Here is a 57,671-nt window from a genome sequence, read left to right on the forward strand (position 1 = left end):
CCTGCTCGGCCGCCAGCTGCGCCAGCGAGTGGTCGAAGATCGCGCGGACGAACGGCGGCGCGTCCGCGGGTGTGGCGGCGCGGACCTCGGTCACACGTACTGCCAACGTCTCCGCCCGGCGGGCCAGTGCGGCACGCAGCCGGTCGGGCGGGATCATCGGCTGGTTCGCCAGGCCGACGAGGATCGGCGGGAACACCGGCCGTGGTTCGGCGATCGCCTCCTCGGCGGCCTGCGCGCACACGCGCCTGCCCTCGGCGGTCGGCGCGAACACCTTGCGGCCCTTGCCGTGGGCGCGTTCGCCCGCCTCCTCGATCAGGCCGCGGTCGCGGAGCTTGGTGAGCAGGTAGTAGATCGAGCTGAACCCGATCTCGGTCCACTCGCGCATGCCGCGCTCGACGATGACCTCGTCCAGTTCGTAGCCGTGCCGGGGCCTCTCCACGAGCAGCCCGAGCAGCGTCAGCTCGGCCGGGGTGACATCCACAGCAGCTATTCTAGTACTAGAATAGCTTCCGGTGTCGACCGGTGCGGGTGGTGATCACCGCGGACTCAGGTACTCAGCACCGCGGCGTGGCGGGCGGCGACCGGGTCGCGCAGGCGCAGCGTCGAACCGTCCGTGAAGTCGACGCGCAGCCACGGTTTCGGCGGCAGGCTGCGGCCCGCCAGCTCCGCGGTCACCCCGCGGACCCGGGCCCGCGGCACGTCCCGCAGCGAGGTGACGGCCGCCGCCGGGTCCGGTGGCGCGGCCAGCGACGCGGTCGTCACGATCAGAGCCAGCCGCTCGCGGGTCAGCACCAGCCGGGCGGCGCCCGCGGTGTGGGCCAGCAGGTCCGCGAGCGCCACGGCGTCGCGGTCCGCGCGGTCGGCCTGCGCCCAGTACGCGATCGTCGGGTCGTCCAGCCAGCCGTCCGGGCCCTGCGAGGTCGCCGCGGGCAGTGGCCAGCGCGCCGGCGGCAGGGTCAGCGCGGGCATCCGGCCAAGCGGCGTGTGCGGGACCCGCAGCTCACGGCCGAGCTGCGCGCCCACATACCCGGCGTTCGTCGTGCCCGCCACCATGATCTCCTCGCCCGGCAGGAGTGCCGCGGCCTGCTCGAGCGCCTGCCGCGCGAGCGTCGCCACCCAGTCACCGCGGGCGCCAGGGCGCAGCGGTGGCGCGCCGTTGGTGAGGCCCAGCGCGTACTCGCACTCGTCGCGGTCGGTCATGCCGACCAGGAAGTCCAGCCCGGAACCGTCGACCAGGCGCAGCCGCAGCACCGGCGCGGTCGTGCGCTCCGCGACCTCGAACCCCGCGATCTGCGCGCGGCGGATCTCGGCCAGCGGCTCCATCGTCGGCGGGGTGATCGGCTCGCCCTCGTAGTTGCCCGCGTAGGTGTCACCGCCCCACAGCTTGCGCCGGTCGGCGACCTTCTCGGCCAGGTCCTTGCCCAGCTGCACGATGCCGTCACGGAGACCGTCACGCACCCGTGCCGCCCTGGCGAGGAACCCACTCGGATCAGCACGGGTGTAGAGCGCGAGTCGCTGGCGAGTCAGTACGTACAGGCGGTGCGGTGCGTCCGACCACGACGAGACCATACGGACGTACCGGTGTGCCAGGCAGTCCAGCGCCTTGCCCCACACGACCAAGTCGGCCGACCTGTCATCGCCGGCGTCGAGGCCGGGGATGTCGAAGCGGTGCGTGTTGGCATACGCCGCCCACATTGGACCGCCCTCTCCCGGCAGGTCCATGAGCGAGCGCGCGACGGTCGCCGGGCCGAGCGGTTCGGCAAGGAACTCCGTCAGATCCGCCCGTACACCAGTCGACGCTCGCACCCGATCATCCTAAGCAGGCGCTCGCACGCCGCCGTTCTCCGCACTGTAGAACCGGACCAGTCTCGTCAGCGCCGCCTGGCTCGCCTCCGGACCGTCCTCGACGAACGCCCGGCCGCGGGCGAAGTGCCGCACCGGCGCGTGGAAGTAGTACCGGTCCACCCCGCCCAGCTCCAGCAGGTGCACGTCCACGAGCGACTCCAGCAGCAGCGCGGTGTCGGTCGCGGGCAGGTCCAGCACCGCGGCGGCCGCGGCGAGCGTGATGTCCGGGCCGTCGGCCACCGCGAGCAGCCGGAACGCCCGCACCTGCTCGGGTGTCAGGTCATCGAGCGTCGACAGGTACGGGCTCTCGATCGCACCGCACTCGGGCCGCGACACCGGTGCGCCGGGCACCGGCCTGCCGATGCGGTCGCGCGCGGCGTCCAGCGTCCACTCGGGACGGGACGCGATGCGGCTGCCGAGCGCCGCGATCACCTGCGGCAGCCCGGCGGTGCCCGCGACGAGGGCGTGGGCGGCGTCCGGTTCGCGGCGCACGCGGTCACCGACGAGGCGTTCGAACAGCGCGCGGGACTCGTCCTCGCGCAGGCCCTGCAGGCGCACCCACTGGATGTACGGGACGCCGTAGATGCGGCGGCGTGCGGTGATCAGCACGGCCGCGCCGCCCGCACCGGGCACGAGGTGGCGGAGCTGGTCGGCGTCGCGGGCGTTGTCGAGGACGATGAGGAGCCTGCGGCCCGCGGTGTGGGTGCGCCACAGCGCGGCGCGTTCGGCCTGCGCGGCGGGTGGGTCGGTGACGCCGACGGCACGCAGGAGCCCGGGCAGCGGGTCGGCGGTGAGGTCCGCGAACAGCTGCCCGTCCGGGAAGCGGTCGGTGAGCGTGTGTCCCAGGTGGACGGCCAGTGTGGTCTTGCCGACGCCGGCGAGACCCTCGATGCCGACCACGGGGACCTGCGTGCCGGACGGGGTCAGCGCGCCGGTGATGACGGCGAGCTCGTCGGCGCGGCCGACGAAGTCCGGCAGGTCGGGCGGCAGCTGCGCCGGGATGTGGCGGGGTTCGTGGTCGCGCAGCCCGGGGTCGGCCGCGAGGATCCGGCGTTGCATCTCACGCAGCCCGGGCCCGGGTTCGAGGCCGAGCTCGTCGTCGAGGAGTCGGCGGATCTCGGTGAAGACGGCGAGCGCGTCGGCCTGGCGGCCCGCGCGGTAGAGGGCGAGCATGAGCAGTTCGCGGGGGCGTTCCCGCAGCGGCTGCCCGGCGATGACCTCCTCGAGCGCGGCGGTGGCCTCGACGTGCCTGCCGGTGTCGATGTCCGCGGCGGCGAGGTCCTCGATCGCGCTGAGGCGGACCTTGGCGAGACGGGTGCGTTCGATCTCCGCGAACTCGCCGTTGACACCGGCGAGCGGGGTGCCCCGCCACAGGCCCAGGGCGGCGCGCAGGTGGGTGCCCGTGGTGTGCGGGTCGGTGGCGGTGCGGGCGGCGGCGATGTGGTCGCCGAAGTCGGTGGCGTCGAGGGAGCCGGTCCGCAGCGCGTACCCGCCGCCGACGGACTCGATGACGTTCGCGGGGAGCACGCGGCGCAGGCGGGAGACGTAGGAGCGGATCATGCCGACCGCGGCGCGCGGCGCGGCCGGGCCCCAGACCGCGCTGATCAGCTGGTCAGGGGTGGCGGTGGCGCCGGTGCGCAGGAGCAGGATGCCGAGGATGGCGCGCTGTTGCGGGGTGCCGAGGTCGAGCTCGGTGTCCCCCAGCCACGCGCGGACCGGCCCGAGCACCTCGAACCGCAACGTACCGCCCACCGGCGACTCCTCTCCGCGACCGACCACTGATCATGGGAACGGCATGGGGCGGAGGGGTATTCCTGGTGGGGCGGCCGCCGGCCCCCGGAATCCAGCGTAGGCGAAGTAGTATTTGGTAACAGGACTGTGACCTGCGGCTTCCTCCGTAGTCACCGAGCCATCCAGCGCCACCGAGCACAGGTCCTCGGCAACAGGACGCAGGCTCAACGGAGCCCGACCGGCGGCGGGGACATGTTTGCTGCGCCTTACGGTGGATCAGTTTCCGGACACGTACACAACCCATGTTCGACCCGACCTCGGGCGCAGGTGATCCGGCTCAGGTCGTTGACCGCCGTCGGATAGTTGGCTCACGCTCGCTTTGGAGTCCACTGCGGGGGAAGAAGACATGCAGGTGAGCTGAAACGCGAGCTCGTCTCGACGCGATGTGTGTGGTCAGCGGAACCATGAAGCCGACTAGCGACAGGTGGGGGTCCAATGACGATGAGAAAAACAATAGTTTGTCTAGCAAACTCTCGCAAGAATGCGCACCGCTGTGTTGCCGGGATCGAATTTCCGTCGCCAAATAGCCATCGTTGGATTCGACCAATAGGCGACCGTGATGGCCATGGGGTATCGGGACAAGAAATCGCCTTGGACAATGGTGCGCAACCTCAGCCCCTCGATGTACTTGAGATTGGTTTGACTGAATGGCGACCAGAAGGTCACCAGCAAGAGAACTACCTTTTGGACGCCAATACGCCTTGGCGATGGCTCGGGCAGCTGGCCTGGCTGGACGCGATTCAGTTACCGATGTCACAAGAACCATTGTGGGTAAATGGTTCCAGCACTTTCCGCGGCCTCAACGATCGCATTATTGTATCAGCGGAAACCGCCGTAACGGATTCACTAAGACTAATTCGTTCACAAGTGACTATCTGCGTATCGAACCCATATGATCCGGAAAGGCTGCTAGAGGTGCGGGCCTCTTTTCAGCATGCGGGCGAGGGTTATCGACTGAAAGTAACCGATCCTACCGTAGAGAATATGTTTCGCCCTCGGGGGGTCGGACAATACCCAATTGGGGATGCGATCCTGACTATCAGCTTGGGCGAAGAATGGCAGGGTGAATTGTACAAGCTCGTGGCTGCTGTCGTCGCGGCGCCTCCTGTATAGTCGAGAGCGATGATGAGCAAGCAGAAGTTTCTGACGGTGGGTCACTCCGCTCACGACGGCGAGACTTTCGTGACGTTGCTGCGCAAACACGGGGTCACGGCAGTGGCGGATGTCCGGTCGACGCCTTTCAGTCGATTCACCCCGCACTTCAACCAGCGAAGTCTCGAACACGGCCTTTTCAAGCGGGGGATAAAATACGTGTTCCTGGGCAATGAACTGGGGGCGCGGACCGCCGACCTGAGTTGCTACATTGACGGCAAGGTCCAGTACGCGATGCTGGCAGCTACCAGCGCTTTCGCAAATGGAATAGAGCGCTTGTCGCGAGGGGCAAACAACGAACAAATCGCCATTATGTGCTCCGAGGGCGAACCTTTAGATTGTCACCGCACCATCCTCGTGTCGCGAACGCTTGTCGAAAGTGGCGCGATGGTCGACCATATTCACGGCGACGGGAATCTTGAGTCGCACTCGGACGCTATGACACGCCTGATGGGAAAGTTTGACTTAGCGGAAGACGATCTGTTTCGCACTCGCGACGAACGACTCGATGAAGCATTGAGACGCCAAGAGGACCGCATCGCATACGTTGACGAGAACCTGAGACTCATTGAGGAAAACGAATCGTGAAAATCTACACTATCGGTTTCACGAAAAAGTCGGCGTCTAAATTCTTTGGATTGCTCCGTGTAGCCCAAACGTCGACGCTCATTGATGTGCGACTCAACAACGTGTCACAACTGGCAGGGTTCGCCAAACGCGATGACCTGCGGTTTTTTCTCGCGGAATTGTGCAACATGACATATGCGCATCATCCCGAACTGGCGCCAACCCAGAATATGCTGGATGACTACAAAAAGCACGGCTCCGGATGGTCCGCATACGAAGAGCAGTTTCTCGCGCTCATGCAAGACCGTCGAATCCAAAACACGCTCGCTCGCGACCAAGTAGACAATGCCGTACTCTTGTGCAGCGAGGACAAGCCGCACCAATGCCACAGGCGGCTAGTTGCCGAATACCTCGCCCGACACTGGGGCGACACCACCATCGAACACTTGACGTAGTTTAGTTACGCTAAGTCGCTGCACAATTGCCGGGTGTTACTACAAGTGGTGCGCTGCTCGCCCGGGTCTGCATACGTATCGTTGCCGGGCTCAGACTGAGTCAGGGCTGCCATAGGCTGCGCAAGCACCATCCTCACGCTGGCGAGAGATAACACATGGACGCAGATCGCAACGAAGTTGAACGGCTTACCTTTGTTGACATGCGAGCCTACTTGGAGAACCAGCTCGGTACTGAACGTTGGGTGACGCTGTATCAGTTCGACGACTACGGTGCGTCCGATACTGACGTGACGATGTACTGCGCCCTTGCCGACTGCGACCGTCTTGACGATGTACTCGCCGAGGATGATTGGGATCTTCTCGTAGGTGATGGTGGTCCAGGGTTCGAGGGGCACGGAGAGGCCTACCACTATGTCCGCACGCACGACCGGCCCGTAGAGCCATTTGTGCATGTTCGCGATTTCGGCACGTTGGGCGGCAAATACAACGAACTGTCGGAAGAGTTCCGCCTGTTTCACGACCTGTGTGAAGACAAGAAACGTGGCCGACTGGTCTTATTCGACGAGGCAGCGGACGAAATCGAGGTCGCTGTTGTGCGACCTGAAGTTGTCAAGGTCAAACTGTCCTACTTGAAGGAGTACTTGTCAGCACGTGACATGTGTTTGGTTGTCTACTTCGAGTACAACCGACACTCGCCGACAGCGCCTGTCGATCTCGGATTCACCGGCGATGAGCGGTGGCATTCAATCAGCGAAGACCTTCGTTACGAATACTTCGTGCGGGCCTGGGATGGAATCTCGCTCTACAAGTCTGCCAAGTCGCTGGGCCGACTTCGAGGAAAGAAGATCGTTCGAGGTAATCCTATTGTCACGCGAGGTCCGTGGGCAAGAAACAGGAAGACCTACGAGAGCTTCATTATCGGCGTTGACGATACTGGCAATGATGTGACCTTTACCTGCGATAGTGCGCAACTCGCGAACGGCTATGGCAAGAATCCGGCCGCCCCGCCGGAACTCATGCCAGTTTTTTTCCAGAAGGAAGTTCTCGGCAAGTACTACAGTGACGCGCGACGTTACAAGGTTGCCGATAGTCACGTCTGGTGCTCAGGTGCGTGGAGTCTCAAAGTTGACAACAACCACCCTGACTTTGTCATTGTGTATCTAGGCGACTTGGGCGACCTACCGTCTCGTGAACAGCTCTACTGGAAGAGCTTTAATATCTCACCAGAAGGCGCAATCAGCCGAACATACTACGACCGAACCATCCTGGGGTTGTGGGTAGAACCCGAGGAGCCGGCTCTTCTCTTCAAATCGCGCTATCAGCGGTTTCGCGCAGACTGGTTCGAGAAGTTCGAGTGGGACCTATTCAAACCCCTTTCCTCCGCGGATGCATATACTTTCGATACTTTGCACGTTCCGAGCGATGGCAACGAAGGCGGATTTGATACGCAGACGTTGGCGCTCGCCAAAGTGCTGATCGAGCGCATAAATGAGGCTGAAATCGCGACTCGCATCGCTCTGGAGAAGAACGACAAAGGTATCTCCAAATTCGAAAAGTATCTTGCGGTCGCCGGGTTTCATGAAACTGGAACACGGCTTGATCTCCTGCGCAATCTTCAAAGTTTGCGCAGTGGCCCTGCTCATGTCAAGGGTGATCAATACCTGAGGGCCACTCGCTACTTCAATGTTGACGAGAAGGGGTTCGCCGTAGCCTTTGCTGACATACTGAGCGCAGCTATCGAATTCATTAACCGACTGGCGGCTTACTTCGACCTCGGATGGGAGGACCAAGAAGACGCGAACGATCTACTTGAGAAGCTGACGTGATCGTTAAGGAAACGGGACGGCCTGTGGGCTGACCGCTATACCGATCAGCCCAGGCGAATGATCAGCCCTGCCGCTAATAGACCGAGTCATGATGCGCTGATTAACTGTGTCCACGTCGCGATTACAGGACCATGATCGACGTGTGTCAGCGAGTAACCTCATCAATAGTCTCTACGACAAGTTGAGGAAGAACACGCATAGCGTCCTTTAGTAACCGCTCGATCGCGACCGCATTCTCGCTCGCATCGATGTTGATATGAGACGACCATTCCGCCGGTTGATAGCGGGCAAGCATTGATAATGTGTGCAGAACCGCCCACCACGCCATCAGGGGATGCAGGCTGCGCTTGTCGGAGGTTACGACAGGAAAGAAATACAACCTTCCCTTGTAGGGGCGTGTAATTGCCTCCAGAGACGCTAGTCGCTCCGCAGTGGTTCCCGACCGGCCTTCTGGGAGACGCCAGTGCATGTCAAGTTCACCCCAGCCGTCCTGGTGGCGCCTGAACGCTGGATCCGCGTCTGGCTCCGGATCAACACGCAGGAAGTCGTGGTAGTGCTGAGCCTCCGGGAATGCCTCCAGGTAGTCGCTCAGAGCTACTCGCCCGTTCTTCGCGTCGACAACCCAGGGAGGGAAGCGAACAACTGGAACGCTGGCCAACGGATGCCGCTCCGGGTGCAGGTTGCGATGCTCGATCCACAAGGGCGTTCGCCGGACATTGCCCGTTTCGAGGAGCGGCCACTGTTCATTCTCGGGAAGGAGGTCCCAAAGCTTGTTGAGCCGCATTGGCGTCTTGCCCCACAGGGGCGAGCCCAGCAGCTCTGACAGTCGAACGAAGCTCCCGTGATCCCCCTGTTTGCCTGTCCGCACCTCAACATCGGGGAGGCGCCTGTCCAAGCCCACCGAGCTGACGCCATGCCCATTCAGCTTCCACGCATCCCCATTGCCGGTATCGGACGCGGCAGCAGCGATCGCACGACCAGCCTGGCTAAGACCGTAGAAGACAAGCAACGGTCGAGTCGCCGGGCCGACTGTAGCCGCAGCACGGAACATCTGTTCGGCCTGCTCCAGCGCGAAGACATACGTTGCCCGCCGCTCATTTGTGGCGGCACCAGACGGTGGGTTCCATCTCGTTGCCCTCAGCTGCTCCCAAACACCCTCGGTCGCGTGATCTACATACATCAGCCAACTATAGTGCCAGACGCTTCCCTGATCGAACGAGTTACATCGCGGCGGTCCCGACCCAACAAAGGCAGCGAGGCCACCTCCGTCCCGCGTACGGCCAGAGGCGATAAAGAGAGCAAATGAATAAGGACCTCCGGCTACTGGGCTAGCTCGGGTTCTCCTCGTGCTCGATGTCACCGGGTGGCGGAGTGAACTGAGCCAGGTACTTAGCCAGCTCGTGGTGCGTGCAACCTGTGAACAGCGCGAGATTGCGCACGACCCGGGTATCGATCTCCGCGACCCCGTGCGGGTTCTCGATGAGGGAGTTGCGTGCCCACTGGATCATTGGCCGGAACTTGCCCCGCCCTGGGCCGTCATGGTTCAGCAGCGCGGGTAGGTCGACGTGCAACGTCAGGTGGTCCAGGCGCCGACGTGCTCGCTGGAGCCCGCGTGCGACGACTGTCGCCGGGTCGACCTCCAGAGCCTCGGCCAGCTCAGTCAAGCGGGACAGGGTCAGCTGACGGACACCGTGCTCATACGCCAGGAGCGTCCTGTCACCGATGCCCGACGGCAACCGCTTCACGAAGTGTGCGCGTGACCAGCCGCGAGCCTCACGCACGCGCCGCAACTCTTCGCCCACCGCCTTCGTAACAGCGGTTTCCAGCGACTCGGCCAACGCCTCCGTTGCCTCAGTCACTCGTCTTCACCGTCCAGGTTGAGCCGGTGTTCGATCTCCCGAGCCCGCCTGATCGCGAACACCGCGTACTGCGACGCCTCATGCCGATTCGGCTCGTCGGCCTTCGCCGCCGCCGCGTACACCTCCGCGCTGTGCCGGTGGAACGCCGCCCACTCTTCAGGGGCCGCGTCATGGGCTGGCCTGCGTCGCCACAGCGCTTCGTGTGCCTCAGCCACCGATGACGGAACGAGCTGACACCCACCCATCAGTAGCCCGCCCCCGAATCGCCATAGTCACCAGTCACCAGCCGATGCCGGGGGCCGCGCTCCGGCGGGGCAGGCTCACCGTCCGGGTCGATCTCGGCAGCCAGGTTCGCGGCTTCCCGCGCCAGCTCCCGGCAGAACTTCGCCAACACAAGCGTCCCGCCAGGGGACGACGGCAACTGGATCTCCAGGTTCACCGGGTCCAGGTAGAGGACCAGCGCCGGTAGCTGCGGCGTGACCCGCATGAACGCGGCCGCCGCGTCATTGCCGGGCGAACATGACACGTTGAAAGCCACTTTTCACAACTCCTTTGCTTGACGATGGACTGTGTAAATCTTGATAGAGATTCACTCAGCCCTCCATTCGATGCACTTCGGTCGCTCTCGTGTACGAAGCCATTCGACGAGAGCAGCGCGTGCATGTGATATCGAAATAACCGCAGACCGGGGGAACAGTCGGCCGGTTTCGCCACTGAAGATCAGATGGACTCTCTCGCTCGGCGGGTTCGGCGTGTACGAGAATGCATTGGATACCTCCGGGTCGTCATGGTCGGCGTAGTGCAGCGCAGCGACTCCCATTGAAGGGTGCACGCTGACTCGCATCTGATTGTTGGGGTATGGACCGTTTTTGGAGGTATAGAATTCAATGTCTCCGACATGAAGGGTGCTTTCCCAGGTCTCATGGTCGAGGTCCAATACCTCGTCGACCAGAGTCAGCGCTTCACGCATTCCACGCGCAACGCGCGCGACATCGCTGGTCAGCGACGCTGTCACTATCACCTCTTCTGGAGTAGACGAGGACATCGGGGAGGCACCTCGAATCCGATATTGCGAGCTGACGGGGTGGTGATGGCGGGCCTGCGCCTGCGTGCTGTAGACGGGCTACGGCCTCGCCTTGCTCCAACGGTGTCGACGTTTGCCACGGTGGTCCACACATGATCCGGAATACTCATATTCCGGTCCGGAATATGAGGAGGTCGGGCGCCGGATATGGGCCCACGCGTTCACTCGTTCGCAGTACCAGCCGCCTCGATGTACGCTGGTCACAGGCGTACGGCAGGACTTGGGAGGGTGTCCCATGGGTACGGGGGCTACGCAGGCCGGGGCTGGTGACGGTCGTCGATGCGACAGTTGCGGAACACTGCTCGCGGCTGACAACAACGCCCACCTGTGCGGCGCGTGCACTCGGGACCTGCGGGACCAGCTCCGAACACCACCTGCGCAGCTCCGGGACGACTTCTTTGACACCGACGAGTTCCACGCTGCTTTCGAAAGCGAAGACATCGGGAAGATATTTAAGGCGTATCGAAATCATCCATACCATCTCAAGAGGTACGGCAAGCCCATCAATCAAGAATTGCTCGCTCGCTGGCTGGGAATCAGCCAAGGGCTTGTGAGCAAGCTTGAAAGTGGCATGAAAAAAGAAGAGTACATTCCAACGTTACGGCAGTACGCCAAGAAGCTTCACTTTCCGCAACGTTTGCTGTGGTTCAAACTCGATCCACGGCAAGAATTGATCATCGTTTCACGTAGCGACGCGGAAGCTCGATCTGCACCCGCCAACTCGGCGATACCCGATTCCTTGAGTTCGACTCCCGACGATGAGTTGATCTCCGTGACCGGTATGGACACCGTTGAGCTGATTCAACGTATGCGGTCCTCATCGATCAACTCTGCGGCAGTCGACGCGCTGAACATTACGGTCGACCAACTGTGCTGCGACTACGCGCATGCTGACGCCCACAGGTTGATTGCAACCAGCAAAGAGTGGCTCAACAGGGCAACCAATCTGCTCAATAATAGACTGACACTACCTCAGCATCGAGACATTCTGCACAATGCGGGAATGCTAGCCCTGCTGGTTGGCTGCCTGGAATACGATCTTGGTCAGTCTGCCCCAGCGGAAGCAACCCGACGTATGGCGTCGAAACTCGGCGAGGAGTCCGGCGTGCCGGGCATCGTTGGCTGGTCGCACGAGATGCTGGCATGGTTTCACTTGACGGCAGGAAATCCTCGCGCCGTTGTTCCGGTCGCTGAGGCAGGGATAATTTCATCGCCGTCTCATTCTGTGGCGGTGCAGCTCTATGGTCAGCAAGCCAAGGCGTACGCGCGCATGGGAATGCGCGAACAGGTGCATGAGGCGCTGGAGCGCGGTAGCGCGCTGCTGGACAAGCTGCCGTATCCGGAGCGGCCCGACAATCACTTCGTGGTCGATCCCGATAAGTGGGACTTTTACGCTATGGACACCTACCGGATCGTCGGCGAGGACGCATTGGCTGAGCGCAACGCCAGAGAAGTGATCCGACGCAGTACGAACGCGGACGGCTTCGTCTCCTCGCCGATGCGTAAGACCGAGGCCGAGTTGACGTTGGCGGTCATAGCGGCCCGCCGTGGCGACATCGATGAGGCGTCGACACTGGGCATAGCTGCGCTGGGGGGCGGGCGCCGTAGCCGCCCCTCCCTCCTGATGGTCGCAAGCGAGCTGGACCACGAGATCCGGAAGGGTGCCGGGGGTGCACGCACGGACTTCAGTGACCTTCTCGCGGACCTCAAGCAGGCCCCCGACGCACAAGCGTAGATCAACATTCCAAGCCAGAATCTGGCGCGAAATGTATTCCTCTTCTGAATATTCCATCGGAGAATAACGCGCTCGACATGCGGATATTCTCTGACGGAATGCCATATTCCAAAATTGTCATAGTCGTATTCTGCTGTTCGCGGCTTACTTGAGGCAGCGGCCCTGCAAACCTGCAGGTCGCAAGCCAAGAGTAAGGACCCAAACAGTCATGAAGAACGCTATTCCTACTCAGGCTCCACGTCTGCTTTCGATCGCGGAAGTTGCGTGGTTGCTGGGTGTCGATAACTCGCGGGTGTGCCGTGCGATCCGGCTTGGTTTGGTGCCGGTGGTGCGTCGTCGGCGTCGGGTGCTGATTCCGGCGCATGTGCTGGCGCATCTGTCGGCCGGTGATCTTCCGGACGGTGAGCGGTGCGCAGAGCCGCCTGCTGGGACTTCCGGGCGGGGTGGTGCCTGATGAATGAGCGCATTCCGGTCGACTCGGAGGAGTACTTCACGCAGGTGGCGGCCGACCTGGACGGGTTGGCGGACGTGCCGGACGGTGCGTTGTTCGAGGTGGTGACCCAGGACGGGGCGTGCATGGTCCTGTTCCGGTTGGAGTTGGAGCCGGAGTGGACCGGGGATGACCTGACGGATCGGGAGCTGGCCGCGCGGGTGTGCGCGGACTGTCCGGTGCGGCGTGAGTGCCTGGAACTGGAGTTGCGGACCTCGGGTGATCGGACGCTTGGGGTGTGGGGTGCGCTGCCCGCTGAGGATGTGCGGGCGCTGTATCCCGTGTGGCGGTCGCGTCGTCGGCGGCTGTGCGGGCGGCTCGGCGACGAACCAGGTGCGGAGCCTGGCACGGGCGGTGGTCAGCGATGACCATGGGCTTGACGGTGGAACAGGTGGCGATTGGTGCCGCGTGCCTGTTCGTGCTGGCGTGGGTGTGGCGTGCGGGTGCGCGCCGCGCCAAGGCTGCGGCGGACGCAGCGCGGTCGGGTGCGCGGTTGCTGTCGTTGACCGGCCGGGTGTTGTTCACGGCCGGGGTGATCGTGGGTGTTCAGTGGCTGGTGCTCACCCACCCGTCGGTGTCCGGGTGGGCGGTGGTCGCGGCGTTGGGGCTGCCCGCACTGTTCGCGTCCTACACGCTCACCCGCGCTCTGACGGTGACCGCTGTGGACCTGCCGCGTAAGCGGGGTGGCCGACGATGAATCAAGATCGTTTCAGGTCGTCGCCGGCGACGATGGACAACCCTTCTGAACTGCGGAAACGTGCACCGCGGAACGGTCCGCGCGACGCTCGGCACGTGCCGCTCACGCGAGGTCAGCGGCTGGCGCAGGACGCGGCGGAAGCGGCGGACGAGCGGGCGTGGCAGACGCACCCGGACGTAGTGGCGTTGCGGATCGAACGGGTCCGGTCCCAGGTGGACCGGTTGTGCTGGGCAGGGATCGTGCTCGGGCTGGCGTTCACGATGACCAACGTTCAGGTGTTCGCCGCGTCCAGTGCTGCGGTGTGGTCGCTGCCGTGGCTGGCTGCATGGGTGCTCGATCCCACGGTGTCGCTGGTGCTGATCGCGGTCCTGCGGGCCGAACAGATCACGTCCCGCTACCAAGTGCGGACGGACCGGTGGGTGCGAGCCGCGAAGTGGTTCGCGCTCGCGGCCACGTACGTGATGAACACCTGGTCGTCCTGGGCAGCCGGGAGCGCGGCCGGGGTGGTGCTCCACTCCGTCCCGCCGCTGCTCGTGTTCGTCGCGGCGGAGGCCGTGACCGACCTCCGCGACAAGCTGACCGACGCCGTGAACGTCGCCGTAAACGCCCGTGTGAACGGGCGCAGCACCAGTCCAGTGCACGCGCCAACGGACACCGGCACGGTTACGGGGGCTGAGACGACCGCAGACGCGTCGTCGGCCGGTGAGGAGTCCGACAGCGGAGGGGCCGTCACCGACGCTGTCAGCGCGCGTCCGGCTGGTCGGCGGCGGGGGACGTTCGGCGAGTACCGGGAGACCGCGCGGCGCGCGTGGCATCCGGGCGTGGTGATCACCCCGGCGTGGGTGCGTGAGGTCACCGGTTGCTCGCGTGGCCTGTCCTCCCGGTTGGCCGCCTCGTTGCGGGCCGACCTGGTGGCTGAGTGGGACCGGGAGAGCCAGCCATGACCAACTCTCCCGAGAACTCCCGGGTGAACGGCGTGAACGGTGCCGTGAACGGGTCAGACGTGAACGGCCGTGTGAACGATGCGGGCACCAGCTTGGAACGGAAGGTGTTCGACGCGGAGGTCATCGGCGACGCTTCCACCTACGGCCGGGCAGGTGCCGGTCCTGGTGTGGACGGTCCGGTGTGGTCGGTGCTCTGGTCGGTGGCGCGTGTCGCTGGTCGGGCCTGCTGGGCGCGCGTGCGCGGGCTGGCAGGCCGGATGTGGCGGTCGGACCGGATGCGGCGGGCACGGTCGGTGACGGCCTACCGGGTGCGGAAGGCTCCGGCCGACCTGTTGCGGCTGGTGTGGTTCGTGGTTCGCGGGCATTGGCGATGGCTGGTCAAGGCGTGGTGCTGGGCCACCTACGCCGATCTGCGGACCGATGTCCGCGCGGCGCGACTGGCTGGTGACGGGGACGCGCGGCGCACCGCACAGGAACTGATCCGCGCGGACGCGAAAGCACGGTGGGCGCGTGTCGGGATCGTGCTACGGCGTGCCGTGATCGCTGTGCGGGTGGCTGGGCCGGTAGCCGTGGCGCTGTGGCTGGTCGACGCGTTCCTAGACCGGGCGGACATGTGGCCGTGGCTGGCCGGGACCTACTCGGCTATTGGCGGGGTGTGGACGGTGCTGACTACCGCCGTTCCCGTGCTGTTGGTGTGCCTGCCGGTGGTGTGGGCGGTCGCGGCGGCGTTCGAGGGCCGCGACCGCGATCCCGGCGCGGGCTGGCTGATTCAGCCAGACCGGGACGACGCGGATTCATGGGTGGACGAACGGATGATCTCCCGCGCGCTCGCACACCTCGGTATCTCGCCGCTGAACAAGTTCTTCAAAGACGGCGGCGAACTGGTCTACACGGTACCGGCCAGAAAGGACGGAGATGGCACGTTTGCTCAGGTCAGACTGCCGTTAGGGGTCACCGCGGACATGGTTGCCGGGCAGCGTCCGAAGCTGGCCGCGAACCTCAGGCGGTCCGCTCTGGAGACCTGGCCGACCCAAGGCGAGGAAGCCGGGATCTTGGATCTGTGGGTGGCCGACAAGGGCACCTTGTCCGGTGGCGCTGGACCGTGGCCGCTGCTCGACGAGACCGGGCCGGACGGCGGCCGGGTGGACGTGTTCGGTGGCGTCCCGTTCGGACTGTCCCAACGCGGCCTCGTGATCAACGCCCCGTTGATCGGCGCATCCTGGCTGATCGGCGGACGGCCGGGACAGGGCAAGACGTCCGCTCTGCGCACGCTGATGTTGGGTGCCGCGCTGGACCCGACAGCGGAGCTGTGGGTGTTCGTGCTCGGCGAGTCCCCCGACTTCGAGCCGTTCGCGCCACGGCTGACCCGCTACCGCATGGGCATGGACGACGCGGTAGCCGAGGCCGCCTGTCAGGCGTTGGCCGACCTCGCCGACGAGATGGAACGGCGCGGGAAGACTCTTGGCGCACAAACAGGGCAGCCACCCAAGGTGTCCCGCAGGCTGGCCGACCAACGCGGCCTTGGCCTACACCCGCTCGTGATCGGGATCGACGAGTGCCACGAACTGTTCCAACACCCCAAGTTCGGCAAGCGCGCCGCAGAGCTGGCCGTGCGTCTGGTTAAGCGAGGCCGTAAGTACGGCATCGTTCCGTTGTTCGCCACCCAGTCGCCCACGAAGGACAGCATTCCTCGGGAACTGACCCGCAACGTCGTGTGTGGCGTCGCGTTCTCCGTCGCCGACCACATCGCCAACGACGGACTGTTGGGATCGGGCCGCTACGCCGCTGGCATCCGCGCCACCGAACTACGCACCCACACCGACCGGGGAACCTGCGTAGCGGTCGGCGTCAACGCCGAGACGTTCGAACTGATCCGCACCTACTACGTGCCCTTCGAGGACGGGGCCGACGAGGTGACTCCCGTCATCGCGCGCGCCATGGCACTGATCGAGGAAGACGGCCGCGCGCTGCCCGCACCACCACGGGCCGAACTGGAACCAGCGCCGAACGCCGGACCGGATCACCTGACCGACATCGCGGCGGCCATGCAGGGAGAGCGCCGCGTCCGCACCCAAGTGGTTCTCGGCAGGCTCGCGGCGCAACACCCGACCTACGAAGAGTGGACCCTGACCGACCTGCGAGACGCACTCGCCGACATCGGGATCACGCCACAGAAGTCCGACGGCCGCATGGTCATCCGCGCCGAAGACATCACGGCCGCGCTCGACCACCGCACCACCGACCGCATCAGGGAGGAGCCAGGGAGTCAGGGAGTTCTCCCTACCTCCTCCCTCACCCCACCTCCCCGTCCTGACCAGCCCAAACGCACGTCAGGGAGGGCAGGGAGCACATCACGCGCAACACCTAAAACCTCCCGAAAACAGCGTCCCGGAACCGAGCATCGGGCCTCCCTTCCTGACGTGGACGGGGGTGACGACCACGGTCACTGACCCACAATCCAGCGCACTCAACGCGACACAGAAACCAGGAAGCGATGATGATCAGGAAGCACGGGACGCGGGTATCGATCCGGAGTCGTACCGATACTGGAAACGGGCGGTCTCCGCCCAACCGCCGATGACCCCGGAGGAGATCGCCGCCGTGGGAGCCGTGCTGCGCCGCATCGACGCACGGCGTGCCCGACGCGGCCAGCGGTGAACCTCCGGCCAACGCGAACGGCGCACCTCTCGGATGCCGAGAGGTGCGCCGTTCGCTGTGTTCTGGGGACGGTGAGCGACCGGTCTCAGGTGAGATCACCGAACGTCACGGTGGTCCCGTCGGGGTAGACCAGACGCAGGCGGTTCCGGTCGAACACGCGCGGGCCGGGGCGTTTGACGTACCTGTCCAGGTACAGCGTGGAGCCGCCCAGTGCTTTGGTGAGCATGGACCGGCGTTCGGAGTTGTCGGCAGCGTCCCACTGGGCAGCAATCGCGGCAGCCGGTTGCGCCTTGGTCGGGCCCTCCGGTGAGCCCTCGGACAGCGCTTCCCGTTCGGTGTAAAGCCGGTCCAGAGCCTCAACGATGGGTTTGTTGGCCTTGTCGAACGCGGCCATGGTCTTGAACTCCCGACGCCCCAACCGCTCGGACACCGCTTCCTGGAGCTGTTCGTACTCGGCGATATCGGCGTTGATCGCCGACAACCGGTCCGCGACCTGCGCGCGTGCCGCCTCCACCGCTGCCGCGTACCGGTCATCCGACAGCCGCAGGATCACGTAGGTCCGTAGTTCCTGGTCCACAGAGCGGAGGTCGGCGTTGACCTTGCCGCATCCCCGGCGTTCCTTCTCGCACGTGTAGTACTTCTTCCGCACCGGAGTGTTCGCCGACTGCGCGAACCGCTTCTTCACACTGATCGATGCCTGCTGTGCTGCCGTCTCCAGGCTCGCGCGGATCGCGGTGTCATCGATTGTGGTGTCGGGCTGGTCCCATGAGGTGACCGTGCGCACCGTGGTGCCCAGATGCTCCGCGAACGCGGCGTCGGTCATCTCCAATGCGGCTTGAAGTGGGCGGGCAAGCTGCGGCGTCCACGTGAGGTCGCGGTAGAAGCCGTCACCGTTGCGGGCCGTGAGCCTCGCGCCGCAACCGGGCTCACCGCACCGGATGATCCCGGTGCCGACATACCCGGGACCGACCTCGCCCGCTACCCGTCCTTTGCGGCGGGCGGCGTACTTGGAGCGCAACAGGTCGAACTTGCGCGGGTCCACGATCGGCTCTCCCGGCATCGTCGCGACCAGTTCCCCGTCTGACTCGACCAGCCCGGCGTTCGTCGGACGGGACAGCACGGACTTGACCGTCAGCCGCACCCACCTACGGCCCTCAGCCGTGAACAAGCCCTGGTCGTTCCACTCCCGAGCGATGACCGCTTCGGAGATGCCGGACAACGCCGCGTCTGTCGCCTCAGCCAGCGCACGACGTTCCCGCGCCACCAGCGCGTCCGGCACCATCGGACGGTCGTCATCGGTCTCGCCCTCGCCGGGCGTCCACGTCAGGTCCCGCCCAGGCCACCCGAACCGGCGCGGTCCGCCGATGTGCCCCATGCCGTTCTCCCGGAACGTGCGGAACCGACGCTTGATCCGCCGCGACGTGTCGTCCGAGGACCGCGCCGCGTGCGCGACCTCAATCCGCAGGATGAACCGGTCATCCGGGTCCGCCAGATCACGCGAACCGTGAGCACTGACGACAACAAAGCCCTTGTCCGCGAGATCGATCAACTTTTCCAGGTCGCGCGGCTGCCGGAACAGGCGGTCGGTGTGCCAGACCACGATCCCATCCGACGCACCCGACGCCACCCGCTCCAGCAGCTTCGCCCAGCCGGGACGACGCACGTTCTTCTTCCACGCCGACAGACCGTCGTCCAACTCCTGGCCCAGCGTGCCGCCCAACCGCTCGATCACCCTCCGGTTGTCCGCCCACTGCGTCTCGATCTTCTCGAACTCACCCGTGTTCGGGTTCTTCGACAACCGCGCATACGAGTCGAACACCGGCACACTAGTGGCCTGACCTGCGCTAACGTTCTTCCGTGTCCCCATGTACCGACTGTATGTCGACAAATGGGAGTTCGCCTAGCGGCGGGCACCGACAGTTCCGGGCGGCCGAGGCCGGGTTGTCCACAAGGGGTTGGTGGTGGGGCGGCCTGCCCGCGTTGTTCGGTGACGTTGTTCGGTGACGTTGTTCGGTGACGGCGGGCAGCCGCAGCCGGGAACGCACCTCACTCGATCGGATGTCGAGTGACATCACATCGAAGGTCGAGGTCGACCTTCGATGTGATGTTGAGAGTCCCGGTCGCGGCTGAGATCGACACCGGAGGACGACCCCACCTGCCGAACCGTCGACCGTCAGGCGCCCGGTAGGAGTGTGTCGAACGGGACCGGGGCGTACGGGTCCCTCGGCGGTGGGTCACCCCGCCGGGTCATGCGTGTCGCCAGTTCTTCTGCTGCCCTCGTGACGCGGTCGGCCAGCCGGGACGGAGCCACCGCACCTCCCCAGTCCTCGGGGGACGCGAACACCGTGGTCGGGACGACCTCCGCGTGCAGGTACGCGAACAGGGGACGCACCGCGTGGTCCAGCACCAGGGAGTGGCGGGCCGTGCCGCCCGTCGCCGCGGCCAGGACCGGTGTGCCGCGCAGCGCGTCCTGCTCCAGTACGTCGAAGAACGCCTTGAACAACGCGCTGTACGATGCGCTCACCGTCGGGGTCACCGCGATCAGGCCCGCGGCTCCCGCCACCGCGTCGATGGCTGGGGCCAGTGTGTCCGACGGGTAGCCGCTGACCATGTGGTTCACCAGGTCGTGTGCGTGGTCGCGGACCTCGATCACCTCCACGGTCGCCGTGCCGAGAGCGGCGACCGTCGCCTCGGTCAGGCGGTCGGCCAGCAGCCGGGTGGACGACGGGCGCCGCAGGCCCGCCGTCACCACCGCCAGCCTCATGGCCGCACCGCCGGATGGACCGGCGCGTCCGGGACGCCGGGGGCTCGCCGTGACTCGAACTCCTTGCGCAGCACCGGCACCACCTCCTCGCCGAGGAAGTCGATCTGGTCGAGCACCGCCTCGGGTGGCAGGCCCATACCGTCCACGTTGAACAGCTGGCGCTGGTAGTCGCCGAAGTCCTCGTGGAAGCGCATCGTCCGGTCGAGCACCTCCTGCGGGCTGCCCACCGACAGCGGCGTCGTCCGCATCGTCTCCGCCAGGGACGGGCCACCACCGTAGATCGGCGACCGGCGGAAGTACGGTTCGAACTCCCGCTTCGCGTCCTGCGAGTTGCGGCGCATGTACACCTGCCCGCCGAGGCCCACGATCGCGTGCGCCGCCGGGCCGTGACCGTGGTGCTCGAAGCGAGCGCGGTACAGGTCGATCAGGCGCCTGGTGTGGTCCACCGGCCAGAAGATGTTGTTCGCGAAGAACCCGTCGCCGTAGTAGGCGGCCTGCTCCGCGATCTCCGGGCTGCGGATCGCACCGTGCCACACGAACGGCGGCACCCCGTCCAGCGGCCGCGGCGTGGACGTGAAGCCCTGCAGCGGCGTGCGGAACCGGCCCTCCCAGTCGACGACGTCCTCGCGCCACAACCGGCGCAGCAGCGCGTAGTTCTCCACCGCCAGCGGGATCCCGTCCCGGATGTCCTTGCCGAACCACGGGTACACCGGGCCGGTGTTGCCCCTGCCCATCATCAGGTCCACCCGGCCCTCGGCCAGGTGCTGGAGCATCGCGTAGTCCTCGGCGATCTTCACCGGGTCGTTCGTGGTGATCAACGTGGTCGACGTGGACAGGACGATGCGGTGCGTCCGAGCGGCGACGAAACCGAGCAGGGTGGTCGGCGAGGACGGCACGAACGGCGGGTTGTGGTGCTCGCCGGTCGCGAACACGTCCAGCCCGGCCTCCTCCGCCCGCACCGCCGTCTCGACCATCCGTGTCAGGCGCTCGTGCTCGGTGGGCGCCCGCCCCGTCGCCGGGTCGGGCGCGATGTCCCCCACCGAGAAGATGCCGAACTGTGTGCCGGGCATCGTCAGAACGTGAACTGGTCGCGGTGCGCGGCCAGCCAGGTCGCGAAGTCCTGCAGCCGCGGGTTGAGGGTGCGGACGAACTCCGGGTCGCGCGCACCGGCGAAGAACGCCTCGTGCTCGGCGTAGTAGAAGAACATGTTCGCCAGGTCGTCGGCACCGTCGGCCCCGGAAGCACGCAGCGCGTCGACGTCGAACGCCTGGTAGACGACCTCCTCGCCGAACTCCTTGCCGAACCGCTCCGCGTACTCGGCGCCGGTCAGGTTCTCGCCCGCGATGCTGATCGTCGCGCCCGCCAGCTCCGTGCCGCGCTGGAAGATCGCGTACGCGGTGCGTCCGATGTCGTCCACGGCGATGCCCGACAGCTTGCGGTCCCGCATCGGCAGCGCGAGCACCAGCCTGCCGTCCTCGCCACGCTTCGGCGAGAAGTACTCCAGGAACGACTCGAAGTAGAACGTCGTGGACAGGAACGTCGTCGGGACCCCCGCCTCGGTGAAGAACCGGTCCGCCTCGGCCTTGCTGTCGAAGTGCGGCACCTTGTACGTGCCCTGCAGCGTCGGCACCCGCTCGTCGTCACCCAGGTGGTCGCGGGTGTCCGGCAGCGTCGACCACACCACGTGCGCGAGACCCGCCGCCTTCGCCGCGTTCGCCATGTTGCGGGCCTGCGCCTGCTCGCGGGCGGTGTCGTTGTACTCCCAGAACGCGGTCACGAAGTACGCGCCGTACGCGCCGTCGAGTGCCGCGCGCACGCTGGCCTCGTCGTCGAGGTCAGCGGCCACGACCTCCGCGCCGCGGGCCGCGAGGGCCTGCGCCGCGGCCGAGCCGGGGTCGCGGGTCAGCGCCCGGACGGCGAAACCGCCGTCCGGGTCGTCGAGGATGGCGCGCGCGACGCCGCCACCCTGCTGTCCGGTCGCGCCGACCACCGCGATGATCTTCTTGTCGCTCATCGGGACTCCTTGCTTGTCGGGATGTCTGGTCCCGATACAAGTCCCGCGACATTGGCGTCTCGTGCACGTCCGGTGCACGTGCCGTCAACACGGGCCTACTCGCGCGCCGCGCCGACCTTCCAGTAGCCGGAGAACATGATCCGGCGGCGGTCCACGCCCCGTTCCCTGACCAGGTGGCGGCGCAGCCCGGTGGCGATCGCGGACTCACCGCACAGCCACGCGTATCCCAGGTCAGCCGTATCGGCGTCGGCGATCGCGGGCAGCAGCCGCGACCCGGGCGCCTCGTCGCCGCGGACCAGCCACGTCACCTGGCGGTCGCAGTCGATCGGCAGCCGGTAGCCGTCGTCCGGGACCTCGACGAACGCGTGGATGTCCGTGTCCTGGTGCGCCTCGAGGATCGCCGACAGCGCGGGCAGCGCGGTCTCGTCGGCGGCCACCAGCCGAGGGCCGGCCTGCGCCGGCTGGTAGGTGGCGTTGCCCGCCCGGAACCCCACCACCTGACCGGGCTCGGCCCGCGACGCCCACCGCGTGCCGGGCCCGGCGTCGCCGTGGAGGATGAAGTCGACGTCGATCTCCGCGTCGGCGGCGCGCAGCTTGCGGATCGTGTACCAGCGCAGGTCCGGCCGCTGGTCCTCCGGCATTCTCCGGATGGCCTGCCGCACGTTGATGCGGTCCTCGCTCGGCATGGTGACCGCGGCCGCGCCCGCCGGTGGCATGAGCAGCCCGAAGTACTCGTCCGCGCCGGTGAGCGTGTGGCCCGCGAACTCGTCCGCCCGGAACGTGATCCGCCGGACGTACGGTGCCAGGTCGACCGTATTGACGACGGTCATCGTGAACTGGTCGTACACCGCGCGCTGCGCGGGCGCGGCCATCACCAGCGACACGGCCTTGTCGAGCACCTTCATCTGCAGCCGCTCGAGCGTGGAGTAGTTAGGCATGCCTAACCTTAGCCGAAGCGGGCGAGAAGTCCATCCACCACGATCTCCAGCCCCAGCACCGCGAGACCCGGACGGGCGGGCGGAATCGGCAGGTCCGCGGCCGCCGCGGTGCGGTTGGCGAACGTCTCGCCGTCGAACTTCTCGAACCGGCCGAGCACCGCGCCGTACAGGTGCTCCCACACGATCCGCGACACGTCCGGGACGTCCGCCTCCGGCACACCCGCGGCGTGGAACGCGTCGAGCAGCCGCCGCACCACCGGCATCACCCTCGGCCCAGCCAGCCCGTCCAACGTGATCGCGAGGACCGACCACGGATCCGCCGCCAGCACCTCGTACGCGGCGGACACCAGCCCGAGGATCTCGGCCCTCGGGTCGTCGACCTTGTCCGGCACCACCATGTCCGCCGCGACCGCGTCCAGCATCGCGACCACCACGCCGTCACGGTCCCCGGCCACCTGCCGCACGGCCGTCATCGACGTGCCCAGCTCCTCGGCCACCGACCCGACGGACACCGCGTGCAGCCCGGCGCGGCGCGCCACGGTCCGCCCCGCCGCGGCGATCGCGTCCCGGTTCGGCGCGGTCGCCGCGGCGGGGCGGACCGTCACCGGCCGGCCGTACGACACCGTGGGCACCGGCTGGCCCATCCTGGCCGCGAACCCGTCGAGCATGATCGCGACCTTGTCGTCGAGCCAGCCGCGCCGCTCGAACCGAGACGCGTCCGGCCCCTCGTACAGCTCGCGCAGGCTGCGTCTGCCGCGCGGGGTGTCGAACACCCGGCCCATCCGGCGCACCCCGATCTCCGCCGCGATCGTCACGTCCGCCGCGAAGTCGACGGCGATCACGGCGTCCCGCGCGGACAACCCCGCCTCCACCAGCCCGACGACGCACTGGTCCGCGATCCCCAGCGCCTTGCCCGGCATGCACGGCACCTGGAGGACCGTCTCCGCCATCCCCGGGTGCCGTTCCAGGAACCGCCAGACCGCGTCCACGAACGACGTCACGAGCTCCCGCCAGCCCATGTCCGAGGAATCCGGCCAGTCGAACTCGCGCAACGCCAGGTCGAAGGCCGCGAGCAGCAGGTCGTCACGGTCGTGGACGTACCGGTACAGCGTCGAGTGGCTGACGCCCAGCCGTCGCGCGACCACCGGCATCGACAGGTGCGGCAGACCCTCGGCCAACGCGGCCCTCGCCACGTCGTCCCTGGTCAGCGACGGTGGCCTGCCGGGGCGGCGAACGGCCCGGGACTCCGTGTTCACCGAAGTACAGTACCTACTCCACCGCCACCCCGTACCCCGCCGGCGGCGGCACCGCCTGCTCCGCGGCCCGGCTCACGTGCTCCCATTCCGCCCACGTCGCGAGCTTGCGGTTCGTCGTGTCGACGGCCAGGTCGTAGACCATGTCGCCGAGCAGCAGCCGCAACGGCGGGTCGTCGCTGCGGACCAGTTCCAGCACCCCGCGCGCGGCCAGCTCCGGCATGCTGTCCTTCGACCCCGCCGAGAACTGCTTCTCCAGCTCGGCCCGCAGGTCCGCGTAGTCCGGGTGCGGAGTGGTGGCGCGCAGACCCGACAGGTACAGGTCCGTCCAGTACCCGCCCGGTTCGACGATCGTCGTCTTCACCCCGAACCCCGCCGCCTCCGCCGCCAGCGCCTCGCTCATGCCCTCCAGCGCGAACTTGCTCGCGCTGTACAGGCCGGTGAGCGGGAAGCCGCCCAGCGCGCCGATGCTCGAGATCTGCACCAGGTGACCGCCACCCTGCCCCCGCAGGTGCGGCAGGACCGCCTGCGTGACCCACAGCGGGCCGAAGAAGTTCACGTCCAGCTGGGCGCGCGCCTCCTCCTCGGTGAACTCCTCCACCATGCCCATCGCCAGGTAGCCGGCGTTGTTCACGACCACGTCCAGCCGCCCGAAGTGCGCGACCGCGCGATCGACCGCCGCGTGCACGGCGTCCCGGTCGGTGACGTCCAGCCGGAACGCCAGGACGCGGTCGTCCTCCCTCGGTTCGATCGTGCGGGACACCGCGACCACCCGGTCCCCCTCGGCCAGAGCCGCCTCGGTGAAGGCCTGCCCCAGGCCGCGGCTGGCGCCGGTGATGAACCACGTACGCATGTGTCTCCCCTGTGCCTAGCGAGACGGTCCGTCTCGTCTCGTCTGAGGTAGGGTGACACGTGTGCCGACCGACCGCAAGGCCCCCGACACCGCCCGCCGCAGCCAGCCCACCCGGCAGGCCATCCTCACCGCCGCGCTGGACCTGGCTGCCGAAGTCGGGTACCGGCGCCTGTCCATCGAGGCCATCGCCGCACGCGCGGGAGCGGGCAAACAGACGATCTACCGGTGGTGGCCGTCCAAGGGCGCCGTCCTGTTCGACGCGCTGCTCGCGCTGTCGGAGAACCCCGAGGGCTCCGACGGGGACGTCGAACTGCCGGACACCGGCGACCTGGCCGCCGACCTCAAGCTCGTGCTCGCCGCGACCGTCGACGAGCTGAACAACCCCCGCTACAGCGAGCCGATGCGGGCGCTCACCGTCGAGATCCTGGAGAACGCCGAGCTGGCCGCCACCTACCGGGAACGGCTCGACCAGCCGATGCGCGAGATGAAGAAGCGGCGGCTGCGCAAGGCCCAGGACGCCGGGCAGCTCGACCCCGATGCGGACCTCGACGTCGCCGTCGACCTGATCTGGGGCCCCGTCCAGAACCGGTGGCTGTTCCGGGAGGGGCCCCTCACGGCCGCGTTCACCGACGCGCTCGTCGACACCGCGCTGCGCGGACTGGCTCAGGCGTCGCGGCGGCGCACCGACACGTAGGCACCCGCGAGCGCGGCCGCCACCCACGCCACCATGATCAGGAACGCGCCACCGGGGCCGAAGTCGCTGTGGCCCAGGATCGTCCTGCCCGGTTCGCCGATGTGCATCATCACCGCGCCGGCCTGATCGGGCAGGTACTGGGTCACCGGCCGGATCGCGGGCAGGCTCGCCAGGCCCTGCGAGTTCAGGAACAGCACCGGGATCATGATCCCCAGGGACAGCGCCGTGCTGCGCAGCACCGTCGCGACGCCCATCACGAACACGCACATCATCGTCAGGTACGCGCACGCACCCAGCACCGCCCGCAACACGCCGGGCTCGGCCAGCGTGGTGCCGTGCTCGCCGAGCCCCCACTGCGTGGCGAGGAACGCGCCGAACGAGACCACCACCGCCAGGACACCGGCGATCCCGGCCGCGGTCAGGGCCTTCGCCGCCAGGAACACACCCCGGCGCGGCACCGCGGCGAGCGAGGCGCGGATCGTGCCCGTCGTGTACTCGGTGCTGACCAGCAGGACCCCGAACACCACCAACGCGATCTGGCCGATCAGCAACGGGTAGAACGCGAGCTGCGCCGACGAACCCACCATGCGGTCGTACGAGTCCGCCATCTGCAGGCCCAGCAGCACCGCGATCCCCACGCACAGCACCGTGGCGACCGCGAGGCTCCACCACGTCGAACGCACGGTCCGCGCCTTGGTCCACTCCGCCCGCACCACCGAGAAGAACACGGTCACATCCCCTCCCGGAACTCGACGGCGGCCGCGGTCATCCGCACGAACGCCTCTTCGAGCGAGGCCTGCCGCAACCCGATCTCGTGCACCACCAGGCCGTGCGCCGCGACCAGCTCACTCGCCCGCCGCGCGTCCACGCCGTGCGCGGCCAGCGCACCGCCCTCCGCGCCGTCCTCCAGGTCGGTCACCTGTATTCCTTCCGCCGCGAAGACGCTCCGCAGCCGGGCCGGGTCCGGGGTGGTGATCCGGACGAACGAGCGGGAGTTGTCGGCGATGAACCGCTCGACCGTGGTGTCCGCGAGCAGCCGGCCACGGCCGATCACCACCAGGTGCTCCGCGGTCAGCGCCATCTCGCTCATCAGGTGGCTCGACACGAACACCGTGCGGCCCTGTCCGGCGAGGTCCTTGAGCAGCGTGCGCAACCAGACGATGCCCTCCGGGTCGAGCCCGTTCACCGGTTCGTCGAACAGCAGCACGCCGGGGTCGCCGAGCAGCGCGGCGGCGATGCCGAGGCGCTGGTTCATGCCGAGCGAGAAACCCTTGACCCGCTTGCGTTTCACCGCGGTCAGGCCGACCTGCTCCAGCACCTCGCCGACCCGGGACACCGGGATCCGGTTCGTCTGGGCCAGCCACAGCAGGTGGTGGTAGGCGCTTCTGCCGCCGTGCACGGCCCGCGCCTCCAGCAACGCGCCCACCCGGCGCAGCGGGTCGGTCAGCTCCGCGTACGGGCGGCCGTCGACCAGCACGCGGCCCGCCGACGGCCGGTCAAGGCCCAGCACCATCCGCATCGTCGTCGACTTGCCCGCACCGTTCGGGCCGAGGAAACCGGTCACCCGACCCGGTTCCACCGTGAACGACAGGCCGTCGACCGCGAGGGTCCGCCCGTACCGCTTGGTGAGTCCTTCCACTTCGATCACACCGGCACGCTAGAAGTGGCGGACCCCTCGCCGCTGTCGGCGAAAGTCGCGCGCACCGACGACGAAAGTCGACCCGTAACCTGCTGCCATGGGCCGATACCTCGCCGTGGGCGCCGTGCTCACCGCCGACGCCGCGGTGCTCACTGCCGTCCAGCACGGCAACCAGGGGATCTTCGGGTTGCTCGTCGTCGCCGCGTACGCGCTGACCGGGTGGACCGCCTACCTCGCCGGGCTGACCCTGACCTCCCGCGCAGACACCGCGACGGTCGCGGGGACCGCGCTGGCCGCGGGCGCACTGCAGGTGGTGCTCGTCCCCGCCGCCACACCCCAGCACGTGTCCGGGTTCGTCGTGTTCTTCCTGCTGCCGCTGCTCGTCGGCCGCTACCTCGCGCAGCACCGCACGCTGGTCCGCACCCTCGACGCCCACAACCGGCAGCTGCGCACCGAACAGGCGCTGCTCGCCGAGCGGGAACAGCTCCGCGAGCGGCTGCGCATCGCCCGCGACATGCACGACTCGCTCGGCAGGCGGCTTGGCCTCGTGTCGGTGCAGGCCGCCGCGCTCGAGGTCGGTGACCTGCCACCGGAGCAGAAAGCGGCCGTGCACGCACTCGCGGGCAGCGCGCGGGACGCCGTGTCCGAGCTGTACCAGCTGATCGGGTCGCTACGCGGCGCGGCAGACGAGACCCCCGGCGCCGACGCGGTGCCCGCGCTGGTCGCCGAGTTCCGCGCCGCCGGTGTCGAGGTCGCCGTGACGGGCGTGTGCGGTCCGCTGCCGGAGTCCGCGTCCCGCGCGGTGTACCGGGTCGTGGAGGAAGGGCTCACCAACGCCGCCAAACACGCACCGGGCCACCCTGTCGCGATACACCTGACCCGCGAAACCGACGCCCTCGTCGTGACCGTGTCCAACCCGCACACCGGGCACGCCGAGCCGGGCGGCGGGTTCGGGCTCGCCGGACTGGCCGAACGCGTCGCCGCAGCGGGCGGATTCCTCGACCACCGCGCCGACCCTGGCAGCTTCCGGCTCGTCGCCATGCTGCCCACCACGGCGTTCGAACCCCGGCCGGGAGCAGGACGGACCCGCGTGACGCTCGTCGGCGTCGGAACCGCCGTGCTGCTGTTCCTCCTGCTGCCCGCGAGCCTGATGACGGGGGTGAGCTAGGTGGTGCGCGTCCTGGTCGCCGACGACGAACGACTCATCACCGCCGGCATCCGCACCGTCCTCGAGTCAGGCGAGGGCATCGAGGTCGTCGCGACCGCCGCCGACGGCAGTGCCGCGGTCCGCGAGGCCGTGCGGCACCGGCCGGACGTGGCGCTGCTCGACATCACCATGCCGGTGCTCGACGGCCTCGGCGCGCTCACCGAGCTGCGCAGACAGGCGCCGTCGGTGCGGGCGGTGATGCTCACGTCCTTCGGCACCGAGCCCAACGTGCTGCGGGCACTGCGCGACGGCGCGGCCGGCTTCGTGCTCAAGCACTGCGCACCCGACGAGCTGATCCGCGCGGTCCGGGCAGCACACGACGGCGACGCCTACCTCTCCCCCGAGGTCACCAGGATGGTGCTCGGCATGGTCACCCCCGCCGCGGGCCGCCGCGCCGAGGCCACCACCCGGCTCACCGCACTCAGCCCACGCGAGATCGAAATCGCCGAACTGGTCGCCGAAGGCCTGTCCAACGCCGAGATCGGCCGCCGCGTCCACATGAGCGAACCCACCATCAAGACCTACATGAGCCGGGTACTCACCAAGCTCGGCTGCACCAACCGGGTCGAGGTCGCACTGCTGGTCCGCGACGCCCGTTAACACTCAACGTTACGAAGGACCCCTTCGTAACGTCCGGTGCGATGAAGGACCCCTTCGTTGCGCTCACCGTGATGAAGGACCCCTTCGTAACGCGCGGTGTGATGAAGGGGCCCTTCATGCCATCGGGCCACGTCCTGAAAGTGCCTTTCAGGGCACGAAGGCCAACCGAGCACGGGCGGAAGCCCGCGCAAAGGGGCTCCCTGCCATCCCGTCGACCTGGCGAAGCCCGATCACACCGGATCAAGGGGGCACAACCAACAAAACCGGCACCAAAACTCGGAACCGCCCCCTTGAGCCGGTGTGATAGCCCGGAGGGAGGTCGACGGGATGGCAGGCAGACCCGCACCCAACGCAACCAAACAACCCCAAGCCATCCCAGAGACCTGCCCCTCCGGCGAGGAGCCCCCGGAGGGCACACCCAACCGTCGCCCGCAGCACGGCACCGGTCAGTACTCCAGGTCCGGATCGGCGACCGCCAGCTCACGCCACGACTCCTCGGTGCCCCGGCCGACCCGCAGCAGCACCAGATCGCCCGTCGCGACCGTGCCCGTCCGCAGCTCACGCCACAGCATCGGCCACACGTCCGACGCGACCGCACCGCAGAACACGTGCTGCACGCGCGCCAGCACCGGCAACGGCGGCGACCCCGCGCCTTCGCAAGTCACCCGTACCGGAACGGCGTCGCGGTGGCGGCGGGGCGTGGGCACCGCGGGCACGGCAAGGGTTCCGCTGTCGTCCATGACGCTCCTGTCAGGCCCCTACCCACGTGTTCGCCACCAGTTCGGCGACGAACAACGCGCGGACCGGATGGTCGGCGAGGTCATCCTGCGGGCCGAACAGCTTCGCGACCTGCCAGTCCAGCCGGGTCAGCCGGTGGTGCACGTCGACGACGGCCCTACGCGACGGGTACCGCGCGGCGACCTCCAGGTACCCGCGCCGCGACGTGAGCGCCGCGACCACGTCGGCGATCGCGGCGAGCGTGAGCCGGTGGTGGAGCAGCGGCCGGCCGCTGGTGAGCGACCAAGAGCCGGTGGGAACCTCGCCGGCCACGACCCCGTACGCGGTCGTGGCGCCATGCCGGCCCGGTTCGCACAGCCCTCGCCCCAGCGCCTGGTCGAGCAGCTTCCGCGCCAGCCCGATCCGCACCGCGGCCAGCCGCAGCCCGACCACCTCCGGACGATCCCCCGCGTGCCGCAGCCGCGCCAGCCCCGCGGGCAGCCGCACATCGAGGATCGCCACCCCTTCGGAGGTGGCCATGCGGTGCTCGAGCACGCTCGCGCCCTCGAGCACTCGTTGCGTGGGGACCGCCGCCCATCCCGCGTGCGCGACGGCCATCAGATCGGCGTCGTCCAGGTCGGCGAGCACCCGCGTGAGGCCCACTGACAGGCCGGACGTGTACCCCACCGACTCGAAGTCGGCGACGTCCAACCACCCGAACACACCGGTCAACGCGAACGTCCTTTCGAAGAGTCGTAGCGGTGGCGGCACGGCTGCCGTGAGGGGGCCGGCCGGAGCCGCACCGCCACCACGCAAGAGGCCGTCCTGCCGGCGCTCCCGACATGACGAAACCCGATCAAGGGCGACCGGGCCAGGCACTTCCACCGGCACAAGTCCCGGCACAAGATGCGGAGCGTCCCGGCGGGCACACACCGCGTGAGTACGTGTGCTGCCAGCAGAAATGTAGGTAGCGACTACCCATGCGCGAGACCGGGTGGGTAGGCGACGGTGAGGTGGTCCACCAGTCCCACCGCCATTCCACCGCCACGTGAGGAGGTCCCGGCATGGCAGCGCGACCCGCGTTCGGTGCCGTCCTGCGGACCTACCGCAGGGGCGCCGGGCTCACCCAGGAGGAGCTCGCCGACCGGGCGGGGCTGTCGGTCCGCGCCATCCGCAACCTCGAGATCGGCCGCACCGAACGGCCCCAGCGACAGACGGTCACGCTGCTCGGCCGCGCGCTGCGGCTCAGCGACACCGACCAGGCGGCCCTGCTCGCCGCGGCAGGGCGCGGCGAGCCAGCGCCACCGGCGCACGGGCGGTGTGAGCTGCCGCCCGACGTGCCGGACCTGTGTGGCCGGGACCAGCCGGTCGCCGCGCTCACCCGCGCGCTGACCACGCCCGGCACGAGGGCCGCGCTGGTCAGCGGCGGCCCTGGCGTTGGCCGCACCGCGGTGGTGGTGCACGTGGCACACCTCGTCCGCGACCGGTTCCCCGACGGCCAGCTCTACGCCGACCTCGACCAGCCCGACCGCACCCCCCTGTCCGTCGACGCCGTGCTCGCCCGGCTGCTGCGGTCCCTCGACGTCACCGACCCGCCCGCGACCAGGGACGAACGGGCCGCGCGGGTGCGGGCGGAGCTCGCTGCCCGGCGGGTGCTGCTGGTGCTCGAGAACGTGGCGCACGAGGGACAGGTGCGGCCCTTGCTGACCGGCGCCACCCCCAGCGCGGTGCTGATGACGAGCCGACGCGACCTGCTCGCGCTGCCCGGCGTCCAGCCCGTGCGGCTCGAACCGCTGGTCGAAGGCTGCGCCCGCCAGATCCTGGTGCGGCTGGTCGGTGACCGCGTCGCGGCCGAGCAAGCCGCGGCCCGCGCGATCGTCGACGCCTGCGCACGGCTGCCGGTCGCGCTGCACATCGCGGGCGCGTGGCTCGCGGCCCGGCCGCACCGGTCGCTCACCGACCTGGCCGACCTGCTCACCGACGACGACCTCGTGCTCGACCGGCTCACAGTGGCCGACCTGTCGGTCCGCGCCTGCATCGCCACCCACGTCGCCACGCTGCGCCCCGATGAACAGCGGCTGCTGCACCAGCTCGCGCACCTCGACACCGACACGATCACGTCCTCGACCCCGGCCGAGCTGTGCCACCCGCTCGCCACCGCGGAACCCGCGCTGCGTGACGGCCTCGACGCGCTCACGCACGCACACCTGCTCACCCCGGCCGGTCCGGGCTACCGGATGAACCCGCTGGTCAGGCGGTACGCACAGGAGGAAGCCGGCCTGCCCCGGCTGAGGGCGGCGCGATGAGCTGATGCAGATGCGAACAAGTCCACACGAACGTAGCGCCGTGCGCGGGGAATATGCGTAGTTTCCACCCATGACCCCGCCCCCACGGGCTGGCAACGTCCTGTCCATGACCGACAAGGGCGCGGCAGGCGCGTTCCCCGCCGCCTGGTGGGCGCCCGCCCTCGCGCTCGCGGAGCGGCCGGCCCCGGTGGGTGGCGCGGTGCCGAGCGCGGAGGCACGGGACCGGGTCGCCCGCTGGCGCGCCGGGTTCGGCGCGGGCCACCGGTTCGACCAGCGCCTCGCCGCCGACGGCCTCGACGAGGTCGCCCTGCTCGGTCTGCTCACCGAAACGCCCGCCGCGCTCGCCGCACGCGTTTCCCGCCCCGCCTGGGCCGACACCGTCGAACGCGCGGTCCGCGGCGCGACGGCTCGCCAGGTCGACACCGACGACTGGCGCACCGCGCTCGCCGCCGTGCTGAAGCCCTTCGTCACCGGCGCCGCCGACGACCTCACCGACCGCATCGCCGCGTACGCCCACCAGCTCGACCTCGCCGCGCTCGTCACCGCGTTCTCCGCACGGCTGTCCCGCCTGCTGGTGCCGGTCGCGGCCAGGACCTTCGCGCACGAGCTGAACACCGCGGTCGCAGGCGGTCACGCCACGGGCTTCGCAGGCTTCGCGGCCCGCCTGACCGAACCCGCCCGGTTCGCCGGGCTGCTCACCACGTACCCGGTGCTGGCCAGGCTGCTCGGGCAGGCCAGCACCTTCCACACCGACGCCTTCGCCGAACTGGTCACCCGGTTCGCGGCCGACCGGGACCGGATCGTCGCCACCCTGCTGGGCGGCACCGACCCCGGCCCGCTCGCCGAGGTCCGGACCGGTCTCGGCGACACGCACCGGCGCGGCCGGTCGGTCGCGATCCTCACCTTCGCCGACGGCTCCCGCACCGTCTACAAACCGAGGGACCTCACCGTGCACGACCGGTTCGGCGCCGCCGTGCGCTGGCTGGGCGAGGTGGTCCCGGACCTCGACCTGCGCACGGCGGCCGCCGCGGCCAGCGACGGGTACGGCTGGGTCGAGTACGTGCCCGCCCGGCCGCTGCCCGACCACGCCGCCGCTGCCCGGTTCTACCGACGACAAGGCGCGCTGCTGGCCCTGCTGCACGCGCTGCACGCGGCGGACACGCACTTCGAGAACGTGATCGCCCACGGCGACCAGCCCGTGCTGGTGGACACCGAGGCGCTGTTCCACCCCGCGCTCGCCGCCCCCGTCGACAGCGTCGACCCGGCAGGCCGCATGCTCGCGGAGTCCGTGCAGCGCACCGGCCTGCTCCCGCTCGTCGCCGCGGGTGAAGGCGGCACCGCGGACGTGTCCGCGCTCGGCGGGACGACCGTGACCGACATCGTCGCGGACTGGGAGGCCGGCGCCCGCGGCACGCTGCGCGAGGTGCGGCGCACCGTCACCAGCGCGGCCGCGAGCAACCTGCCCCGCCTCGACGGTCACGTCGTCGAGGTGACCGGCCACGAGAAGGCGCTGCTGGACGGGTTCCGCACCGCCTACGACGCCATCACCCGGCACCGCGCCGAGTTCACCGACCTGCTCGGCGAGTGCGCGGACGACGAGGTGCGGGTCGCGGTCCGCCACTCCCGCGGCTACGCCCGCCTGCTCGCCGAGTCCACCCGCCCCGAACTGCTCCGCGACGGGCTCACCAGGGACAACGCGCTCGACGTGCTGTGGGTCGAGTCCGCGGGCGACCCGCTGCGGTGGCGGGTCTGCCGCCACGAGGTCGCCGACCTGTGGGCACTGGACGTGCCGATGTTCACCGCGCGCCCCGGGTCGGCCGACCTGTGGAGCGCGACCGGGCACCGGCTGCCCGGCGCGCTGGAGCGGCCCGGCCTCGCCAGCGCGCTCGCAAAGGTCAACGCGATGAGCGAGGTCGACCTGCGCGACCAGGAGTGGATCATCGCGGCCGCCCTCGCCACCCGCACCGCGGCGGTCGCGCACCGCGCCGCCGCACCACTGCCCGGTCGCCTCGCGGGCACCGCCGCACCGCCGGAACGGCTGCTCGTGTCCGCCTGCGCGATCGCCGACCAGCTCGTGGCCCGCACCCACACGAGCGGCGACCGCGTCAACTGGCTCGGCCTCGAACTCGTCGACGACCAGCGCTGGCTCGTGCTGCCCATGGGTGCGAGCCTCGGCACCGGCCACCTCGGCGTCGCGCTGTTCCTCGCCCAGGTCGCCGACCTGTCCGGCGTCCCCCGCTACGCCGAGGCCGCCCGTCAGGCACTCGACGGCCTGCCCCGCCTGTTCGACCTGATGCGCGGCAGGCCCGACCTCGTCGGCGCCATCGGATGCGGCGGGTTCCACGGCTTCGGCGGCATCGCCTACGGCCTGGCCCGGCTCACCACGCTGCTCGGCGACGACGGCCTGGAGGGCGGCCTGCGCGACGCCACCCGCACCGCGGTCGAGCTGGCCGCAGCCGCCGCCAAGGCACCCGGGCCCGCCGGGGTCGCGAGCGGCGGCGCAGGCTGCCTCGCCGCCATGACCGCCGTGCACACCGAGCTCGGCCTGCGGGAAGCCGCCGACCTGGCCAAGGAGTGCGCGGAAGGGCTCGCCGAACTGGTGCGCCGCACCGGCGGGCACTGCGGCGCACCGCACGGTCCCTCGGGGTTCGCCGACGGCACCGCCGGTATCGCGTGGGCACTGGCCGGGCACGACCCCGAGGCAGCCGAACTCGCCGCCGCGCACGCCCGCGCCGAGGACGGCGAGCTCGGCTGGTGCACCGGCGCCGCCGGCCTCGCCATGGCGGGCGGCGCCCTCGACCCGCTGCTCGTCGACCGGCCCGTGCTGTCCGACCTCAGCCTCTGCCACGGCGAGCTGGGCATCGCCGAGGCACTCACGACCGAGCACCTCGCGGCGGAACGCCGCAAGCACGCCGGGCTGATCCTCGACGCCTACACCCGGTACGGCGCGGTCTGCGGCACCCCGGGCGGGGTGCCGACACCCGGCCTGCTCAACGGCGTCGCCGGCATCGGCTACGGCCTGCTCCGCCTCGGCCACCCGGAGCGGGTTCCTTCCGTGCTGCTGCTCCAACCATCACGGCACGACGGCCAACCGCGACAACCACAATGAAAGGAGCACACCGTGTCCGAGGACCAGTTCACCACCGGCGCCACCGCCGAAACCCCTGAGGCCGTCACCGAGGAGGGCCGCGGCTACCCGACGCCGCTGCTGCGGTTCATGCCCGCGATCACCTTCGGGGTCCGGGCGGCCGCCCTCGCGGGCATGGCGGTGTCGGCAGGTGCCCTCGCCTTCGGTCTCGCAGGTGCCTTCGACGACGTCACGGCCGGTGCGCACACCACGTGCTGCGGCCCTGAAGACCCCCGCTGACGTTGGGTGACGGTGGTGCGAGCCGGTATGAGCCTGTCCGGATCGCACCACTCTGGATCACGCGGAGGACACCTCGGTAGTCTCGACAACCGTGCGGAACCGCTCGTCAACCGTGGTGGGCCGCGACCAGGAGCTTCGCACCGTCGAGAACGCCCTGACCGCGGCGGCCTCCGGGTGGGGCGGCGCGGTGTTCCTCGTCGGCGAGAGCGGCATCGGGAAGTCCAGACTGGCAGCCGCCGCCGCTGACCAGGCCTTCCAGGCCGACATGGTGCTGATGCGGGGTCGTGGCAGCGCCATCGGGCCCATGGTGCCCTTCCGGTCCCTCACCGAAGCGCTGCTGTCGCTGCTGCGTGCGGGTGAACCGCTCGACATCGCCGCCCTCGGCCCCTACCGGCCGGTGCTCGCCCGGCTGATTCCCGACTGGGGCACCCCGGCCGCGCAGCAGGAAGGCGGCTCGCTCGTCATCCTCGCCGAGGCGGTACTGCGGCTCACCGGTCTCGCGGGCAAGGGCCGCGGCTGCCTGGTGTCCCTCGACGACCTGCAGGACGCCGACGCGGAAAGCCTCGCGGTCGTCGAGTACCTCACCGACAACCTCGACCGGCAGCCCACGCTGCTGCTCGGCGCCATCCGCAACGAGCCCTGCCCCGCGCTCGACCTCGCCCGCTCCGCCGCCCGCCGCGGCACCGCGGTCGTCGTCGAGCTGGACCGGCTCGACCGGACCGGTCTGCGGAACCTCGTCGGCGCGTGCCTGCCGATGCCCGCGGCGGACGTGCCGAAACAGGCGGTCGACCTGCTGTGGGCGGGCAGCGCGGGCAACCCGTTCCTGATCGAGGAACTGCTCGGCGGCATCGTCGACGGCGGCCTGCTGGTGCCTGCCGGCACCGGCGCTGGCTCTGACACTGGCACCACGTGGCGCATGGCGGACCCGCCACCCGAGGACGTGCCCGCCACGTTCGCCAGGACCGTCGCCCGTCGCATCGAAGCGCTCGGTCCCGCCGTGCAGCAACTGCTGTCGGTGGCCGCGGTCGTCGGCAGACGGTTCCCCATCGCCGTCGCCCAGGCCGTGACCGGGCTGCCCGACCGGGAACTGCTGTCCCACCTGCACGGTGAACCCGTCGCGCAACTGGTGCAGCCCGACGACCAGCTGCCCGACTGGTACACCTTCCAGCACCAGCTCATCCGCGAAGCTCTCCTGACGCTGCTGACCCCGGCCGAACGCGCCCGGCTCGCCGAACAGGTCGCCGACGCGCTCGAAGCCGTCTACCTCGGACTGCCCGGCGAGTGGTGCCAGACCGCCGCGACGCTGCGGCTCGAAGCGGGCAACACCACCGTCGCGGGCAGGCTGTTCGCGGAGGCGGGCCACCGCGCGATCACCCACGGCGCCGCGGGCTCGGCGGTCGGCCTGCTCGACCGCGCCTGGGACCTGCTCGCCGGTGACGAGGCCGCGGAACGGGCCGACACGCTGGAGCACCTCGTGTACGCGCTCGCCGAGGCCGGGCTGGTGGAGCGGGCGGCCGCGTCGGTCGGGACCCTCGACCAGGTCGGTGGCCTCGACCCGCGCCGCAGGGCCCGGCTGCACACCCGCCTCGCGTGGGCCGCCCAGGTCGCGGGCTCCGGACCGGGCAACCTCGCGCAGATCACCTCGGCACGCACCCTGCTCGGCCCGGACGCCGACGAGGCCGACACCGCGCAGATCGACGTCGTCGAGGCGCACATCGTGCTGGACGTCCCCGGTTCCGGTCAGATCGAGAAGGCCGAGGCGCTCGCCCGCCGCGCGGCGGAGGTGGCCGACCGGGTCCCGTTGCCCGCGGTCGCGTGCCAGGCGTGGCAACTGCTGGGCACCCTGCTCCGCTCCAAGGACCCCGCCGGTGCGACGGCCTGCCTGGAACGGGCCCGGTCCACCGCGGTCCGCCACGACCTCCCGATCTGGGAGATCCACGCCCTGGTGCGGCTCGGCAACGACGACGCACTGCGCGACGGCTACCTCGACCGGCTCGAACAGGCGCGGACACAGGCCACGCTGGTCGGTGCGGTCACGGCCCGCTACCAGGCCGAGCAGAGCATCGCGCTCTACACGGCCCTCGCAGGCGACTTCGCGGCCGCGGAGACGCTCACCGACCAGGTCCTCGCGGCGGCGAGCAGGCTCAAGCTCGTCGAATGCGTGCACTACGTGCTGATGGTGCGGGCGATCCTCGCCGGGCACCGCGGCCGCCGCAGGGAGATGGACGAGGCGCTCTCGGCCTTCCGGCGCTGGGAGGGCGAGGCGCAGCCGCTGTACGCGCCGAGGGTCCACGGACTGGCCAAGGCGTTCTGCGCGTTGCTGGAGGAGAACCGGCCCCGCGCGCTCGAGGAGCAGGCGCTCGCGCTGCGCGCCGAGGACACCACGCCGACCGTGTTCCACCTCGGCGGGCGGTACGGCGTGCACCTGTTGCTCGGCGCGGTCACCGGCACCATGACCCGGGACGAGTTCGACACCGTCGCGTCCTCGCCCGCCGCCGGGTTCCGGTGGGACCGGATGTTCGCCCAGTTCGGGCGTGCGGTGCTCGCGGGCCGCGCGGGCGCGGTCGCCGAGGCCGACGCGGCGCTCGCCGACGCACTCACCGCGGGCGCCCCGTACGCCATGGGCAGGCACCTCGGGCTGCGGCTGGCCGCCGAGTGCGCGGTCACCGACAGGTGGGGCAACCCGGTCGAATGGCTGCGTGCCGCCGAGGACTACTTCCACTCGGCCGACATCCCGGCCGTCGCGAGCGCGTGCCGCGCGCTGCTGCGCAACAGCGGGGCGCGGGTCGGGCAACGGCGCACCGGGCTGTCGGCGATGCCGTCCGCGCTGCGATCCGCGGGGCTGACCGTCCGCGAGTACGAGGTGCTGCGGCTGCTCGCGGACCGGCTCGGCAACCGCGAGATCGCCAACCGCCTGCACCTGTCGCCGCGCACGGTCGAGAAGCACGTGTCGAGCCTGATCACCAAGACCGGCCTGCCCAACCGCATCGCGCTGTCCGAGTACGCGGTCACCACCGCCGACCCCGCCTGAGACACGCCGCCGCCACATCCCGGCCGTGACCGGATCCTGCGCGAGAATCAAGTGGTACGGCGCGAAACGCGAGTGGCGGATCAAGCAGGGGGTCATGTGGAACGGCTGGCGCGGCTGATCGAACCCGTCCCCCTGCCCACGTTCGTGTCCGCTGTGTGCGAATGGCTGCAGGACGCGCACGACGCCGCGTCCGACCTCCAGCGCGTGCGGCGCAGTGGCCCGCGCGGCGACTGGCACAACCCCCACAGCTTCGGCACCGACCGCTACCAGTTCCTCGTCAGGACCGCGGGCTCGCTGACCGCCGTGCTGCCCGAACTGCAGGTCGAGACCGCGTTCCAGACCGTCGCGCTGAAACTCCCGAAGGTCGGCATCTACCAGATGCAGGTCCACGGCGGCCCGAACGGCTCGCTCGCCGACGCCAGCGACCTGCGGCGCGAACTGCTGAACAGCCGCGACCACCAGGCCCTGTTCAGCAGGCCAGACGCCCTGTTCGGCGACCGGGAGCGGCTCACCCTGCTGTGGACGGGCACGGAGAAGGACGGTCTCACCGGCGCGTGGATCGGCCAGGGCGAACTGCTCGAGAACCACATCGACTGGTTCTGGCGGGAAAGCCTGCACGACATCACCGGCGCCGCGGGCATCCCGCGGCAGACCGGGCCGCTCGACCCGGCGATCTTCGACCTGCCAGAGCCGACGCTGGACCTGCGGCCGCGCGACACCGACGAGGGCCGTCAGCCGGGCTGACCCGGATCGGCCCACTCTCCGCGCATGGACCATCATGCTCGGCACCACGACCACGCGTTCCCGAGGAGTTGTCCCGTGCACCCGGATGCCTTCGCCGTCGCGCAGGCATTCGCACCCGCCCGGCTCACGATGGCCCGCGAGCTGGCCGGCCTGCGCAAACGGGACCTCGCCGAGGCCATCGACCGCACCGCGGCCGCCGTGTCCCAGTACGAGCTGGGCCAGGCCCGGCCCAGCGGCGAGACCCTGCAACGCTGTGCCGCGGCACTGGACGTGCCCGTGTCGTTCTTCACCGCGGGCCGCCCGCACCTGCGCCTCGACACCGCGGGCGCGCACTTCCGGTCGCTGCGTTCCACCACCGCACACCAGCGGCAGCAGGCACTCGCCCACGTCGAGCTCCTGTGGGAGCTGATCGACCAGCTCGACAACGTCCTCGAACTGCCGTCGCTCGACCTCGGCCTCCCGCTCGGTCCGCGGCCCGGTGACCCGGCCGCGACCGCGGGCATGATCCGCAAGGCGTGGGCGGTCCCGGCCGGCCCGGTCGTGCACCTCGTCCGCACCCTCGAGACCCGCGGCATCGTGCTCACCCAGCTGCCCGGGGTGGACGCCGAGGCCATCGACGCGTTCTCCGCCGCACTGCACGGCAGGCCGATCATCGTGTTGTCCCGCAAGGGAAATCCGATGCGACAGCGGTTCTCCGTCGCCCACGAGCTCGGGCACCTGCTGCTGCACCCCGACCCCGTGCCCGGCGACAGCGGACACGAACGCGAGGCCAACGCGTTCGCCGCCGAGCTGCTCATGCCTGCCGACGAGATCCGCGACCGCCTGCCGACCCCGGTCGACCTCACCGAGCTCAAGGAGACCGCCGACGGCTACGGCGTGTCGGTCGCCGCGCTCGTCTACCGCGGCAAGGACCTCGGCGTCTACAGCGAGTCGACCGTCCGCCGCGCCATGGCGACCCTCACCCGGCTCGGCTGGCGCACCGAGGAACCCGCTGCCTCCCGCTACCCGGGTGAGCGACCGGAACTGCTCGTCCGCGCCGCGGAGCTCGCCGAGCGCCACGGCCTGCCGCTGCCGCTGCTCGCGGACCGGCTGCACCTCCCCCTGCCCCGCCTGCGCGACCTGCTGGGCATGTCCGATCCCAGACCGAGGCTGCGGCTCATCCACGGCGGCTGAGAAGTCCCTTTTGCCTGGGTAGCGCCCATCGTCGGTGGTACCCCCCGCAACCGGCCGTTCATGAACCGTCAATACTCTGGCCATGATCGCGGAAGGGAGGGTCCGATGCGCCTGCGTTTGAAGCCTCGGGACGACAGGTTCTTCGACCTGTTCAGCGTCGCCGGCACCAACATCGCCACGGCGACCAGTCTGCTGCGCGAGTTCGTCACCGTGCCCACCGAGGAACGCGGCGAGCTGGCCAAGAAGATGCGCGCCGCCGAGCACGCCGGTGACGACGCCACCCACGCGATCGTCGAGCAGCTGGACCGCTCGTTCATCACGCCGTTCGACCGCGAGGACATCTACCGGCTCGCCATCCGCCTCGACGACGTCGTCGACTACATGGACGCGGCCGTCGACCTCACCACCCTCTACAACCCCGAGGCGCTGCCCGACAACGTGCGGCTGCAGGTCGAGGTGCTCGACAAGTGCGCGAAGCTGACCGCGGACGCCATGCCGCGCCTCGCGACGCTGCGGAACCTCACCGACTTCTGGGTGCAGATCAACGAGCTGGAGAACGAGGCCGACCAGATCTACCGGCGCCTGCTGCAGTTCCTGTTCAACGGCAGCCACGACCCGCTCACCGTGATGAAGCTCAAGGAGATCGTCGACCAGCTCGAGTTCGCGGCCGACGCCTTCGAGCACGTCGCCGACGTGGTCCACAGCATCGCGGTGAAAGAGTCCTGACCCGGTGAACTGGGACTGGATCGCGCTGATCACCGTCATCGTGCTGGTGGTGATCTTCGACTACACGAACGGCTTCCACGACGCGGCCAACGCGATCGCGAGCGCGGTGTCCACCAGGGCGCTCTCGCTGCGCGGCGCGCTCGGGCTCGCCGCGGTGATGAACCTGATCGGCGCCCTCGCGGGCACCGGCGTCGCCGTCACCGTCGCGAAGGGCATCATCGACACACCGCACTCCTCGCACGGCATGGAGGTGGTCGGCGCCGCGCTCGTCGGCGCCATCCTGTGGAACCTCACCACCTGGTACTTCGGGCTGCCGTCCTCCTCGTCGCACGCGCTGATCGGCGGCATGGTCGGCGCCGCGCTCGCGTCCGCGACGACCGTGCACTGGTCCGGGGTGCTGGTCAAGGTCGTTATCCCGATGATCGTGTCGCCGCTCGTCGGAATGACGCTCGGCTACTTCGTGATGATCGGGCTGATGTGGGCGTTCCACCGGGCCAACCCGCACCGCGCCGGGCGGCTGCTGCGGCGCGCGCAGATCGCGTCCGCGTCCAGCCTCGCGCTCGGCCACGGCCTGCAGGACGCGCAGAAGAGCATGGGCGTCATCGTGCTCGCGCTCGTCGTGACCGGCCACCAGGACGACTACCACGTGCCGTTCTGGGTGATCCTGCTGTGCGCGACCGCCCTCGCGGCAGGCACCTGGTCGGGTGGGCTGCGGATCATGCGCACCCTCGGCAGGCGGATCTTCCACCTCACGCCCGCGCACGGCTTCGCCGCCGAGGTCTCCGCGTCGTCCGTGCTGTACCTGACGGCGTTCGTGTTCGCGGCGCCGGTGTCGACCACGCACGTCATGACCTCGTCGGTCATGGGCGTCGGCGCGACCCAGCGCCGCAAGGCGGTCCGCTGGTCGGTGGCCGGTGACATCGCGATCGGCTGGGTGCTGACGTTCCCGGGCGCCGCGTCGATCGCCGCGGTCACGTTCGGCCTGCTTAGCCTGTTGTGAACACAGGGTGGAGGGGCACCGCGCCGCGGTGCCCCTCCACCCTCGTGGTGGCTAGCAGTTGACGTCGACGATCCACACCCACGGCGTGACCCCGTGGACGTGCGCCCACTCGCCGTCGTCGTACCAGCCCAGCTGGACGAACACGTCGCAGCCGGGCACGCGGAGCTGGTCGACGTCGTCGATGCGCGTGGCCTCGTCGGACCACTCACCCGGGTACAACGTCTCGGTGTTGTCCGGGTTCGGCGTGCTGTTGTGGCCCGCCGAACTGACGTACATCTTCCGGCTGGTCCCGTTGTAGACGGCCACGTCGAAGCCCTTGTCCATCGGCTCGACGGCGGCCGGCTCGGCAGCCGGTGCCGCTGTGGCCGCTGTGGCCGACGCCGTGCCGGGCAGCAGCACCACCACGAGCGCCGCGAACAACGCCAGTACCGCGGTCAACCTCGTCCTCATCGTTCTTCCCCCTTCGATCGGATGTGCCCGGACCCCCTGTCCGGACGGCTCTGACACTGCCCTCGACCGCTGTCAATCGGCTGCCAAACGAATGACTGAGCGTCATGTCCGCAGGTCACGGCGGGGTTGCGGAACGCGGGACGGGCGTTGATCCTGGAGGGCGCGCGCCGGCGGGGGGCCGGCGCAGGTCGGGGGGAGCGTCCCGTGGTGGACGACGCACGTGTCAGGTTCGAGGTTCTCGGCCCGGTCCGGGCCACGGTGGCAGGAGAGCCGATCCCGCTCGGCGGGCCCAAACGCACCGCGCTGCTGGCGGCACTGTTGCTCGACGCGGGCCGGGTGGTGTCGACCGACCGGCTGATCGCGGCGGTGTGGGAAGGCGACCCGCCCGCGTCGGCCCGGTCGGTGGTGCACGGCATCGTCCGGGACCTGCGCCGGGCGGTGGCCGCCGCCGGGGTCGGCACCGAGGTGATCGCCACCCAGCGCCCCGGCTACCTGCTGCGGCCCGACGCGTGCACCACCGACGTCGGTGACTTCGAGCGGCTGCTCGCGCGAGCACGCGAACCGGGCGACACCGCCCGGCGGGCACGGCTGCTGCGCGACGCGCTCGCCCTGTGGGCAGGCCCAGCGCTCGACGGGATCGACGCCCCGATCGCGGCCACGGCCGCCACGGCACTGGAGGAACAGCGGCTCGCCGCCCTCGAGGAGCGGATCGACGGGGACCTCGAACTCGGCAGGCACGCGACGGTGGTCGCCGAACTGACCAGGCTCGTCGAGGACTTCCCGCTGCGCGAACGGTTCCGCGGCCAGCTGATGCTGGCGCTCTACCGGTCGGGCAGGCAGGCCGAGGCACTGGAGGAGTTCCGCCGCTGCAGGCGGTCCCTGGTGGCCGAGCTGGGCATCGAACCAGGTCACCGGCTGCGCGAGCTGGAACGCGCGATCCTCGCCGAGGACCCCCGGCTCGGCCGCGCGGAACCGCTCACCGCCCTACCCCGCCCGCGGGCCGCGGTGCGCGCACGAGTCACCGGGCCCCGGGTGAAGGGCGCGGTACCGGCACTCGCGCTCGTCGCCGGTGCGCTGCTAGCCGTACCCGCGTCCACGACCGACCCGGTACCCGCCGAGGACGTGGTCGCGGCCGCGCCGCAGCAGGTGGTCGGGCCGGCCTGGCAGCAGGAGCCGCCCGCCCGGCTGGACGACGCGTTGTTCGGCGTGACCATGAACAGCGACAGCGGGGCGATGCCGGACTTCCGGGTCGGCGCGGTGCGGCTGTGGGACAGCGCCACCCGCTGGGCGAACGTCGAACCCGAGCCCGGCCGGTACCGGTGGAACCGGCTCGACCGGCTCGTCGCGGGCGCCGAGGCCGCCGGTCACCCGGTGCTCTACACGATGGGACTCGGTGCGGCGTGGACGAACCCGGCCGGTGCGCACAGCCCGTACACGGACTCGTCGACCACCGCGGCGCCGGCCGACCGGTCCGCCTGGGACCGCTACGTCGGCCAGGTCGCACGTCGGTACGCGGGCCGCGTCGAGGCCTACGAGCTGTGGAATCTGGCCAACTCGCCGCGCTACTACACCGGCACGGTCGACGAGCTGGTCGAGCTGACCCGCCGTGCCGCCGCGATCATCCGGGCGGCCGACCCCGCCGCGACGGTGGTGTGCCCGTCGATGGGCGAGCTGTGGCAGGCGTCGTCGCGGGAGTACCTGCACCGGTTCGCGCTCGCGGGCGGCTACCGGCACTGCGACGTCGCGGCGGTGAAGCTGCACCAGCGGCACGCCGAGGACACCCCGGAGTCGATGGCCGAGCTGGCCGAGGAGATCGACCGGGTCTTCCACCGCGCGGGCGTCCACAAACCGCTGTGGAACACCGGGAGCACCTACAACATCGCCCTCGAACCGCCCTTGTCGCAGGCCGACGCGGACAACTACGGCGTGCGTTTCTACCTCGTCGGCATCCACGCGCGGTACGACCGGATGTACTTCTACAACTGGGGGAGCCGCGGCATCCCGCTCGTGCTGCAGCCCGAGGGCGGTGAACCGACCCGCGCCGCCCGCAACATCGGGACGTTCGCCGGGTGGCTCTCCGGTGCCCGGGTCCGGTCGTGTTCGCACGGACGCGACGCCGGGCTGCCGCCGCGAGTCTGGGAGTGCCGGTTCGTGCTCGCCGGCGCCGAGCAGGCACGCGTGCTGTGGACCGACGACGGCGAGGCGGAGCTGCCGACGTGGCCCACGGCCGCGCGGGTGCACGACCTGAGCGGTGCGCGGACCTCGCTCGACGGGCGGCCCACCGTGCGGGTCGGCGAGAGCCCGGTCATGGTGGTCGACAGGCCTGGGCACACCGACTGAACCACGCCGACGTTTCCGCCTGCCGTGCCGCGGTAACCCGGTCCGCGTGGAAGCCACGATCACGATCACGGTGGACGGCCGGCAGCGCACGGTCGCGGTCGACACCCGCACCACGCTGCTCGACGCGCTGCGGGACCGGTTGGCGGTGACGGCACCCAAGAAAGGCTGTGACCACGGGCAGTGCGGCTCGTGCACGGTCCTGCTCGACGGGCGGCGGGTCCTGTCGTGCCTCGCGCTCGCGGTCGCGCACGACGGGGCCGAGGTGGTGACCGCCGCCGGGCTCGACAACGACCGGCTGCGGGAGACGTTCCTCGACAACGACGCGTTCCAGTGCGGGTACTGCACTCCCGGCCAGCTGTGCTCCGCCGCCGGCATGCTCGACGAGCTGAAGGCCGGGTGGCCCAGCGCCGTCACCGACGGCGAACCCACCCTGTCCGCGTCGGAGATCCGGGAGCGGATGGCGGGCAACCTGTGCCGCTGCGGTGCCTACGTCGGCATCGTCGCCGCCATCCAGGAGGCCGGCCGGTGATCCCCTTCGACTACCGCCGTGCCGAGAACCCCGCCGGGGCGGTCGCCACCGTGGCCGGCGCGCCGGGTGCCGTGTACCTCGCCGGTGGCACCAACCTCGTGGACCACCTCAAGCTCGACGTCGCCCGGCCCGACCTGGTCGTCGACGTCACCGGGCTGCCCTTCGACCGGGTCGAGCCGCGCGCCGACGGCGGGCTGCGGGTCGGCGCGACCGTCCGCAACAGCGACCTCGCCGCCCACCCCGTGGTGCGCGAGCGCTACCCGGTCCTGTCGCAGGCGCTGCTCGCCGGCGCCTCCGGCCAGCTCCGCAACATGGCCACCACCGGCGGCAACCTGCTGCAACGCACCCGCTGCCCGTACTTCCAGGACGTCACCACCGCCTGCAACAAACGCGACCCCGGCAGCGGCTGCTCCGCGATCGAGGGCTACCACCGCTACCACGCGATCCTCGGTGCCTCCCCGGACTGCGTCGCCGTGCACCCGTCCGACATGGCCGTCGCGCTCGTCGCGCTGGACGCCACCGTGCGGGTGCTCGGCCGCCACGGCGAGCGGGACATCCCCGTCGACGCGCTGCACCGGCTGCCCGGCGACCGGCCCGACCGCGACACCATCCTCGAGCACGGCGACCTCATCACCGCGGTCGACCTGCCCGCGCCGCTGTCGGTCCGGTCCGCCTACCGGAAGGTGCGCGAGCGGTCGTCGTTCGCGTTCGCGCTGGTGTCCGTCGCGGCCGTGGCCGACCTGCGGGACGGCCGGGTCCAGGACTGCCGTATCGCCTTGGGCGGGGTCGCGCACAAACCGTGGCGCGCGCACGCCGCCGAGGACGTGCTGCGCGCCGGGGAACCGTCCGAGCAGCTGTTCACCAGGGCCGCCGACGCCGAGCTGGCTGGTGCGAAACCCTTGCCCGACAACGGGTTCAAGGTCGCGATGGCGCGCGGCGCGCTTGTCGCCACACTGCGCGGGCTCACCACGGAGGGCACGGCATGACCGGCATGATCGGCACCGCACTGCCCCGCCGCGACGGCCCGGCCAAGCTGCACGGCACGGCGCCCTACGCCTACGAACACGACGTCGAGCACCCCGCGTACGCGCACCTCGTGCAGGCCACGATCGCCCGCGGCCGGGTCACCGGCTTCGACCTGTCGGCCGCGAACGCGCTCGACGACGTCCTCGCGATCCTCACCCACGAGAACGCACCCCGCCTCGAGGACACCGGCAACGCCGAACTGGCCGTGCTGCAGGACGACGCGGTCGCCTTCCGCGGGCAGGTGGTCGCGGTGGTCGTCGCCGAGACACCGGAGACCGCGCGCCAGGCAGCCAACGCGATACAGGTGACCTACGACAGCGAACCCCACGAGACGCGGCTGCGTGCCGACGACGCCGGGCTGTACACGCCGGAGAAGGTCAACCCGGCGCTGCCCACCGAAAGCTCCCAGGGTGACGTCGAGTCCGCGCTCGCCTCGGCCGACGTGACGGTCGACGAGGTCTACACGACGCCGATGGAACACAACAACCCGATGGAGCCGCACACGACCGTGGCGCACTGGGACGGCGACCGGCTCACCCTGTACGACTCGACGCAGGGCGTGCACCCGCTGCGTTCGGCGGTCGCGTCGCTGTTCGGCCTCGACGAGGACCGCGTCCGCGTGGTGGCCCCGTACGTCGGCGGCGGGTTCGGCAGCAAGGGCCAGCCGCACGCACCCGTCGCGCTGGCGGTGCTGTGCGCGCGGCACCTCACCGGCAGGCCGGTGAAGCTCGCGATCACCCGTCAGCAGATGTTCTCCCTGGTCGGCTACCGCACCCCGACGATCCAGCGGATCCGGCTCGCGGCCGACCACACCGGCGCCCTGACCGGCATCGCCGTGGACGTCGTCGAACAGACCGCGCGCGTCAAGGAGTTCGCCGAGCAGACCGCGACACCGAGCCGGTCGATGTACGCCGCACCGCACCGCCGCACCGGGCACCGGCTGGCCGAACTGGACGTGCCGGTGCCGTCGTGGATGCGCGCACCGGGCGAGTGCCCTGGCATGTTCGGGCCCGAGGTCGCGATGGACGAGCTGGCGCAGCGGTGCGAGGTCGACCCGATCGCGCTGCGGATCCGCAACGAGCCGGAGCTCGACCCGGACAGCGGCAAGCCGTTCTCCAGCCGCAACCTGATCGGGTGCCTCGAGGACGGCGCCCGCCGGTTCGGCTGGGACGCCCGCGACCCGCGACCCCGCACCCGGCTGGAAGACGGCTGGTGGATCGGCACGGGGGTCGCGTCGTCGACCTACCCGGTGCACATGTCACCCGGCTCGGTCGCGGAGATCCGGTACACCGCCGACGGCCGCTACGAGGTGGCGATCGGTGCGGCGGACCTCGGCACCGGCACGTGGACGGTGCTCGCGCAGGTCGCGGCGGACCGGCTCGACGTGCCGGTCGACCGGGTCGAGCTGCGCATCGGCGACACCGACCTGCCGAACGCGACGGTCGCGGGCGGGTCGTCCGGTGTCGCGTCGTGGGGCTCGGCGATCGCCGACGCGGCAGGCGCGTTCCGCGACAAGTTCGGCACCGACCCGGCGGCGGGCGACGAGGCGTCCGGGCGGACGCCCGACCTGTCGGAGACGTTCGCGATGCGGGCGTTCGGTGCGCAGTTCGCCGAGGTGGCGGTGCACGCCGACACCGGTGAGGTCGAGGTGCGCAGGCTGCTGGGCGTGTTCGCCGCCGGCCGCATCGTCAACCCGCGCACGGCCCGGTCCCAGTTCCTCGGCGGCATGACCATGGGCCTGTCGATGGCGCTGCACGAACAGTCGGTGATGGACCACCGCTACGGCCACGTGGTGAACCACGACCTGGCCGAGTACCACATCGCGACGTGCGCGGACGTCCGCTCGCTGGAGGCGCACTGGCTCGACGAGACCGACGAGCACGTCAACCCGCTGGGCACCAAGGGGATCGGTGAGATCGGCATCGTCGGCACGGCCGCCGCGGTGGCGAACGCCGCCTGGCACGCGACCGGGGTCCGGGTCCGCGACCTGCCGATCACCCCGGACCGGTTCCTGTGACCGCGCGTACCCGTTCGCTCGCGGTGCCCGGCCGGTCGCGGGCGGCACGGAGGTCGACCAGGCGGGACAGGGTCGCCAGGACGACGTCGAGTGGCGGGCCGCTGGCGGTGAGCCGGGCGCGGCGGTCGGGTGGCATGGACTCGGCGGGCCGCGCGAGGAACGGCACCACGAGCCGGTGGTGGTGGAAGGCGTAGGCGGCGCCGTGGGCACGGCAGACGGCGAGGTACCGCTCGGCGTGGGTGCCGTCGCGTTCGACGAGCGCGAGCAGGTCGGCGGGTGGCGTGCGTAGCCGCGGCTGGTCCTCCGGCGGCACGTACGGGTACTTCTCCGCGAGGATCCGCTGGTAGAACGGGTCGCCGAGGTCGCAGAGGCCCAGCGCCAGGTCGATCTCGTTGACGGCGGCGAAGTCACCCGCGTTCGCGCCCCGGTACTCGGTGCCGACGACGACGTGTGGTTTGAAGTACGGGCGGACGTTGAGGAAGAACCGGTCCGGGTCGAGCGACTCGGCCAGGGCGCGGTTGGCCGCCAGCACCGCGTCGAGCGCGGCGAGTGCCTCGTCGTACAGGGCGGCCGCGAGCGCGGTCGTGACGGACGGGATGCGGCGCAGTGCCGCGGCGGCGCGCTGGTAGGCGAGCACGCCGAGGCCGTTGTGGTCGATGAACAGCTGCTCGTCGGGAAGGTCGGTGAACGTGCGCGCGGCCGGGTTGTGGGTCGACAGGTGCGCGAACACGAACCGGGGCGCGACACCGAGCGCCAGGCCGAGCCGGCCGGCCACGGCCTGCGCCGCTTCGGGCGCGTCGACCTCGTGGCGCCGGCAGGCGGCGAGGTAGAGGCCGACGGCGCCGAGCAGGTCGTACGGGTTGTCGGTGCTGGTGGTGCCGATGCGGGTCACGAGGGTCGCGCCGTCGTCGCGGAGGGCACGTTTCCGCTGGTCGAGGTCGTGGTCGTCGTAGACGATCTCTTGGCCGGCGGCGAAGTACGCCCCTTCGAGGCCGGTGTTGGCCGCGGTGAACTCGGTGGACAACCAGCGCGTGAAGTCGGTGACGGCGGACATGCCGCCATGGTCGGCCCGGCCACCGGCGCGCGAACAGGTCCACCTCCGGCCCGGCTAACTGGTCCGGTCGGTCAACAGCTCCGCCAGGAGGCGGGTCCGCAGTTCGTCGGCGGCCAGGTCCGGGGTCAGCAGCACGTCGCGGAGCGCGGTGGTCCTGGCGCGTAGCTCGGTCGCCTGGTGGGCGGCGGCGGTGACGTTCGTGAGCTGGGCGGTGAGGTCGTCGGCCCTGGCCCTGGCCCTGGTCAGTTCCGCGGCGGTCTCGTCGAGGCGGGTGCGGGCGCGGGTCAGTTCCTCCCCCAGCTCGTCTCCCCTGCCGCGTGCACGGGCGAGTTCGCTCGACAGGTCGTCGACCCGCGCCATCGTGCGGGCCAGTTCCTCGTCGACGGTTCTGCGCAGGTCGGTGAGCGCGGTCCGGGCCGCGTCCCGTTCCGCTCGGGTGGCCGCCAGCTTCTCCGTGGCACCGGCCAGAGCTTTCGCGGCGGCGTCGGCGTGGGCGCGTTCCTCACGGACGAGTGCCTCCGCGCGTTCTCGTTCTGTGGTCGCGACGCCCTCTGCGCGGGCCTGGGCGCGTTCTGCCTCGGCGCGGGCCTCGTCGGCGGAAGCCGCGGCTGCCAGCGCGTGGTCCCGTTCCCGGCGCGCCTGCTCGACCTCGGCGGTTGCGGTGCGGACAACCTCGGCCGCGTTCTCGGTCGCGCGCTGCGCTTCGGTGGTCGCGGCGGTGGCGGCGTCCTCCGCGGTCTGGCGGAGTCCGCGTTCGTGGGCGACGGTCTCCTCCGCCTCGGCGACCCGCGCGGCGGCCGCGTCCAGTTCGGCACCCAGGGTGTCCCGCAGGGCGGTCGCCGCGGTGAGCACCTCCTTCAGCGGGTCGGCGATCCGGTCGGCCGCCGCCGTGAACGTGCTGGTGGCGGCCGTGATGCCGGTGTCAGCGGTGGTGCCGAGTGCCTCGGCGAGCGCGTCCTGCGCGGCCGCGAGCTGCTTGCAGGTCTTGCCGCCCGGCCACGTCCGGTCCGGGCAGTACGCGTACGGCCGCCCGCCCCTCGGACCCGGCGGCGGCAGCGGCGCCCGGCAGCGGCTGAAGCCGCAGAGGGAGTCCGTTTCGAGGGTTTCGACCACGACATCGACCATGTTCTACAGTCTAGTATCAACTCTCATTACCTATAGACCGGGTTACAGATAACGTAACTACAACATGGGTCAGCTACAGAACCGAGCTTTTGTAGCTAAGATGGTGGCGTGACCACAGGGGAGTTGACGAAGGCGCCTGACGGGCCGTGGCCAGGCGTCGAGAGGCCAGCGGAGCTACTGGCTCAGATCGCGGAGTGGCTCGGCGGCTACGGGAACCGCGCCACGAGGCGCACGTACGCGGAAGGGCTTGGACTGCCCACAACCGAGACCGATCTCCGCGACTGGATCACCGACCCCGAAAACGACGACTGGGCTGTGTCGATCACCCGGTACGCCGCCGTCATCGGCGCCACCCCCGCCGCGGCCCCCGCCCGCCGCACCCCGCCCCCGGCACCCCGCGGCAGGTTCCGCCACCTGCACTGGTTCCGCTGGTGCGCCACCCGCGGCGTGGACCCGCTCGCCGCGACCGCCACCCACGTCAAGGCCTGGCTCGACGCGCTCGCCACCGCCGACGCCGCGCCTGCCACCCGCGACCGGATGCTCGCGACCGTCAAAGCCCTCTACACCCACCTCGCCGACACCGGTCTCGCCGCGGGCAACCCGGCCGCGCTCAACCGCCGCCGCCTCGGGCTCGCCGCCCCGTCCACGAGCGCCACCGTCGTCCTCACCACCGACCAGGTCCGCGCGCTGTACACGGCGGCGCGGACCCCCCGACGGGGCGCGGGCGCGCTCGACACGGCCCGCGCGGCCGCCGTCGTCGCCCTGTTCACCCTGGGGCTCCGCGTGAGCGAACTGTGCGCGCTGGACCGCGGCGACCTGCACGTGACCCGCGGCCGTCGCGCCCTGCGCGTCCACGGCAAGGGCGGCAAGACCCGCGTCGTCTACCTGCACACCGCGGCCGAGGAGGCCCTGACCGGCTACCTGCGGGAACGGGACGCCGACGCGGGCACCACCCTCACCCGCCGCCGCGTGCCCGTCGACACGCCGTTGCTGGTCACCCGCACAGGGAACCGGTTCCGGCGCCAGGCCGTGTGGCAGCTCCTGCGCCGCCTGTCCGCCGACACCCCACTGCACCCGCACGCCCTGCGCCACTTCTACGTGACCACCGCGGTCGAGGCGGGCGCCCAGCTCGTCCACGTCCAGGCCGACGTGGGCCACACCAGCATCGACACGACCGAACAGGTGTACAACAACGCGGCCCGCGACCCGTCCCGCAGCGCCGTCGACCTGGTCGGCGACGCGCTGGCACTCGGCTCACCGCAGCCCGACGATCAGCGAGGCCCCCTGGACGAGGCGTCGGGCTGAGCCCTCAGCCCGGGAGGCTGTCGCGGAGGAGCGCGACCGCACTCGGGATCTCCGTGTCACCGATGTTGCCGTACCCGAGGACGAGCGCGCGGCCCGCGTCCGCTGACCGCTCCGTGCGGTAGTCGTCGAGGTCGGACACGCTCAGCCCGGCGGCGGCCGCGGCGCGGACCACCGCGCGGGTGTCGGTGCCGTCGGGCAGGTGCAGCAGGATGTGCAGGCCGGCCGCGGTGCCTGCGGCCCTGCCGTCCGGGATCAGCTCAGTGAGGGTGCGGACCAGCAGGTCGCGGCGGGTGCGGTACCGCCGCCGCGCCGCACGCAGGTGGGCGTCGTACCACCCGCGGTCGATGAACGTGGCGAGCGCGAGCTGGTCCAGCACCGGCGGTGCCGCGGCGACGGGGTTGGCCGCCCGCAGCGCCGCTGCCATCGCGCCGGGTGCGACCAGCCAGCCCACCCCGAGCGCGGGTGAGAGTGTCTTGCTGACCGAGCCGAGCAGGAACACCCGGCCGGGCGCCATCCCCTGCATGACGGCGACCGGGTGGTGGTCGTAGCGGAACTCGGCGTCGTAGTCGTCCTCGACGACGAAGCCGTCGACGTCCTGTGCCCAGCGCACCAGCCGCGCACGGCGGGCCGGGGACAGCACGGTGCCGGTCGGGAACTGGTGCGCCGCACCGACCACGACGGCGCGGGCCGGGGTGCGGGCGAGGTCGTCGACGCACAGCCCGTTCTCGTCCACCGGCACCGGGTGCACGCGCAGGCCCGCGCTCGTGGCCGCGTCCCGCAGCCGCGGCCAGCCAGGGTGCTCGACCGCCACGTCCGTGATCCCCTCGGCACGCAGCGCGCGGCACGAGCGGTCCAGGCCGTCGGTGATGCCCGCGCAGATGATCACCGAGGAGGGGTGCGCGGCCGCGCCACGCGAGCGCCGCAGGTACTGCGCGACGGTCGTCCTCGCCGCCGCGTGCCCCGCCGGGTCGGGCAGGCCGAGGTCGTGGTGCACGGCCGAGTCGACGACCGCCCGGACCGCCTCCGCCCACCGGCGGCGCGGGAACGCCCGCAGGTCGGGCAGGCCAGGAGAGAGGTCGTACCGGACCGGCGGCGTGGCCGGGCCCCGCGGTGGCTCGGGGTGTGGCGCGACGTCCGGGACCCACGAGACCCGCGTCGCGGAACCGACCCGTGCCGCGAGGTAGCCCTCCGCCGTGAGCCGGCCGTACGCCTCCGTCACGACCCAGCGGGAACAGCCGAGCTCCTCGGCGAGCGCGCGGCTCGGCGGCAGCGCGGCACCCTCCGCCAGCCTGCCGTCGCGGATCACCGTGCGCAGCGCCTGCGCGAGGCGGTCGTGCAGCCGGCCACTGGCCGGGGGACCCACGTCCAGCAGCGTCGCCCACGCGAAATTGGTCTGGGAAACCACCACAGGATTGGAGGGTACTGCCGTACCGAAGTTGCCTACGGTGGCGGACATGATGGAGAACCTCGCTCTGGGCGCCATGTGGTTCGGTACGTGGACCGACGAACGGACGTCGTTCGAGATCCTCGACCGCTTCGTGGACGCGGGCGGCGTCTGGATCGACACCTCGAACTCCTACGCGTTCTGGGTGCACGAGTCCGGCTTCGGCGGGCAGAGCGAGACGGTGCTCGGCCGCTGGCTGGCGAGCCGCCCCGGTGTGCGGGACCGCGTCCGGCTCAGCACCAAGGTCGGTGCCGAACCCGCCGAGACGGGACCGTGGCCGGAGACCGCGGAGGGGCTGTCGGCGGCGGTCGTCAAGAAGGCGATCGAGGGCAGTTTCGGCAGGCTCGGCACCGACCGCGTCGAGCTGTACTGGGCGCACATGCCCGACCGGTCGACCCCGCTGGAGGAAACGGTCGGCGCGTTCGACGACCTGGTCGAGGCCGGGACGGTCGCCCGCGTCGGCTGCTCCAACTACCCGGTCTGGCAGCTCGAGCGGTCGCGGCAGCTCTCCAGGACCGGCGGGTTCACCGCGGTGCAGCAGCTGCACACCTACCTGCGGCCGCGCCCCGGGATCCGGCCGTCCGGCCTGCGGTTCGGCGCGCTCAGCGACGAGGTGCTGCACTACCTGGAGCACCACCCGGACGTGGCGCTGTGGGCGTACACGCCACTGCTGAGCGGCGGCTACACCCGCGCGGACAAACCGCTGGCCGAGGGGTACGACCACCCCGGCACCACCCGCCGCCTCGCGGCGCTCGACGAGGTCGTCGCGGAGACGGGGACCAACCGGAACCGGGTGGTGCTGGGGTGGTTGTCCGGCGGGCACCCGGCGGCCACGCCGATCGTGGGCGTCAGCTCGGTCGAACAGCTGGCCGAGGCGATCGCGGGCGTGTCACTGGCGTTGACCGCGTCGCAGCGCGAACGCCTCGACGCCGCGATGTGATCATGCGGGCGGTGTGGTCGCGGGGCCGTCCCCGGCGCCGCGGCGGACGTTGCGGAACAGGCCGCGGTTCAGCAGCCGGTACGGTTCGAGCGCCAGCACCGCGTCCGAGAGCTGGGTGGCGGCGCGCTGCAGGGACCGCTGCGCCGCGTCCCGCTCGCTGGTGATCGCGGCGAGCAGCAGCGCGGTGAGCGTGGCGGAGCCGTTGAACGCCTGCAGGGTGATCATCGTGGTCAGCAGGTCGAGGTCACCGAACGGCCCGTTCCGGTCCGCGGCGGCGAGGACGATCGTGACGGTGACGATCAGGTTGCACGGCGCCGCGCCCGCCTGCCGGAACCGCAGCGCCGCCCAGATCAGCACGGGGAAGATCAGGAACAGCATGGTGATCGGCAACCGGGTCACCGCGTAGGTGACGGCGACGACGCCGAGCACGAGCCCCGCCGCCTCCAGCCACCGCACGAGCGGGACGCGCCACTGCCACCGCCTGCCCGCCGCGACGAGCAGCACGGGTGCGATCACCAGCACACCCATCGCGTCGCCGGTCCACCACACCGACCAGGTGGCCCAGAAGTCCCCTGGCTCCAGTGCGCCGACGGCGGCGAGGGTGCCGGTGCCGATCGTGGCGCTGATCAGCATGCCGCCGAGGGCCGCGACGAAGACGAGGGCGAGCACGTCCTTGAGGCGCAGGAAGTCCGGCCGGAACCCGGCCTTCGCGAGCAGCAGGCAGGCGCACACGGGGGCGATCGTGTTCCCTGCGGAGATCGCGACGACCGCCGGGAACGTGGGCCCGACGAACACGTTGGCGAGAAAGGCCCCGATCGTGATGCCGGGCCAGCACCGCATGCCGAACAGCAGCAGGCACGCCAGCGCGATCCCGGTCGGCGGCCACAGGGGCGTCACCTGTCCGCGCACGAGCGCGAGCTGCAACCCGACCCTGGCGGCGAGGAAGTAGACGACGGCGACGCCCAGCACCTGCGCACCGACGACGAGACATCGACGCGACTGGGGCGAAGCCGTCCATGGCACGGCGCAAGTGTGCGCGGCCGGACGCGGTCAGGCAACGCGTGTCCCACCTCTGTCACCTGGGGAATTCCCTGCGTGGTGGGTGCGCGTCCGGTGACTTTCCCGCGGTCAGGGTTTGCAGAGCGGGGGCTGGCACAGCATGCTGCTCAGCGCGGTGTAGAAGATCGTCGGCAGGGCGGTCGGGTCCGGGGCCGTGAACGCACGGCCGCCGGTGGCCGTCGCCATCGTGGTCAGTTCGTCCAGGGAGGCGTCCGGGCCGATGCCGATCGCGATCAGCGGCAGCGGGCGGCGCGGGTCCTGGAGTGCGCGCAGGTCGGCGAGCAGGGTGTCCAGGTCGATGCCGTCGCTGTCCTCGTTGCGGCCGTCGGTCATCACCACGACCACGTTGAGCCTGCCCGGTTCCCACTGTTCGCGGGCGGTTCGGTAGGTGACCGCCGTGCTGTCGTACAGGCCGGTGGCGCCGTTCGGGATGGCGCTGACCGCGCGCAGGCGGTCCAGGGCACCCTGCTCACGGTGTTCCGCGACCGTCCGCATCGGCAGCAGGTCCTCGTAGTCGCGGTCGCCGTCGAGGGTGGTGGAGAAGAGGGTCAGTCCCACCTTCGTCGTGGGTTTGACCATGCCGAAGCCCGCCTCGGTGGCGGCGAGCGTGACGCCCATCCGGTCCAGGCCCGTGCCCGGTACCGACTGCGCCATCGAGCCGGACACGTCCATCAGGATGCTGAGCCTGCCGCTGAGGTTGATGGCCGCCCACTGGTTCAGCATCTCGTCGGCCACGTCGGTGTCCGGCACGGGAACCGCGGTGTCCGGTGGGTGGAGGTGGTGCGCGGTCAGGGTCGCCGTCGCGCCGGTGTCGAGGAGCTCCGCCAGCAGGCGCTGCGCCAGGGCGCGTTCCGTCGACCTCGGCAACACCGTGTACGGGTAGTCCAGCGACGGCACCGGCGGGTCGGCCGCCACCGCCACCAGGTCGCCGGCGTGGACCAGGACGTCGTGCTCCGACATCGGGTATGCCGCCACGTGCTCGTACACGTCGGCGCCCGGCCGCACGACGTGCTGGGACAGCCCGCGCAACACCATCGTCGCCGCTGGCAGGGTCCGGACGCCGAGCAGTGTGGACAGGCCGACCGGGTCCTGTACCGGATCGGGCAGTCCCGCGACCACGTCCCCGAGCACCCTGCCCCACGTCAGGGGTGTGCCGACCCGGTCGGCGGCCACCTTCGTCACGCCGAGCACCACCGGCGACGACGCGACCGACGTACCGCCGACCGGCAGGTCCCACGCCCGCCGCGCCTGTGTCCGCTGCAGCCACACCGTCGACTCGGGTATCCACACGTCCGGCTGCCGGGCCTGTGGTCCGGCCAGCACGTCGGCCGTGGCCGCCGACTCCTGGGGCGTCACCAGGACGCGGGCGCACGCGTCGCCGAGGCGGTCGGCCGCGGCCTCGACCACCGGGGCGATCTCCGGTGTCGCGGTGACCCGCAGCGTCCTGGTGCAGTCGGCGCTGGAGAACTGGAGGTGCGGGTAGCCGACCCACAGCGCGACGGCGAGCACGAGCAGTGTGCCGAGCACAACCGGTGGCCGGCGGAGCATGCGACGACGCTAGCCGCCCGCCCTTTGTTCCGTGGCACAAAACCTTCTGTGCCCAGTGCCAAAGCCTCCCCGGCTATCGTCGCGCCACGACCTTCGCAGGAGAGCCGAGTGGACTTCGACCAGGTGCGCCGGGACTGGACCACGCTCGGCGAGCGGGACCCGTTGTGGGCGGTGAGCGTCGCCGCGGGCAAACGCGGTGGCCGCTGGGAGGTCGACGAGTTCCTCGCGCTGGGCCGCCGGGACGTCGGCCGGGCCCGGGCATGGTTCGCCGAGCTCGGTCTGCCGACCACCTGGGAACGCGTGCTCGACTTCGGCTGCGGTGCCGGCCGGTTGTCGCAGGCGCTCGCCGAGCACGCCGACGAGGTGGTCGGTGTGGACGTGTCCGCGCCGATGCTCGACACGGCGCGCGCGCTCGACCGCAGCGGCGGGCGGTGCCGGTTCGTGCTGAACGAGGCACCCGACCTGCACGTGTTCCCGAGCGGCAGCTTCGACCTCGTGTACTCCGAGCTGGTGCTGCAACACCTGCCCCGGCGGGTGGTGGCCCATTACCTCGCCGAGTTCGTGCGGGTGCTGCGGCCCGGCGCGGTGGCGCTCGTGCAGTGCACCATCCGTCCTCTGTGGACGATGAAGGGCGTGGTGTGGCGGCTCGCGCCGACGCGGCTCGTCCGCCTCGCGCAGCGCGTGGTGCTCGGTTATCCGGCGCCG

The 57,671-nt window shown here is 70.2% G+C and carries 53 protein-coding genes (2 of these 53 running past the window's edge); 28 read left to right on the forward strand and 25 right to left on the reverse strand.

Annotated features, from left to right (window positions below):
• The 3 genes from FHR82_RS34470 to FHR82_RS34480 all read right to left on the reverse strand — a co-directional run.
• A protein-coding gene (locus FHR82_RS34470; RefSeq protein ID WP_184814799.1) for a PadR family transcriptional regulator crosses the window boundary here: on the reverse strand, positions 1-481 show its 5' portion. It extends 35 nt beyond the left edge of the window; 481 of the gene's 516 nt are visible here — the first part of the coding sequence; it begins with the start codon at positions 479-481; its stop codon lies beyond the left edge, outside the window.
• Between the two features lie 65 nt (positions 482-546).
• Positions 547-1,806 carry a hypothetical protein gene (locus FHR82_RS34475; protein WP_184814800.1) on the reverse strand — a complete coding sequence of 420 codons (1,260 nt, stop codon included), beginning with the start codon at positions 1,804-1,806 and terminating at the stop codon, positions 547-549.
• A gap of 9 nt (positions 1,807-1,815) precedes the next feature.
• Positions 1,816-3,597, reverse strand: a complete 1,782-nt coding sequence (locus FHR82_RS34480; RefSeq protein ID WP_184814801.1) for an AfsR/SARP family transcriptional regulator — start codon at positions 3,595-3,597, stop codon at positions 1,816-1,818.
• 474 nt (positions 3,598-4,071) lie between these two features.
• On the opposite strand from FHR82_RS34480, the gene FHR82_RS34485 reads away from it, so the two are divergent.
• The 4 genes from FHR82_RS34485 (at position 4,072) to FHR82_RS34500 (ending at position 7,636) form a co-directional block, all read left to right on the forward strand.
• A complete protein-coding gene (locus FHR82_RS34485; protein WP_184814802.1) occupies positions 4,072-4,749 on the forward strand; it encodes a dual OB domain-containing protein in 678 nt (225 codons plus the stop codon).
• 9 nt (positions 4,750-4,758) lie between these two features.
• Positions 4,759-5,376: a DUF488 domain-containing protein gene (locus FHR82_RS34490; protein ID WP_225943842.1), complete on the forward strand. Its 618-nt coding sequence runs from the start codon at positions 4,759-4,761 to the stop codon at positions 5,374-5,376.
• Positions 5,373-5,810, forward strand: a complete 438-nt coding sequence (locus tag FHR82_RS34495) for a DUF488 domain-containing protein (RefSeq protein WP_184814803.1) — start codon at positions 5,373-5,375, stop codon at positions 5,808-5,810. The genes FHR82_RS34490 and FHR82_RS34495 overlap by 4 nt, the downstream gene beginning before the upstream one ends.
• 200 nt (positions 5,811-6,010) lie before the next feature.
• Positions 6,011-7,636 carry a hypothetical protein gene (locus FHR82_RS34500; protein WP_184814804.1) on the forward strand — a complete coding sequence of 542 codons (1,626 nt, stop codon included), beginning with the start codon at positions 6,011-6,013 and terminating at the stop codon, positions 7,634-7,636.
• A gap of 145 nt (positions 7,637-7,781) precedes the next feature.
• Here FHR82_RS34500 and FHR82_RS34505 read toward each other — a convergent pair whose 3' ends face one another.
• The 5 genes from FHR82_RS34505 to FHR82_RS48100 form a co-directional block, all read right to left on the reverse strand.
• Positions 7,782-8,816 (reverse strand): YaaC family protein, encoded by a 1,035-nt coding sequence (locus FHR82_RS34505; RefSeq protein ID WP_184814805.1) that lies wholly within the window; start codon positions 8,814-8,816, stop codon positions 7,782-7,784.
• Between the two features lie 148 nt (positions 8,817-8,964).
• On the reverse strand, positions 8,965-9,474 hold the full coding sequence (locus FHR82_RS34510) for a helix-turn-helix domain-containing protein (protein ID WP_184814806.1): 510 nt from the start codon (positions 9,472-9,474) through the stop codon (positions 8,965-8,967).
• 17 nt (positions 9,475-9,491) lie between these two features.
• Positions 9,492-9,710 carry an AMED_5909 family protein gene (locus tag FHR82_RS34515; protein WP_184814807.1) on the reverse strand — a complete coding sequence of 73 codons (219 nt, stop codon included), beginning with the start codon at positions 9,708-9,710 and terminating at the stop codon, positions 9,492-9,494.
• Between the two features lie 29 nt (positions 9,711-9,739).
• A complete protein-coding gene (locus FHR82_RS34520) occupies positions 9,740-10,033 on the reverse strand; it encodes a hypothetical protein (protein ID WP_184814808.1) in 294 nt (97 codons plus the stop codon).
• A gap of 51 nt (positions 10,034-10,084) precedes the next feature.
• Positions 10,085-10,540 carry an Imm1 family immunity protein gene (locus FHR82_RS48100; RefSeq protein WP_225943843.1) on the reverse strand — a complete coding sequence of 152 codons (456 nt, stop codon included), beginning with the start codon at positions 10,538-10,540 and terminating at the stop codon, positions 10,085-10,087.
• Between the two features lie 274 nt (positions 10,541-10,814).
• On the opposite strand from FHR82_RS48100, the gene FHR82_RS34530 reads away from it, so the two are divergent.
• The 6 genes from FHR82_RS34530 to FHR82_RS34555 all read left to right on the forward strand — a co-directional run bounded on the left by FHR82_RS34530 (position 10,815) and on the right by FHR82_RS34555 (position 17,103).
• A complete protein-coding gene (locus tag FHR82_RS34530) occupies positions 10,815-12,314 on the forward strand; it encodes a helix-turn-helix domain-containing protein (protein WP_184814810.1) in 1,500 nt (499 codons plus the stop codon).
• Positions 12,315-12,767: 453 nt separating this feature from the next.
• Entirely contained in the window at positions 12,768-13,172 is a 405-nt protein-coding gene (locus tag FHR82_RS34535) for a WhiB family transcriptional regulator (protein ID WP_184814811.1), read from the forward strand.
• Positions 13,169-13,501, forward strand: coding sequence for a hypothetical protein (locus FHR82_RS34540; protein ID WP_184814812.1), 333 nt, complete (start codon positions 13,169-13,171; stop codon positions 13,499-13,501). The genes FHR82_RS34535 and FHR82_RS34540 overlap by 4 nt, the downstream gene beginning before the upstream one ends.
• A 95-nt stretch (positions 13,502-13,596) precedes the next feature.
• Positions 13,597-14,445 (forward strand): hypothetical protein, encoded by an 849-nt coding sequence (locus FHR82_RS34545; protein ID WP_184814813.1) that lies wholly within the window; start codon positions 13,597-13,599, stop codon positions 14,443-14,445.
• 341 nt (positions 14,446-14,786) lie between these two features.
• On the forward strand, positions 14,787-16,895 hold the full coding sequence (locus tag FHR82_RS34550; protein ID WP_376706465.1) for a hypothetical protein: 2,109 nt from the start codon (positions 14,787-14,789) through the stop codon (positions 16,893-16,895).
• Entirely contained in the window at positions 16,876-17,103 is a 228-nt protein-coding gene (locus FHR82_RS34555) for a hypothetical protein (RefSeq protein WP_184814814.1), read from the forward strand. The genes FHR82_RS34550 and FHR82_RS34555 overlap by 20 nt, the downstream gene beginning before the upstream one ends.
• Before the next feature lie 85 nt (positions 17,104-17,188).
• Here the strand turns inward: FHR82_RS34555 and FHR82_RS34560 are convergent, their stop codons facing one another.
• The 7 genes from FHR82_RS34560 to FHR82_RS34590 form a co-directional block, all read right to left on the reverse strand.
• On the reverse strand, positions 17,189-18,970 hold the full coding sequence (locus FHR82_RS34560; protein ID WP_221464658.1) for a recombinase family protein: 1,782 nt from the start codon (positions 18,968-18,970) through the stop codon (positions 17,189-17,191).
• 306 nt (positions 18,971-19,276) lie between these two features.
• Positions 19,277-19,867, reverse strand: a complete 591-nt coding sequence (locus tag FHR82_RS34565) for a CE1759 family FMN reductase (protein WP_184814815.1) — start codon at positions 19,865-19,867, stop codon at positions 19,277-19,279.
• A complete protein-coding gene (locus FHR82_RS34570; protein ID WP_184814816.1) occupies positions 19,864-20,937 on the reverse strand; it encodes a CE1758 family FMN-dependent luciferase-like monooxygenase in 1,074 nt (357 codons plus the stop codon). Before FHR82_RS34570 ends, FHR82_RS34565 begins: the two co-directional genes overlap by 4 nt.
• Positions 20,938-20,939: 2 nt before the next feature.
• Positions 20,940-21,881, reverse strand: coding sequence for an NmrA/HSCARG family protein (locus FHR82_RS34575; protein WP_184814817.1), 942 nt, complete (start codon positions 21,879-21,881; stop codon positions 20,940-20,942).
• 95 nt (positions 21,882-21,976) lie between these two features.
• Positions 21,977-22,819, reverse strand: a complete 843-nt coding sequence (locus FHR82_RS34580) for a siderophore-interacting protein (protein WP_184814818.1) — start codon at positions 22,817-22,819, stop codon at positions 21,977-21,979.
• Positions 22,820-22,827: 8 nt separating this feature from the next.
• Positions 22,828-24,075, reverse strand: coding sequence for a helix-turn-helix domain-containing protein (locus FHR82_RS34585; protein ID WP_221464659.1), 1,248 nt, complete (start codon positions 24,073-24,075; stop codon positions 22,828-22,830).
• Positions 24,076-24,088: 13 nt separating this feature from the next.
• Complete coding sequence (locus tag FHR82_RS34590; protein WP_184814819.1) at positions 24,089-24,925, reverse strand: SDR family NAD(P)-dependent oxidoreductase; 837 nt, start codon at positions 24,923-24,925, stop codon at positions 24,089-24,091.
• Between the two features lie 61 nt (positions 24,926-24,986).
• Between FHR82_RS34590 and FHR82_RS34595 the strand changes: the two genes are divergently transcribed.
• Entirely contained in the window at positions 24,987-25,619 is a 633-nt protein-coding gene (locus FHR82_RS34595) for a TetR/AcrR family transcriptional regulator (protein ID WP_184814820.1), read from the forward strand.
• On the opposite strand, the gene FHR82_RS34600 is transcribed toward FHR82_RS34595, so the two are convergent.
• Together FHR82_RS34600 and FHR82_RS34605 are read right to left on the reverse strand one after the other, a co-directional pair.
• Complete coding sequence (locus tag FHR82_RS34600) at positions 25,589-26,353, reverse strand: ABC transporter permease (protein ID WP_184814821.1); 765 nt, start codon at positions 26,351-26,353, stop codon at positions 25,589-25,591. The genes FHR82_RS34595 and FHR82_RS34600 overlap by 31 nt on opposite strands.
• Positions 26,350-27,267, reverse strand: coding sequence for an ATP-binding cassette domain-containing protein (locus tag FHR82_RS34605; protein ID WP_184814822.1), 918 nt, complete (start codon positions 27,265-27,267; stop codon positions 26,350-26,352). Before FHR82_RS34605 ends, FHR82_RS34600 begins: the two co-directional genes overlap by 4 nt.
• An 88-nt stretch (positions 27,268-27,355) precedes the next feature.
• On the opposite strand from FHR82_RS34605, the gene FHR82_RS34610 reads away from it, so the two are divergent.
• Together FHR82_RS34610 and FHR82_RS34615 are read left to right on the forward strand one after the other, a co-directional pair.
• Positions 27,356-28,426, forward strand: coding sequence for a sensor histidine kinase (locus FHR82_RS34610; RefSeq protein WP_184814823.1), 1,071 nt, complete (start codon positions 27,356-27,358; stop codon positions 28,424-28,426).
• Positions 28,427-29,065: a response regulator gene (locus tag FHR82_RS34615; protein ID WP_184814824.1), complete on the forward strand. Its 639-nt coding sequence runs from the start codon at positions 28,427-28,429 to the stop codon at positions 29,063-29,065.
• 446 nt (positions 29,066-29,511) lie between these two features.
• Here FHR82_RS34615 and FHR82_RS34620 read toward each other — a convergent pair whose 3' ends face one another.
• Together FHR82_RS34620 and FHR82_RS34625 are read right to left on the reverse strand one after the other, a co-directional pair.
• Positions 29,512-29,805 carry a hypothetical protein gene (locus FHR82_RS34620; RefSeq protein ID WP_184814825.1) on the reverse strand — a complete coding sequence of 98 codons (294 nt, stop codon included), beginning with the start codon at positions 29,803-29,805 and terminating at the stop codon, positions 29,512-29,514.
• 10 nt (positions 29,806-29,815) lie between these two features.
• The gene (locus FHR82_RS34625) at positions 29,816-30,514 is read right to left on the reverse strand and encodes a hypothetical protein (RefSeq protein ID WP_184814826.1); all 699 of its coding nucleotides are present in this window, start codon (positions 30,512-30,514) and stop codon (positions 29,816-29,818) included.
• A 332-nt stretch (positions 30,515-30,846) separates the two neighbouring features.
• On the opposite strand from FHR82_RS34625, the gene FHR82_RS34630 reads away from it, so the two are divergent.
• The 8 genes from FHR82_RS34630 (at position 30,847) to FHR82_RS34665 (ending at position 42,129) form a co-directional block, all read left to right on the forward strand.
• Entirely contained in the window at positions 30,847-32,088 is a 1,242-nt protein-coding gene (locus FHR82_RS34630; protein WP_184814827.1) for a helix-turn-helix domain-containing protein, read from the forward strand.
• Between the two features lie 70 nt (positions 32,089-32,158).
• A complete protein-coding gene (locus FHR82_RS34635; RefSeq protein WP_184814828.1) occupies positions 32,159-35,197 on the forward strand; it encodes a type 2 lanthipeptide synthetase LanM family protein in 3,039 nt (1,012 codons plus the stop codon).
• Between the two features lie 12 nt (positions 35,198-35,209).
• On the forward strand, positions 35,210-35,455 hold the full coding sequence (locus FHR82_RS34640) for a hypothetical protein (RefSeq protein ID WP_184814829.1): 246 nt from the start codon (positions 35,210-35,212) through the stop codon (positions 35,453-35,455).
• Positions 35,456-35,546: 91 nt separating this feature from the next.
• A complete protein-coding gene (locus FHR82_RS34645) occupies positions 35,547-38,486 on the forward strand; it encodes an ATP-binding protein (protein WP_184814830.1) in 2,940 nt (979 codons plus the stop codon).
• 96 nt (positions 38,487-38,582) lie between these two features.
• Complete coding sequence (locus tag FHR82_RS34650; protein ID WP_184814831.1) at positions 38,583-39,230, forward strand: hypothetical protein; 648 nt, start codon at positions 38,583-38,585, stop codon at positions 39,228-39,230.
• Positions 39,231-39,305: 75 nt separating this feature from the next.
• A complete protein-coding gene (locus FHR82_RS34655) occupies positions 39,306-40,403 on the forward strand; it encodes a helix-turn-helix domain-containing protein (RefSeq protein WP_184814832.1) in 1,098 nt (365 codons plus the stop codon).
• A 105-nt stretch (positions 40,404-40,508) separates the two neighbouring features.
• Positions 40,509-41,129: a DUF47 domain-containing protein gene (locus FHR82_RS34660; RefSeq protein ID WP_184814833.1), complete on the forward strand. Its 621-nt coding sequence runs from the start codon at positions 40,509-40,511 to the stop codon at positions 41,127-41,129.
• A gap of 4 nt (positions 41,130-41,133) precedes the next feature.
• Positions 41,134-42,129 (forward strand): inorganic phosphate transporter, encoded by a 996-nt coding sequence (locus FHR82_RS34665; protein WP_184814834.1) that lies wholly within the window; start codon positions 41,134-41,136, stop codon positions 42,127-42,129.
• Between the two features lie 51 nt (positions 42,130-42,180).
• Here FHR82_RS34665 and FHR82_RS34670 read toward each other — a convergent pair whose 3' ends face one another.
• The gene (locus FHR82_RS34670) at positions 42,181-42,579 is read right to left on the reverse strand and encodes a hypothetical protein (protein ID WP_184814835.1); all 399 of its coding nucleotides are present in this window, start codon (positions 42,577-42,579) and stop codon (positions 42,181-42,183) included.
• A 207-nt stretch (positions 42,580-42,786) separates the two neighbouring features.
• Between FHR82_RS34670 and FHR82_RS34675 the strand changes: the two genes are divergently transcribed.
• The 4 genes from FHR82_RS34675 to FHR82_RS34690 are packed head-to-tail and all read left to right on the forward strand — an operon-like array spanning position 42,787 to position 48,491.
• Positions 42,787-44,919, forward strand: coding sequence for an AfsR/SARP family transcriptional regulator (locus tag FHR82_RS34675; RefSeq protein WP_184814836.1), 2,133 nt, complete (start codon positions 42,787-42,789; stop codon positions 44,917-44,919).
• 46 nt (positions 44,920-44,965) lie between these two features.
• Positions 44,966-45,448, forward strand: coding sequence for a 2Fe-2S iron-sulfur cluster-binding protein (locus FHR82_RS34680; RefSeq protein WP_184814837.1), 483 nt, complete (start codon positions 44,966-44,968; stop codon positions 45,446-45,448).
• Positions 45,445-46,434 (forward strand): FAD binding domain-containing protein, encoded by a 990-nt coding sequence (locus FHR82_RS34685; protein ID WP_184814838.1) that lies wholly within the window; start codon positions 45,445-45,447, stop codon positions 46,432-46,434. Before FHR82_RS34680 ends, FHR82_RS34685 begins: the two co-directional genes overlap by 4 nt.
• The gene (locus tag FHR82_RS34690) at positions 46,431-48,491 is read left to right on the forward strand and encodes a xanthine dehydrogenase family protein molybdopterin-binding subunit (RefSeq protein ID WP_184814839.1); all 2,061 of its coding nucleotides are present in this window, start codon (positions 46,431-46,433) and stop codon (positions 48,489-48,491) included. Before FHR82_RS34685 ends, FHR82_RS34690 begins: the two co-directional genes overlap by 4 nt.
• On the opposite strand, the gene FHR82_RS34695 is transcribed toward FHR82_RS34690, so the two are convergent.
• The gene (locus FHR82_RS34695; RefSeq protein ID WP_184814840.1) at positions 48,469-49,545 is read right to left on the reverse strand and encodes a monodechloroaminopyrrolnitrin synthase PrnB family protein; all 1,077 of its coding nucleotides are present in this window, start codon (positions 49,543-49,545) and stop codon (positions 48,469-48,471) included. The genes FHR82_RS34690 and FHR82_RS34695 overlap by 23 nt on opposite strands.
• 54 nt (positions 49,546-49,599) lie before the next feature.
• The gene (locus FHR82_RS34700; protein WP_184814841.1) at positions 49,600-50,670 is read right to left on the reverse strand and encodes a coiled-coil domain-containing protein; all 1,071 of its coding nucleotides are present in this window, start codon (positions 50,668-50,670) and stop codon (positions 49,600-49,602) included.
• A 108-nt stretch (positions 50,671-50,778) separates the two neighbouring features.
• Between FHR82_RS34700 and FHR82_RS34705 the strand changes: the two genes are divergently transcribed.
• Positions 50,779-51,975 (forward strand): tyrosine-type recombinase/integrase, encoded by a 1,197-nt coding sequence (locus tag FHR82_RS34705; protein ID WP_184814842.1) that lies wholly within the window; start codon positions 50,779-50,781, stop codon positions 51,973-51,975.
• 4 nt (positions 51,976-51,979) lie between these two features.
• Here FHR82_RS34705 and pdxR read toward each other — a convergent pair whose 3' ends face one another.
• Entirely contained in the window at positions 51,980-53,431 is a 1,452-nt protein-coding gene (pdxR, locus tag FHR82_RS34710; protein WP_184814843.1) for a MocR-like pyridoxine biosynthesis transcription factor PdxR, read from the reverse strand.
• On the opposite strand from pdxR, the gene FHR82_RS34715 reads away from it, so the two are divergent.
• Entirely contained in the window at positions 53,430-54,359 is a 930-nt protein-coding gene (locus tag FHR82_RS34715; protein ID WP_184814844.1) for an aldo/keto reductase, read from the forward strand. The two genes, pdxR and FHR82_RS34715, sit on opposite strands and share 2 nt — an antisense overlap.
• On the opposite strand, the gene FHR82_RS34720 is transcribed toward FHR82_RS34715, so the two are convergent.
• Positions 54,360-55,382, reverse strand: a complete 1,023-nt coding sequence (locus tag FHR82_RS34720; RefSeq protein ID WP_184814845.1) for an MASE1 domain-containing protein — start codon at positions 55,380-55,382, stop codon at positions 54,360-54,362.
• Positions 55,383-55,487: 105 nt separating this feature from the next.
• A complete protein-coding gene (locus FHR82_RS34725) occupies positions 55,488-56,966 on the reverse strand; it encodes a substrate-binding domain-containing protein (RefSeq protein ID WP_184814846.1) in 1,479 nt (492 codons plus the stop codon).
• A 108-nt stretch (positions 56,967-57,074) separates the two neighbouring features.
• Between FHR82_RS34725 and FHR82_RS34730 the strand changes: the two genes are divergently transcribed.
• A protein-coding gene (locus FHR82_RS34730) for a class I SAM-dependent methyltransferase (RefSeq protein WP_221464660.1) crosses the window boundary here: on the forward strand, positions 57,075-57,671 show its 5' portion. The gene runs 150 nt beyond the window's last position; only the first 597 of its 747 coding nucleotides appear in the window; it begins with the start codon at positions 57,075-57,077; the stop codon falls past the right edge of the window.

This window comes from Actinophytocola algeriensis (genome assembly GCF_014203735.1).
Taxonomy (GTDB): domain Bacteria; phylum Actinomycetota; class Actinomycetes; order Mycobacteriales; family Pseudonocardiaceae; genus Actinophytocola; species Actinophytocola algeriensis.

Excerpts from the sequence above, each read along its gene's own strand:
- FHR82_RS34485 (WP_184814802.1), top strand. The coding sequence starts at position 4,072 with ATGACGATGAGAAAAACAATAGTTTGTCTAGCAAACTCTCGCAAGAAT.
- FHR82_RS34490 (WP_225943842.1), top strand. The coding sequence starts at position 4,759 with ATGATGAGCAAGCAGAAGTTTCTGACGGTGGGTCACTCCGCTCACGAC.
- FHR82_RS34500 (WP_184814804.1), top strand. The coding sequence starts at position 6,011 with ATGCGAGCCTACTTGGAGAACCAGCTCGGTACTGAACGTTGGGTGACG.
- FHR82_RS34505 (WP_184814805.1), bottom strand. The coding sequence starts at position 8,816 with ATGTATGTAGATCACGCGACCGAGGGTGTTTGGGAGCAGCTGAGGGCA.
- FHR82_RS48100 (WP_225943843.1), bottom strand. The coding sequence starts at position 10,540 with ATGTCCTCGTCTACTCCAGAAGAGGTGATAGTGACAGCGTCGCTGACC.
- FHR82_RS34530 (WP_184814810.1), top strand. The coding sequence starts at position 10,815 with ATGGGTACGGGGGCTACGCAGGCCGGGGCTGGTGACGGTCGTCGATGC.
- FHR82_RS34535 (WP_184814811.1), top strand. The coding sequence starts at position 12,768 with ATGAATGAGCGCATTCCGGTCGACTCGGAGGAGTACTTCACGCAGGTG.
- FHR82_RS34540 (WP_184814812.1), top strand. The coding sequence starts at position 13,169 with ATGACCATGGGCTTGACGGTGGAACAGGTGGCGATTGGTGCCGCGTGC.
- FHR82_RS34560 (WP_221464658.1), bottom strand. The coding sequence starts at position 18,970 with ATGGGGACACGGAAGAACGTTAGCGCAGGTCAGGCCACTAGTGTGCCG.
- FHR82_RS34565 (WP_184814815.1), bottom strand. The coding sequence starts at position 19,867 with ATGAGGCTGGCGGTGGTGACGGCGGGCCTGCGGCGCCCGTCGTCCACC.
- FHR82_RS34570 (WP_184814816.1), bottom strand. The coding sequence starts at position 20,937 with ATGCCCGGCACACAGTTCGGCATCTTCTCGGTGGGGGACATCGCGCCC.
- FHR82_RS34575 (WP_184814817.1), bottom strand. The coding sequence starts at position 21,881 with ATGAGCGACAAGAAGATCATCGCGGTGGTCGGCGCGACCGGACAGCAG.
- FHR82_RS34580 (WP_184814818.1), bottom strand. The coding sequence starts at position 22,819 with ATGCCTAACTACTCCACGCTCGAGCGGCTGCAGATGAAGGTGCTCGAC.
- FHR82_RS34590 (WP_184814819.1), bottom strand. The coding sequence starts at position 24,925 with ATGCGTACGTGGTTCATCACCGGCGCCAGCCGCGGCCTGGGGCAGGCC.
- FHR82_RS34610 (WP_184814823.1), top strand. The coding sequence starts at position 27,356 with ATGGGCCGATACCTCGCCGTGGGCGCCGTGCTCACCGCCGACGCCGCG.
- FHR82_RS34620 (WP_184814825.1), bottom strand. The coding sequence starts at position 29,805 with ATGGACGACAGCGGAACCCTTGCCGTGCCCGCGGTGCCCACGCCCCGC.
- FHR82_RS34630 (WP_184814827.1), top strand. The coding sequence starts at position 30,847 with ATGGCAGCGCGACCCGCGTTCGGTGCCGTCCTGCGGACCTACCGCAGG.
- FHR82_RS34635 (WP_184814828.1), top strand. The coding sequence starts at position 32,159 with ATGACCCCGCCCCCACGGGCTGGCAACGTCCTGTCCATGACCGACAAG.
- FHR82_RS34660 (WP_184814833.1), top strand. The coding sequence starts at position 40,509 with ATGCGCCTGCGTTTGAAGCCTCGGGACGACAGGTTCTTCGACCTGTTC.
- FHR82_RS34670 (WP_184814835.1), bottom strand. The coding sequence starts at position 42,579 with ATGAGGACGAGGTTGACCGCGGTACTGGCGTTGTTCGCGGCGCTCGTG.
- FHR82_RS34690 (WP_184814839.1), top strand. The coding sequence starts at position 46,431 with ATGACCGGCATGATCGGCACCGCACTGCCCCGCCGCGACGGCCCGGCC.
- FHR82_RS34695 (WP_184814840.1), bottom strand. The coding sequence starts at position 49,545 with ATGTCCGCCGTCACCGACTTCACGCGCTGGTTGTCCACCGAGTTCACC.
- FHR82_RS34700 (WP_184814841.1), bottom strand. The coding sequence starts at position 50,670 with ATGGTCGATGTCGTGGTCGAAACCCTCGAAACGGACTCCCTCTGCGGC.
- FHR82_RS34715 (WP_184814844.1), top strand. The coding sequence starts at position 53,430 with ATGATGGAGAACCTCGCTCTGGGCGCCATGTGGTTCGGTACGTGGACC.
- pdxR (WP_184814843.1), bottom strand. The coding sequence starts at position 53,431 with ATGTCCGCCACCGTAGGCAACTTCGGTACGGCAGTACCCTCCAATCCT.
- FHR82_RS34725 (WP_184814846.1), bottom strand. The coding sequence starts at position 56,966 with ATGCTCCGCCGGCCACCGGTTGTGCTCGGCACACTGCTCGTGCTCGCC.